The organism is Sphingomonas hankookensis, from assembly GCF_022664465.1.
Lineage (GTDB): Bacteria > Pseudomonadota > Alphaproteobacteria > Sphingomonadales > Sphingomonadaceae > Sphingomonas > Sphingomonas hankookensis.
Genome location: NZ_JAKREV010000001.1, coordinates 791951 through 845198, shown reverse-complemented (window position 1 = coordinate 845198; position 53248 = coordinate 791951). Strand labels below are relative to the sequence as shown.

68 protein-coding genes and 2 tRNA genes (2 of these 70 cut by a window edge) are annotated in these 53248 nt (G+C 65.6%); 54 read left to right on the top strand and 16 right to left on the bottom strand.

Going from position 1 to position 53248, the window contains the following annotated elements:
- From MF610_RS04030 to MF610_RS04010, 5 genes are all read left to right on the top strand, one after another.
- On the top strand, nt 1–32 hold the final stretch of the coding sequence (locus MF610_RS04030; protein WP_242192941.1) for an NAD(P)H-quinone oxidoreductase. Its footprint begins 949 nt before the window's first position; the window shows 32 of its 981 coding nt (coding positions 950–981); the start codon falls outside the window, past its left edge; it ends in the stop codon at nt 30–32.
- A gap of 77 nt (nt 33–109) precedes the next feature.
- Nucleotides 110–376, top strand: a complete 267-nt coding sequence (locus MF610_RS04025; protein ID WP_242192940.1) for a hypothetical protein — start codon at nt 110–112, stop codon at nt 374–376.
- Nucleotides 377–468: 92 nt separating this feature from the next.
- A complete protein-coding gene (locus tag MF610_RS04020; RefSeq protein WP_242192939.1) occupies nt 469–1143 on the top strand; it encodes a DUF1013 domain-containing protein in 675 nt (224 codons plus the stop codon).
- 107 nt (nt 1144–1250) lie between these two features.
- Complete coding sequence (locus MF610_RS04015; RefSeq protein ID WP_242192937.1) at nt 1251–2120, top strand: dienelactone hydrolase family protein; 870 nt, start codon at nt 1251–1253, stop codon at nt 2118–2120.
- A gap of 45 nt (nt 2121–2165) precedes the next feature.
- On the top strand, nt 2166–2792 hold the full coding sequence (locus tag MF610_RS04010) for a glutathione S-transferase family protein (RefSeq protein ID WP_242192936.1): 627 nt from the start codon (nt 2166–2168) through the stop codon (nt 2790–2792).
- A 358-nt stretch (nt 2793–3150) separates the two neighbouring features.
- Here the strand turns inward: MF610_RS04010 and MF610_RS04005 are convergent, their stop codons facing one another.
- Together MF610_RS04005 and MF610_RS04000 are read right to left on the bottom strand one after the other, a co-directional pair.
- The gene (locus MF610_RS04005) at nt 3151–3798 is read right to left on the bottom strand and encodes a peptidylprolyl isomerase (RefSeq protein ID WP_242192934.1); all 648 of its coding nucleotides are present in this window, start codon (nt 3796–3798) and stop codon (nt 3151–3153) included.
- A gap of 44 nt (nt 3799–3842) precedes the next feature.
- Nucleotides 3843–4298 carry a GFA family protein gene (locus MF610_RS04000; protein WP_242192925.1) on the bottom strand — a complete coding sequence of 152 codons (456 nt, stop codon included), beginning with the start codon at nt 4296–4298 and terminating at the stop codon, nt 3843–3845.
- A gap of 86 nt (nt 4299–4384) precedes the next feature.
- On the opposite strand from MF610_RS04000, the gene MF610_RS03995 reads away from it, so the two are divergent.
- The 35 genes from MF610_RS03995 to guaA all read left to right on the top strand — a co-directional run bounded on the left by MF610_RS03995 (nt 4385) and on the right by guaA (nt 29556).
- Nucleotides 4385–4816 carry an MAPEG family protein gene (locus tag MF610_RS03995; RefSeq protein ID WP_242192924.1) on the top strand — a complete coding sequence of 144 codons (432 nt, stop codon included), beginning with the start codon at nt 4385–4387 and terminating at the stop codon, nt 4814–4816.
- Between the two features lie 59 nt (nt 4817–4875).
- Nucleotides 4876–5148 carry a hypothetical protein gene (locus MF610_RS03990; protein WP_242192914.1) on the top strand — a complete coding sequence of 91 codons (273 nt, stop codon included), beginning with the start codon at nt 4876–4878 and terminating at the stop codon, nt 5146–5148.
- 286 nt (nt 5149–5434) lie between these two features.
- Nucleotides 5435–5806, top strand: a complete 372-nt coding sequence (gene rpsL / locus MF610_RS03985; protein ID WP_055757399.1) for a 30S ribosomal protein S12 — start codon at nt 5435–5437, stop codon at nt 5804–5806.
- Between the two features lie 100 nt (nt 5807–5906).
- Nucleotides 5907–6377 (top strand): 30S ribosomal protein S7, encoded by a 471-nt coding sequence (gene rpsG / locus MF610_RS03980; RefSeq protein WP_055763657.1) that lies wholly within the window; start codon nt 5907–5909, stop codon nt 6375–6377.
- A 95-nt stretch (nt 6378–6472) separates the two neighbouring features.
- A complete protein-coding gene (gene fusA, locus MF610_RS03975) occupies nt 6473–8566 on the top strand; it encodes an elongation factor G (protein ID WP_242192911.1) in 2094 nt (697 codons plus the stop codon).
- A 201-nt stretch (nt 8567–8767) separates the two neighbouring features.
- Nucleotides 8768–9961 carry an elongation factor Tu gene (gene tuf / locus MF610_RS03970; RefSeq protein ID WP_242192910.1) on the top strand — a complete coding sequence of 398 codons (1194 nt, stop codon included), beginning with the start codon at nt 8768–8770 and terminating at the stop codon, nt 9959–9961.
- Between the two features lie 153 nt (nt 9962–10114).
- The gene (gene rpsJ, locus MF610_RS03965; protein WP_033921125.1) at nt 10115–10423 is read left to right on the top strand and encodes a 30S ribosomal protein S10; all 309 of its coding nucleotides are present in this window, start codon (nt 10115–10117) and stop codon (nt 10421–10423) included.
- Between the two features lie 323 nt (nt 10424–10746).
- Complete coding sequence (gene rplC, locus MF610_RS03960) at nt 10747–11472, top strand: 50S ribosomal protein L3 (RefSeq protein WP_242192909.1); 726 nt, start codon at nt 10747–10749, stop codon at nt 11470–11472.
- A gap of 2 nt (nt 11473–11474) precedes the next feature.
- Entirely contained in the window at nt 11475–12101 is a 627-nt protein-coding gene (gene rplD / locus MF610_RS03955; protein ID WP_242192908.1) for a 50S ribosomal protein L4, read from the top strand.
- Complete coding sequence (locus MF610_RS03950) at nt 12094–12411, top strand: 50S ribosomal protein L23 (RefSeq protein ID WP_055763296.1); 318 nt, start codon at nt 12094–12096, stop codon at nt 12409–12411. Before rplD ends, MF610_RS03950 begins: the two co-directional genes overlap by 8 nt.
- Nucleotide 12412: 1 nt before the next feature.
- Nucleotides 12413–13264, top strand: a complete 852-nt coding sequence (gene rplB, locus MF610_RS03945; RefSeq protein ID WP_055763299.1) for a 50S ribosomal protein L2 — start codon at nt 12413–12415, stop codon at nt 13262–13264.
- A 3-nt stretch (nt 13265–13267) separates the two neighbouring features.
- A complete protein-coding gene (gene rpsS, locus MF610_RS03940; RefSeq protein WP_055763302.1) occupies nt 13268–13546 on the top strand; it encodes a 30S ribosomal protein S19 in 279 nt (92 codons plus the stop codon).
- Nucleotides 13546–13923 carry a 50S ribosomal protein L22 gene (gene rplV, locus MF610_RS03935; RefSeq protein ID WP_066689625.1) on the top strand — a complete coding sequence of 126 codons (378 nt, stop codon included), beginning with the start codon at nt 13546–13548 and terminating at the stop codon, nt 13921–13923. The genes rpsS and rplV overlap by 1 nt, the downstream gene beginning before the upstream one ends.
- The gene (gene rpsC / locus MF610_RS03930) at nt 13923–14633 is read left to right on the top strand and encodes a 30S ribosomal protein S3 (protein WP_242192907.1); all 711 of its coding nucleotides are present in this window, start codon (nt 13923–13925) and stop codon (nt 14631–14633) included. The genes rplV and rpsC overlap by 1 nt, the downstream gene beginning before the upstream one ends.
- Nucleotides 14634–14645: 12 nt before the next feature.
- On the top strand, nt 14646–15077 hold the full coding sequence (gene rplP, locus MF610_RS03925; protein ID WP_055790394.1) for a 50S ribosomal protein L16: 432 nt from the start codon (nt 14646–14648) through the stop codon (nt 15075–15077).
- A gap of 2 nt (nt 15078–15079) precedes the next feature.
- Complete coding sequence (gene rpmC / locus MF610_RS03920) at nt 15080–15283, top strand: 50S ribosomal protein L29 (protein ID WP_125659303.1); 204 nt, start codon at nt 15080–15082, stop codon at nt 15281–15283.
- Between the two features lie 11 nt (nt 15284–15294).
- Nucleotides 15295–15567 (top strand): 30S ribosomal protein S17, encoded by a 273-nt coding sequence (gene rpsQ, locus MF610_RS03915; RefSeq protein WP_125659300.1) that lies wholly within the window; start codon nt 15295–15297, stop codon nt 15565–15567.
- Nucleotides 15568–15781: 214 nt separating this feature from the next.
- Nucleotides 15782–16150: a 50S ribosomal protein L14 gene (gene rplN / locus MF610_RS03910; protein ID WP_055790388.1), complete on the top strand. Its 369-nt coding sequence runs from the start codon at nt 15782–15784 to the stop codon at nt 16148–16150.
- The gene (rplX, locus tag MF610_RS03905; RefSeq protein WP_242192906.1) at nt 16150–16464 is read left to right on the top strand and encodes a 50S ribosomal protein L24; all 315 of its coding nucleotides are present in this window, start codon (nt 16150–16152) and stop codon (nt 16462–16464) included. Before rplN ends, rplX begins: the two co-directional genes overlap by 1 nt.
- The gene (gene rplE, locus MF610_RS03900; protein WP_242192904.1) at nt 16457–17041 is read left to right on the top strand and encodes a 50S ribosomal protein L5; all 585 of its coding nucleotides are present in this window, start codon (nt 16457–16459) and stop codon (nt 17039–17041) included. Before rplX ends, rplE begins: the two co-directional genes overlap by 8 nt.
- Before the next feature lie 60 nt (nt 17042–17101).
- Complete coding sequence (gene rpsN, locus MF610_RS03895) at nt 17102–17407, top strand: 30S ribosomal protein S14 (protein ID WP_055756896.1); 306 nt, start codon at nt 17102–17104, stop codon at nt 17405–17407.
- A gap of 11 nt (nt 17408–17418) precedes the next feature.
- Nucleotides 17419–17814, top strand: coding sequence for a 30S ribosomal protein S8 (gene rpsH / locus MF610_RS03890; protein WP_033921102.1), 396 nt, complete (start codon nt 17419–17421; stop codon nt 17812–17814).
- On the top strand, nt 17814–18347 hold the full coding sequence (gene rplF / locus MF610_RS03885) for a 50S ribosomal protein L6 (protein ID WP_242192901.1): 534 nt from the start codon (nt 17814–17816) through the stop codon (nt 18345–18347). Before rpsH ends, rplF begins: the two co-directional genes overlap by 1 nt.
- Nucleotides 18347–18703, top strand: coding sequence for a 50S ribosomal protein L18 (gene rplR, locus MF610_RS03880; protein WP_125659292.1), 357 nt, complete (start codon nt 18347–18349; stop codon nt 18701–18703). Before rplF ends, rplR begins: the two co-directional genes overlap by 1 nt.
- A 3-nt stretch (nt 18704–18706) precedes the next feature.
- Nucleotides 18707–19438: a 30S ribosomal protein S5 gene (gene rpsE, locus MF610_RS03875; protein ID WP_242192900.1), complete on the top strand. Its 732-nt coding sequence runs from the start codon at nt 18707–18709 to the stop codon at nt 19436–19438.
- A 6-nt stretch (nt 19439–19444) separates the two neighbouring features.
- Nucleotides 19445–19621: a 50S ribosomal protein L30 gene (rpmD, locus tag MF610_RS03870; RefSeq protein ID WP_055790366.1), complete on the top strand. Its 177-nt coding sequence runs from the start codon at nt 19445–19447 to the stop codon at nt 19619–19621.
- 97 nt (nt 19622–19718) lie between these two features.
- Nucleotides 19719–20249 carry a 50S ribosomal protein L15 gene (gene rplO, locus MF610_RS03865; protein ID WP_242192891.1) on the top strand — a complete coding sequence of 177 codons (531 nt, stop codon included), beginning with the start codon at nt 19719–19721 and terminating at the stop codon, nt 20247–20249.
- A 237-nt stretch (nt 20250–20486) separates the two neighbouring features.
- On the top strand, nt 20487–21851 hold the full coding sequence (secY, locus tag MF610_RS03860) for a preprotein translocase subunit SecY (protein WP_242192889.1): 1365 nt from the start codon (nt 20487–20489) through the stop codon (nt 21849–21851).
- Between the two features lie 27 nt (nt 21852–21878).
- Nucleotides 21879–22523, top strand: a complete 645-nt coding sequence (locus MF610_RS03855) for an adenylate kinase (RefSeq protein ID WP_242192888.1) — start codon at nt 21879–21881, stop codon at nt 22521–22523.
- A 414-nt stretch (nt 22524–22937) separates the two neighbouring features.
- Entirely contained in the window at nt 22938–23306 is a 369-nt protein-coding gene (rpsM, locus tag MF610_RS03850) for a 30S ribosomal protein S13 (protein ID WP_055756875.1), read from the top strand.
- A gap of 111 nt (nt 23307–23417) precedes the next feature.
- Nucleotides 23418–23807, top strand: coding sequence for a 30S ribosomal protein S11 (gene rpsK, locus MF610_RS03845; protein WP_055763349.1), 390 nt, complete (start codon nt 23418–23420; stop codon nt 23805–23807).
- A gap of 93 nt (nt 23808–23900) precedes the next feature.
- Nucleotides 23901–24965: a DNA-directed RNA polymerase subunit alpha gene (locus tag MF610_RS03840; RefSeq protein ID WP_055763352.1), complete on the top strand. Its 1065-nt coding sequence runs from the start codon at nt 23901–23903 to the stop codon at nt 24963–24965.
- Nucleotides 24966–25194: 229 nt separating this feature from the next.
- The gene (gene rplQ, locus MF610_RS03835) at nt 25195–25617 is read left to right on the top strand and encodes a 50S ribosomal protein L17 (RefSeq protein ID WP_242192887.1); all 423 of its coding nucleotides are present in this window, start codon (nt 25195–25197) and stop codon (nt 25615–25617) included.
- Between the two features lie 164 nt (nt 25618–25781).
- Complete coding sequence (locus MF610_RS03830; RefSeq protein ID WP_242192886.1) at nt 25782–27905, top strand: prolyl oligopeptidase family serine peptidase; 2124 nt, start codon at nt 25782–25784, stop codon at nt 27903–27905.
- 94 nt (nt 27906–27999) lie between these two features.
- On the top strand, nt 28000–29556 hold the full coding sequence (gene guaA, locus MF610_RS03825; RefSeq protein WP_242192884.1) for a glutamine-hydrolyzing GMP synthase: 1557 nt from the start codon (nt 28000–28002) through the stop codon (nt 29554–29556).
- Between the two features lie 321 nt (nt 29557–29877).
- Here the strand turns inward: guaA and epsC are convergent, their stop codons facing one another.
- From epsC to MF610_RS03810, 3 genes are all read right to left on the bottom strand, one after another.
- Entirely contained in the window at nt 29878–30795 is a 918-nt protein-coding gene (gene epsC, locus MF610_RS03820; protein ID WP_242192880.1) for a serine O-acetyltransferase EpsC, read from the bottom strand.
- A 106-nt stretch (nt 30796–30901) separates the two neighbouring features.
- Nucleotides 30902–31156, bottom strand: coding sequence for a hypothetical protein (locus MF610_RS03815; RefSeq protein ID WP_242192878.1), 255 nt, complete (start codon nt 31154–31156; stop codon nt 30902–30904).
- 171 nt (nt 31157–31327) lie between these two features.
- A tRNA-Ala gene (locus MF610_RS03810) sits at nt 31328–31403 on the bottom strand.
- Between the two features lie 157 nt (nt 31404–31560).
- On the opposite strand from MF610_RS03810, the gene MF610_RS03805 reads away from it, so the two are divergent.
- A complete protein-coding gene (locus tag MF610_RS03805; RefSeq protein WP_242192876.1) occupies nt 31561–32871 on the top strand; it encodes a DUF2171 domain-containing protein in 1311 nt (436 codons plus the stop codon).
- Nucleotides 32872–32977: 106 nt separating this feature from the next.
- Nucleotides 32978–33967, top strand: coding sequence for an NADP-dependent oxidoreductase (locus MF610_RS03800; RefSeq protein WP_242193588.1), 990 nt, complete (start codon nt 32978–32980; stop codon nt 33965–33967).
- Between the two features lie 32 nt (nt 33968–33999).
- On the opposite strand, the gene MF610_RS03795 is transcribed toward MF610_RS03800, so the two are convergent.
- From MF610_RS03795 to ypfJ, 4 genes are read right to left on the bottom strand one after another with little or no spacing between them, the layout of a single operon-like run.
- Nucleotides 34000–34179, bottom strand: coding sequence for a hypothetical protein (locus MF610_RS03795; protein ID WP_055763497.1), 180 nt, complete (start codon nt 34177–34179; stop codon nt 34000–34002).
- Between the two features lie 10 nt (nt 34180–34189).
- Entirely contained in the window at nt 34190–34642 is a 453-nt protein-coding gene (locus tag MF610_RS03790) for a YaiI/YqxD family protein (RefSeq protein WP_242192874.1), read from the bottom strand.
- Nucleotides 34639–35103: a GreA/GreB family elongation factor gene (locus MF610_RS03785; protein ID WP_242192873.1), complete on the bottom strand. Its 465-nt coding sequence runs from the start codon at nt 35101–35103 to the stop codon at nt 34639–34641. Before MF610_RS03785 ends, MF610_RS03790 begins: the two co-directional genes overlap by 4 nt.
- Complete coding sequence (ypfJ, locus tag MF610_RS03780; RefSeq protein WP_242192872.1) at nt 35103–35981, bottom strand: KPN_02809 family neutral zinc metallopeptidase; 879 nt, start codon at nt 35979–35981, stop codon at nt 35103–35105. Before ypfJ ends, MF610_RS03785 begins: the two co-directional genes overlap by 1 nt.
- Nucleotides 35982–36109: 128 nt before the next feature.
- Between ypfJ and MF610_RS03775 the strand changes: the two genes are divergently transcribed.
- The 3 genes from MF610_RS03775 to MF610_RS03765 are packed head-to-tail and all read left to right on the top strand — an operon-like array spanning nt 36110 to nt 38708.
- On the top strand, nt 36110–37270 hold the full coding sequence (locus MF610_RS03775; protein ID WP_242192871.1) for a patatin-like phospholipase family protein: 1161 nt from the start codon (nt 36110–36112) through the stop codon (nt 37268–37270).
- A gap of 3 nt (nt 37271–37273) precedes the next feature.
- A complete protein-coding gene (locus MF610_RS03770; RefSeq protein ID WP_242192869.1) occupies nt 37274–38059 on the top strand; it encodes a 3-hydroxybutyrate dehydrogenase in 786 nt (261 codons plus the stop codon).
- A gap of 7 nt (nt 38060–38066) precedes the next feature.
- A complete protein-coding gene (locus tag MF610_RS03765; RefSeq protein WP_242192867.1) occupies nt 38067–38708 on the top strand; it encodes a DUF4893 domain-containing protein in 642 nt (213 codons plus the stop codon).
- 153 nt (nt 38709–38861) lie between these two features.
- Here MF610_RS03765 and MF610_RS03760 read toward each other — a convergent pair whose 3' ends face one another.
- The gene (locus MF610_RS03760) at nt 38862–39323 is read right to left on the bottom strand and encodes a hypothetical protein (RefSeq protein ID WP_242192864.1); all 462 of its coding nucleotides are present in this window, start codon (nt 39321–39323) and stop codon (nt 38862–38864) included.
- Nucleotides 39324–39424: 101 nt separating this feature from the next.
- On the opposite strand from MF610_RS03760, the gene MF610_RS03755 reads away from it, so the two are divergent.
- Nucleotides 39425–41560 (top strand): M3 family metallopeptidase, encoded by a 2136-nt coding sequence (locus MF610_RS03755; RefSeq protein WP_242192861.1) that lies wholly within the window; start codon nt 39425–39427, stop codon nt 41558–41560.
- Nucleotides 41561–41671: 111 nt separating this feature from the next.
- Here the strand turns inward: MF610_RS03755 and MF610_RS03750 are convergent, their stop codons facing one another.
- The gene (locus MF610_RS03750) at nt 41672–42244 is read right to left on the bottom strand and encodes a PRC-barrel domain-containing protein (protein WP_242192858.1); all 573 of its coding nucleotides are present in this window, start codon (nt 42242–42244) and stop codon (nt 41672–41674) included.
- Nucleotides 42245–42399: 155 nt separating this feature from the next.
- Between MF610_RS03750 and MF610_RS03745 the strand changes: the two genes are divergently transcribed.
- The 4 genes from MF610_RS03745 to MF610_RS03730 are packed head-to-tail and all read left to right on the top strand — an operon-like array spanning nt 42400 to nt 46787.
- A complete protein-coding gene (locus MF610_RS03745) occupies nt 42400–43692 on the top strand; it encodes a 3-methyl-2-oxobutanoate dehydrogenase (2-methylpropanoyl-transferring) subunit alpha (RefSeq protein ID WP_242192856.1) in 1293 nt (430 codons plus the stop codon).
- A 10-nt stretch (nt 43693–43702) separates the two neighbouring features.
- On the top strand, nt 43703–44707 hold the full coding sequence (locus tag MF610_RS03740) for an alpha-ketoacid dehydrogenase subunit beta (protein ID WP_277923907.1): 1005 nt from the start codon (nt 43703–43705) through the stop codon (nt 44705–44707).
- A gap of 5 nt (nt 44708–44712) precedes the next feature.
- Complete coding sequence (locus MF610_RS03735) at nt 44713–46050, top strand: dihydrolipoamide acetyltransferase family protein (RefSeq protein WP_242192854.1); 1338 nt, start codon at nt 44713–44715, stop codon at nt 46048–46050.
- Between the two features lie 17 nt (nt 46051–46067).
- The gene (locus tag MF610_RS03730; protein ID WP_242192852.1) at nt 46068–46787 is read left to right on the top strand and encodes a DUF4163 domain-containing protein; all 720 of its coding nucleotides are present in this window, start codon (nt 46068–46070) and stop codon (nt 46785–46787) included.
- Nucleotides 46788–47039: 252 nt separating this feature from the next.
- Here the strand turns inward: MF610_RS03730 and MF610_RS03725 are convergent, their stop codons facing one another.
- Both MF610_RS03725 and MF610_RS03720 read right to left on the bottom strand, forming a co-directional pair.
- The gene (locus tag MF610_RS03725) at nt 47040–48809 is read right to left on the bottom strand and encodes a DUF885 domain-containing protein (RefSeq protein ID WP_242192850.1); all 1770 of its coding nucleotides are present in this window, start codon (nt 48807–48809) and stop codon (nt 47040–47042) included.
- A gap of 61 nt (nt 48810–48870) precedes the next feature.
- On the bottom strand, nt 48871–49533 hold the full coding sequence (locus MF610_RS03720) for a uracil-DNA glycosylase (RefSeq protein ID WP_242192849.1): 663 nt from the start codon (nt 49531–49533) through the stop codon (nt 48871–48873).
- 22 nt (nt 49534–49555) lie between these two features.
- Between MF610_RS03720 and folK the strand changes: the two genes are divergently transcribed.
- Together folK and MF610_RS03710 are read left to right on the top strand one after the other, a co-directional pair.
- Nucleotides 49556–50032 (top strand): 2-amino-4-hydroxy-6-hydroxymethyldihydropteridine diphosphokinase, encoded by a 477-nt coding sequence (folK, locus tag MF610_RS03715; RefSeq protein WP_242192847.1) that lies wholly within the window; start codon nt 49556–49558, stop codon nt 50030–50032.
- 15 nt (nt 50033–50047) lie between these two features.
- A tRNA-Lys gene (locus tag MF610_RS03710) sits at nt 50048–50123 on the top strand.
- A 34-nt stretch (nt 50124–50157) separates the two neighbouring features.
- Here the strand turns inward: MF610_RS03710 and MF610_RS03705 are convergent.
- Nucleotides 50158–50691 (bottom strand): DUF3617 family protein, encoded by a 534-nt coding sequence (locus MF610_RS03705; RefSeq protein ID WP_242192845.1) that lies wholly within the window; start codon nt 50689–50691, stop codon nt 50158–50160.
- A 110-nt stretch (nt 50692–50801) separates the two neighbouring features.
- On the opposite strand from MF610_RS03705, the gene MF610_RS03700 reads away from it, so the two are divergent.
- Together MF610_RS03700 and MF610_RS03695 are read left to right on the top strand one after the other, a co-directional pair.
- Entirely contained in the window at nt 50802–51515 is a 714-nt protein-coding gene (locus tag MF610_RS03700) for a phosphatase PAP2 family protein (protein WP_242192844.1), read from the top strand.
- A 48-nt stretch (nt 51516–51563) separates the two neighbouring features.
- Complete coding sequence (locus MF610_RS03695) at nt 51564–52025, top strand: hypothetical protein (protein WP_242192842.1); 462 nt, start codon at nt 51564–51566, stop codon at nt 52023–52025.
- Between the two features lie 250 nt (nt 52026–52275).
- Here the strand turns inward: MF610_RS03695 and rnc are convergent, their stop codons facing one another.
- Both rnc and lepB read right to left on the bottom strand, forming a co-directional pair.
- Nucleotides 52276–52986 carry a ribonuclease III gene (rnc, locus tag MF610_RS03690; RefSeq protein ID WP_242193585.1) on the bottom strand — a complete coding sequence of 237 codons (711 nt, stop codon included), beginning with the start codon at nt 52984–52986 and terminating at the stop codon, nt 52276–52278.
- Nucleotides 52941–53248 carry the final stretch of a signal peptidase I gene (lepB, locus tag MF610_RS03685; RefSeq protein ID WP_380870631.1) on the bottom strand. Its footprint extends 532 nt past the window's final position, so the window shows 308 of its 840 coding nt (coding positions 533–840); the start codon falls outside the window, past its right edge — the gene reads right to left on this strand; its stop codon occupies nt 52941–52943. Before lepB ends, rnc begins: the two co-directional genes overlap by 46 nt.

Sequence of the window (53248 nt, the reverse complement as noted above, 5' to 3'; positions counted from 1 at the left end):
ATGTCGGCAAGATCGTGCTGACGCTGCAGTAGGTCGGTTCGTCGCCGCCAGGCTGCAAGCGGGGCTGGCGGACGATAGGTTCGTCGGTGATCTGCATAGGAGATGACCGATGCGCACAACCCTTTTCCTGCTGGCGCTGGCGGTTGCGATACCGGCACACGCGCAGGTGGACCCGGTAACGACCGCACAGGGGCAGATATTGTCGGCGACCGCCCGCGGCTATGCCGAACGCGATGCCGCCCGGCTGCGCCGCGGTGTGCCGCCCAAGACCGCGGCGGAGCGCAAGCAGGAGGCCGATTGCGCCCAATTATGGAAGCTGCGCGAGCGGATGACGCGAAGCGAACGGGTGCGGCTCTACGACCTTTGCCCGCGCTGAACGCCGGTCTTGCCTAGTTCGGCTGCCCGGACTACATCGGGGGCAACGTGGCCGCCCGGTTTGGGCGGCCCTTTCTATTTCGGAGACCCGTCGTGGCCCAGCCGCTGATGCCGCACGCGACCGCTTCCTGGCTGGTCGACAATACCGCACTGTCCTTTCCGCAGATCGCCGACTTCTGTGGCCTGCACGTCCTCGAAGTGCAGGCGATCGCCGACGATACCGCCGCGACCAAGCTGACCGGCCGCGATCCGGTACGCGCGCACGAACTGACGATGGACGAGATCGAGAAAGGGCAAAAGAACCCCGATTATCGTCTCGTCATGATGAAGGGCCCCGAGCAGGTCCGCCGTACCAAGGGTCCGCGCTACACGCCGGTCAGCAAGCGGCAGGACAAGCCCGACGGCATCGCGTGGATCATCCGCAACCATCCGGAAATCACCGACGGCGCGATCGGCAAGCTGATCGGCACCACCCGCACCACGATCGCCGCGATCCGCGACCGGACGCACTGGAACATCGGCAACATCACGCCGAAAGACCCGGTGACGCTCGGCCTGTGTTCGCAGCGCGAGCTCGACGCGTTGGTCGGCAAGGCGGCGAAGGCCGCCGGCCTCGAAGCACCGACCGACACCCGGTTGGAAGGCGACCGTGAGGCGCTGATCGAACAGCTCCGCAACGAGCGGACCCAGGCGGCGCGCGACGCCGAACTGGCCGAGCGCGGCGAAACGGCGGAACCCTCGGCGTTCTTCGACCCGTTCAAGCGCTGACACGTTTCCCCAGGGAATCTGGACGGCCCGGTCACCAACGGTGATCGGGCCGTTTGCGTATCGGCGGCAAAGGCTTAGGCTGCGGTTTCTTCACGGGAGTGCCAGCCATGTCCGACCTTCGTGCCCGCGCGATCGCGCTTTACGACGCCTTTACCCACGAACATCGGGACCGGCGGGCGTTCATGGCGGAGATGGTCGCGCTCGCCGGATCGGTGGCGGCGGCCGAGGCGCTGATTGCCGGCATCGCCGCATCGCCCGCCGCCGCGCAGCAGGTCGCGCCCGGTGATACGCGGCTCGATACGGCCAAGACCAGCGGGGCCGAGGCTGGGCATCCCGCCACCGCCTATTTCGCGGCGCCCAAGGGCGGCCGCGCGCTGCCGCTGGTGCTGGTCATCCACGAAAATCGCGGGCTGACCCCGCATATCGAGGATATCGCCCGCCGCGTCGCGCTCGCCGGTTTCCGCGCCATCGCGCCCGACCTGCTCGCGCCACAGGGCGGCACGCCGACCGACGAGGACAAGGCGCGGGCGATGATCGGCACGATCGATTATGATCTGGCGCTGGCACAGGCGAAGGCGTTCCTCGCCAAGGCGCGTGGCGAACGCAAGGGACTGCGTACCGGCGTAGTCGGCTTCTGCTGGGGCGGGGCGTTCGTCAACCGGCTGGCGGTGGCCGACCCGCTGTTGACCGCCGGGGTCAGCTATTATGGTCCGGCGCCCGATCCGGCGGAAGCGCCCAGGGTCCGCACCGCGTTGATGTTGCAACTGGCGGAAAAGGATGCGCGGGTGAACGCGACCGCGCTGCCCTGGGGGGAGGCGTTGCGCAAGGCGGGCAAGACCGCGACGACCCATGTCTATCCCGGCGTCGACCATGCGTTCAACAACGACACCTCGGCGATGCGCTACAATGCCGCCGCGGCGAAGCTGTCATGGGATCGGACCATCGCATTCCTGCGTAACGAGCTTGACGCGAAATAGGCGGATGTTCCACTTTCGTTCCAACGAATCGCAGGGGAGATGCATATGACCGGCCTGACACTCTACACGAACCCGATGTCGCGCGGACGGATCGCCCGCTGGATGCTGGAGGAGGTCGGTGTGCCGTACGATGTCGAGATGCTCGGCTACGGCGGCACGATGCAGGACGGTGCGTATTTGGCGATCAACCCGATGGGAAAGGTGCCGGCGATCGTCCATCACGGGCGCGTCGTCACCGAATGCGCCGCGATCTGCGCATATCTGGCGGAGGCGTTTCCCGACGCCGGCCTCGCCCCGACCGACAGCGAACGCGCCGATTATTATCGCTGGATGTTCTTCGCCGCCGGCCCGGTCGAAGCGGCGGTGACCAACCGTTCGCTGGGAGTGAACCCGAGCGACGACCAGCAGCGGATGGTCGGTTATGGCGATTACGACCGGGTGGTGTCGGTGCTCGAAACCGCGGTATCGGCACCCCCCTACATCGCCGGCGACCGCTTTACCGCCGCAGACGTCTATGTCGGATCGCACCTGATGTGGGGCACGCAGTTCGGTACGCTGCCGAAGCGCGATGCGTTCATGGCGTATATCGGGCGGCTGGCCGAGCGCCCGGCGCATGTGCGGGCGAGCGAGCTGGACGATGTGGCGATGGCGGAGATGCAGGCGGCGGGTTGAGGGGAAGGGCCGGCCAGCAACCTTGCCGTGACCCGGGCTTGACCCGGGGTTCCGCTTCTCACCACCGTCGGCAAGAAGCGGGACCCCGGATCAAGTTCGGGGTGACGAAAGAGGTGGGTCGTATCGATCGACGGCGATGGTCCGCTTCGGACTTACGGTCCGGACAGGCATCGGAAAGTCCAACCTTGGAAACGAACGTCATCCCAGCGAAGGCTGGGATCTCTCCATAACGGAGCGCGCGCCTCGCCGCGCGAGGCCCCAGCCTCCGCTGGGGCGACGTCCTAAAAGAATGACGCTTTAAAACGAGTGGCTCACGCCGCGGTCATTCGGCCGACGCCGACCGACCGGCAGGCTCCCCCTACCGCCGTACCCCGATCAACCACACCTTCGGTCCACCGGTCGGGTGCGGCTTCCCGTCCAGCCTGCGCGCGCGGAGGATGCGGATGGGGTCGAGGATCATCTGCCCCTTCATCGCATCCGACCCGCCGCCGGTCGGCACCGCGAGGATGCGCTTGACCGTCGCCATGCCGCCCACCACCCGTCCGAACGCGGCATAGCCGGCGAAGTCGCCCTTGGCGTCCATGCTCGGCATTGCGCCGACCAGCAGCACGAAATTGCCACCCGCCGAATTGGGTTCGGGGCGCCGCGCCATCGAAATCGCGCCGTCGACATGGCGGACGCCGGTCCTGTCGGTGCGCTCGTGCGGGAAGGGGGGCAGGATGCGGCGCGCATCGGTGCGGATGCCACCCTGCACGAAGCCGAGCTTGGGATCGGCCTTGCGCCGCGCCGACCGGTAGAAATCGGTGCCGTCGAACCGGCCGTCATCGACATAGGCGAGGAAGTTCTTCGACGTCGCCGGCGCGCGCTTCATGTCGAGCGCGACGACGATCGGCCCGGCCGAGGTGTCGAACCGTACCCGGACATAGCCCGGCGTCGGGCGGGTGGCGGACTGGGCATAGGCGGGCGGACCCGCGAACAACAGCAACAGGGCGAACACGATACGCATGGGCGGCTTCCTATCGACCGAAGCCTGCCTAAGGAAGCGTCGCGTCAGTCGGCGTGCAAGGCGGCATATTCCGCCAGCAGCGGGCCGAACGCCTCGGCCGGAGGAAATTTCGGGTAGCGATGCCGCGCCGGCGTCGTCGCCCATGGCAGCGCCTCGTCGGTCCAGGTTTCGATGAACGGCGGAAACGCGTCCGGCGTGTCGAGCGCGCCCAGCCGGACGTTGGCGAACCCCGGATCGGGTTCGATGCGGGTGAACAGCCAGCTCTTGCAATGGGCGCAATGGTGGTGACGAATCTGTTGGCCATGCAGGCCGCCGCTCACCGTCTCGCCGGTGACGTGCAGCGCCCCGCTCGGCACCGCGAGGTTCGCGGAAAAGGCGCTGCCGGTCATCTGTTGGCACCCGCGGCAATGGCACGCCATGGTGAACATCGGCGCGGCATCGATGCGGAAGCGGACGCGGCCGCAGCGACAGCCACCTTCGATCGGCAGGGCAGGGGACATGGTTTCGCTCCGTTGGCGGATGGACGGGCACGGTATAGGCTGGCTACGGGCCGGCGAACAGCGGGCGTGCGTAAAGGGGGCGGGCGATGATGATGACGCGGGCGATCCTGTGGCCGACCTTCGCCTTGGTGGCATTGGTGTTCCTCGTCAGCCTGACGCTGATGCGGGCGCGGATCGGGCATATGCGACGCCATCGACCGCAGGCGGCGGACCTCGCCGATGGCGATGCGATGCGCGCCTATTTCCGCCCGGTCGAACGACCGGCGGCGAACCTTGCCAATCTCTTCGAGATGCCGGTGCTGTACTTCGTGCTCGTGCCACTGCTGCTCGCCACGGGTCTCGCGACGCTGACGCAGGTGGTGCTGGCGTGGGCGTATGTCGCATTTCGCGCCGGGCACAGCATCGCGCATATCACCGGGCGCGTGCGGCCGCGGTTCGCGCTGTTCCTCGTGTCGCATGCGGTGCTGGCGGCGATGTGGATCGGCTTTGCGGTCGATATCGGCTTTTCGGCGCGCTGACGGACCGGAACGGGCATCGCCCTTGCGACGTTGAGCGGCCAAGTTGCTGGAGAGATTGTATGACCCGTTTCGCCGCCGCCGCCGCTCTGCCCGTCCTCGCCCTGCTCGGCGCGTGCGGAGGGCAGGAGATCACCACGACGAACGACAGCAACGTCGTCTCGAACGACATCTATGCCAACGCCGCCTTCCGCAACGACGGCGAGGTCGGCAACGAAATGATCCCGATCAACCCGATGGAGACCGAAGCCAATTCGGTGACTACCGCGGGCGATGCGATGATGGGCAACACCCCCGACGCGATGAACGCCGCGATGGGCAACAGCGCGAACTGATCCATCGACGATCGGGTGCGTCCGAATGGGCGGCGGGGCAGGGCTCCGCCGCCCGTTGTGCATGGGCCCCCGTCCGAAGCGCACCATTGACCGGACGGGGTGCCGTCGGTATAGGCCGCGCGTCCCACTGGGTCGGCGTCCTAGCCGTCATCGGCCTGCATGTGGGTGCAAAGAGCTGAACATTGCTGGAGACATCGGCCTCGTGGCGATTCGCACACGTGGCCTTTGCGCATTTCTGACAGGAACGGCTCCGGCAAAGTAACCGCAAGATAAGGTGAAGGGCTTCATGCCGACGATCAACCAGCTGGTCCGCAAGGGCCGCGAACCGCAGAAGGCCAAGTCGAAGGTCCCTGCGATGGACCAGAACCCGCAGAAGCGCGGTGTCTGCACCCGCGTCTACACGACGACCCCGAAGAAGCCGAACTCGGCTCTGCGCAAGGTGGCCAAGGTTCGCCTGACCAACCAGCGCGAAGTCATCAGCTACATCCCGGGTGAAGGCCACAACCTGCAGGAGCACTCGGTCGTGCTCATCCGCGGCGGTCGTGTGCGCGATCTTCCCGGCGTTCGCTACCACGTCCTGCGCGGCGTGCTCGATACGCAGGGCGTCAAGGATCGCCGCCAGTCGCGTTCGAAGTACGGCGCCAAGCGTCCGAAGTGATCCTGTGCCGCGCTGATCGCCAGCGCGGACATGAGGTCCACCTACCCCCAGTAAGCCCCGGACGGGTTCCGGAACCGGCTGAAGATTGAAGGAATATCTGATGGCTCGTCGTCGTCGTCCCGAAAAGCGGGAAATCCTGCCTGATCCCGTATACGGGGATGAGGTTCTGACCAAGTTCATGAACTCGGTGATGCTGGACGGCAAGAAGTCCGTCGCCGAAGGCATCGTCTATTCGGCATTCGAAACCGTCGAGAGCCGCGCGAAGCGGGATCCGCTGGGCGTGTTCCACGATGCGTTGAACAACGTGAAGCCGAACATCGAAGTGCGTTCGCGCCGCGTCGGTGGTGCGACCTACCAGGTGCCGGTCGAAGTCCGCTTCGAACGCGCCCAGGCACTCGCCATCCGCTGGCTGATCGCATCGGCCCGCAACCGCAGCGAGAACACCATGTCGGCGCGCCTGTCGGGCGAACTGATGGACGCCGCCAACAACCGCGGCAACGCGGTGAAGAAGCGCGAAGACACGCACCGCATGGCGGAAGCGAACCGCGCCTTCTCGCACTACCGCTGGTAAGCGTCGGCGGTGGCTTTTCACCGCTGATCTAACCGCCTATATCGTGGGGAGCGGGCGTCATGCCTCGCTCCCCACATTGCTAAGGAAGCACGACCATGGCCCGCAGCCATCCGCTCGAACGGTATCGTAACATCGGCATCATGGCGCACATCGACGCCGGCAAGACGACCACGACCGAGCGTATTCTTTACTACACCGGCAAGTCCTACAAGATCGGCGAAGTGCACGAAGGCACCGCCACCATGGACTGGATGGAGCAGGAGCAGGAACGCGGCATCACCATCACCTCGGCGGCAACCACCTGCAAGTGGCGCGCGGAAGAGGGCAAGGGTGAAGAGCACCTGATCAACATCATCGACACCCCCGGCCACGTCGACTTCACGATCGAGGTCGAGCGTTCGCTGCGCGTGCTCGACGGCGCGGTCGCCTGCTTCGACGGCGTTGCCGGCGTGGAACCGCAGTCGGAAACCGTGTGGCGTCAGGCCGACAAGTACGGCGTGCCGCGCATGTGCTTCGTCAACAAGCTCGACCGCACCGGCGCCGACTTCTATTTCTGCGTCGACTCGATCATCGAGCGTCTGGGCGCGCGTCCGGCGGTCCTGTATCTTCCGATCGGTATCGAAGGCGGCTTCAAGGGCCTCGTCGACCTGGTCGAGAACCGCGCGATCATCTGGCTCGAAGAGTCGCTGGGCGCCAAGTTCGAATATCAGGACATTCCGGAAGACATGAAGGAAAAGGCTGCGAAGTATCGCAGCGACCTGATCGAAATGGCCGTCGAGCAGGACGACGACCTGATGGAAGCCTATCTCGAAGGCAACGAGCCGTCGGTCGCCGACCTGAAGAAGCTGATCCGCAAGGGTACGCTCGGCATGCAGTTCGTGCCGATCGTCTGCGGTTCGGCGTTCAAGAACAAGGGCGTGCAGCCGCTGCTCGACGCCGTGGTCGACTATCTGCCGTCGCCGCTGGACATTCCGGACGTGCAGGGCGTGAAGCTCGACGGCGAGACTCCGGATTCGCGTCCGGCCGCCGACGATGCGCCGATGTCGCTGCTGGCGTTCAAGATCATGAACGATCCGTTCGTCGGCTCGCTCACCTTCGCCCGCATCTATTCGGGTACCCTCACCAAGGGCGGGTATCTGAACTCGGTGAAGGATAAGAAGGAAAAGATCGGCCGTATGCTCCTTATGCACGCGAACTCGCGTGAGGACATCGACGAGGCACGCGCAGGCGACATCGTTGCGATCGCGGGCCTGAAGGAAACGACGACCGGCGACACGCTGTGCGACGCGTCCAACCCGATCATCCTCGAGCGGATGGAGTTCCCGGAACCCGTTATCGAGCTGTCGGTGGAACCGAAGACCAAGGCCGACCAGGAAAAGATGGGCATCGCGCTCAACCGCCTAGCCGCCGAGGACCCCTCGTTCCGCGTGTCGACCGACCATGAATCGGGCCAGACGATCATCAAGGGCATGGGTGAACTTCACCTCGAAATCCTCGTCGATCGCATGAAGCGCGAGTTCAAGGTCGAGGCGAACGTCGGTGCGCCGCAGGTGGCGTATCGCGAATATCTCGCCAAGCCGGTCGAACTGACCTACACCCACAAGAAGCAGTCGGGTGGTTCGGGCCAGTTCGGCGAAGTGAAGGTCAAGGTCGTCCCCGGCGAGCGTGGCTCGGGCTACCAGTTCTTCGACGAGATCAAGGGCGGCAACATCCCGCGCGAATATATCCCGTCGGTGGAGAAGGGCATGCGCGAGACGGCACAGACCGGTTCGCTGATCGGCTTCCCGATCATCGACTTCGAAGTGCACCTGATCGACGGCAAGTACCACGACGTCGACTCGTCGGCGCTGGCGTTCGAAATCTGCGCACGTGGCGCGATGCGCGAAGCGGCCCAGAAGGCCGGCATCAAGCTGCTCGAGCCGATCATGAAGGTCGAGGTCGTGACCCCGGAAGACTATCTGGGCGACGTCATCGGCGACATGAACAGCCGTCGTGGCCAGATCCAGGGCACCGACAGCCGCGGCAACGCGCAGACCGTCGAAGCGATGGTCCCGCTCGCCAACATGTTCGGCTATGTGAACCAGCTCCGCTCGTTCACCCAGGGTCGCGCGCAGTACTCGATGCAGTTCTCGCACTATGACGAAGTGCCGCAGAACGTCGCGGACGAAGTGAAGGCGAAGATGGCCTGAGGCGCACGGAGCTAAGCCAGCTTAGCTCCGAGACGCCGAAAGGCCGGCCGGCGGGGCGGTCCCACGACCGTCCCGTCCGACGACGAATTTACTTCGTCGTCCTGTCCCCGGTTCGGGGGCTGGCATTACGAAACAACACCCGCTAAAGGGCCGCGTTCGCGTGGCCCCGGCGGCACCGAATTCGAATCAGAAGGTAGGAAAATGGCTAAGGCAAAATTCGAGCGGAACAAGCCGCACCTCAACATCGGTACCATCGGTCACGTCGACCACGGCAAGACCTCGCTGACCGCCGCGATCACGAAGGTGCTGGCGGACACGATGGGCGGCGTCGCCGTCGACTTCGCCAACATCGACAAGGCCCCGGAAGAGCGCGAGCGCGGCATCACCATCTCGACCGCGCACGTCGAGTATGAAACCGCCGCCCGCCACTATGCGCACGTCGACTGCCCCGGCCACGCCGATTATGTGAAGAACATGATCACCGGCGCCGCGCAGATGGACGGCGCGATCCTGGTCGTGTCGGCCACCGACGGCCCGATGCCGCAGACCAAGGAGCACATCCTGCTCGCCAAGCAGGTCGGCGTTCCGACCATGGTCGTCTTCCTGAACAAGGTCGATCTGGTCGACGACGAGGAAATCCTCGAACTCGTCGAAATGGAAATCCGCGAAGAACTGTCGAAGCGTGAATTCGACGGCGACAACATTCCGATCATCCGTGGTTCGGCCACCTGCGCCCTGTCGGGTTCGGACGCCAAGCTCGGCCAGGAAGCTATCCTGGAACTGATGAAGGCGGTCGACGAGTCGATCCCGCAGCCGGAACGTCCGCTGGACAAGCCGTTCATGATGCCGATCGAAGACGTGTTCTCGATCTCGGGTCGCGGCACCGTGGTTACCGGCCGCGTCGAAACCGGCATCGTGAAGGTTGGTGAAGAAGTCGAAATCGTCGGCATCCACGAATCGGTCCGCAAGACCGTCGTGACGGGCGTCGAAATGTTCCGCAAGCTGCTCGACCAGGGCCAGGCCGGCGACAACATCGGCGCGCTGATCCGCGGCGTCGCCCGTGACGAAGTGGAGCGTGGTCAGGTTCTGGCGAAGCCGGGTTCGATCACCCCGCACACCGACTTCCAGTCGTCGGTGTACGTGCTGTCGAAGGACGAAGGCGGCCGTCACACGCCGTTCTTCGCCAACTATCGCCCGCAGTTCTACTTCCGCACCACGGACGTCACCGGCACGATCGAACTGCCGGAAGGCACCGAAATGGTCATGCCGGGCGACGAAGTCGCGCTGGGCGTGAAGCTGATCGCACCGATCGCCATGGACGTCGGCCAGCGCTTCACCATCCGTGAAGGCGGTCGTACCGTCGGCGCAGGGGTTGTCAGCGGCATCGACAAGTAATATAGCGACTCGAACAGGCGGCGGCCCCCGGAGACGGGGGTCGCCGTTTGCTATTTAATGAGGGCACCTCGCTTGTAGCTGGGGTTTCCACTAAGCCATTCGTTGTTAATCAAGAGCCGTCCCAACGGCCCGCTCTTTCGCATCGGTAGGACCATGGACAACAATATCCGTATTCGCCTGAAGGCGTTCGACCATCGCGTGCTCGACCAGGCGGCCGGCGACATCGCCGACACCGCGCGTCGCACCGGCGCCCTGATCCGTGGACCCATTCCGCTGCCCACGCACATTGACAAGTTCACGGTCAACCGCGGCCCGCACATCGACAAGAAGTCGCGCGAGCAGTTCGAGACCCGCACCTACAAGCGTCTGCTCGACATCGTGCAGCCGACCCCGCAGACGGTCGACGCACTGATGAAGCTCGACCTCGCAGCAGGGGTGGACGTAGAGATCAAGCTGGCGTAAAGCCCGCTTGCCGCGACGTAGGGTGATTCCGCCCTGCGTCGCGCTTTCGCTTCCCGCCGGTTCGTTCTGAACGACAGGCGGTAGAGGCCGGGAAAGCAACCACAGGGATACCGAACGGCACGACGCTTCCGGGCAAATGCCGTTGTCCGCGTCCCCGCTATCGTCGATGCGACCCTTCGGTGGGGGATATCGGCGATGTCTGGCCCTGGCGGGGGCGTGCAGATCGCAAGGGCTGGGGCTTCGGAGGCGGGTGACCGCGCACCGGGGCCTTTTTCGTTAGGCAAGCTCGTCGTCAAGACGAGCCTCTGTTGGAGGAGTGGGTCATGCGCACTGGCGTGATCGCGAAGAAAATGGGAATGACCCGGTTGTTCCAGGACGATGGGCGCCACGTGCCCGTCACCGTCCTGCAGCTGGAAGACGTGCAGGTCGTCGCCCGTCGTGAGAAGGATCGTGACGGGTACGTCGCGGTGCAGCTCGGCGCCGGCGTCGCCAAGGCGAAGAACGTCGCCAAGCCGCAGCGCGGCCATTTCGGCAAGGCCGAAGTGAGCCCGAAGGCACGCGTCGTCGAGTTCCGCGTCGACGAAGACGCGCTGCTCGATGTCGGCGCGACGATCTCGGCCGACCACTATGTCGCCGGCCAGATGGTCGACGTCTCGGGCCGTACGCAGGGCAAGGGCTTTGCCGGCGCCATGAAGCGTTGGGGCTTCGGCGGTCTGCGCGCGACGCACGGCGTGTCGGTGTCACACCGTTCGCACGGTTCGACCGGTCAGCGTCAGGATCCGGGCAAGGTCTTCAAGAACAAGAAGATGGCCGGCCACATGGGCGACCGTAACCGCACGCAGCAGAATCTGCAGGTCGTGTCGACCGACGTCGAGCGCGGGCTGATCTTCATCAAGGGTTCGGTTCCCGGTCACAAGGGCACCTGGCTGACGGTCAAGGACGCGGTGAAGGTCGCGCGCCATGCCGACGCGCCGTACCCCGCTGGTCTGAAGAGCGCCAACAGCAACGACGCGGCCGCACCGGCAGCGACCGACGGCCAGGAGGGCTGATCATGAAGGTCAAGGTACAGACCCTCGATGCCGTCGAAAGCGGCGATATCGAGCTGAACGACGAGGTGTTCGGCCTCGATCCGCGTGCGGACATCCTGCACCGGGTCGTGACGTGGCAGCTCGAAAAGCGTCGCGGCACCGCCCGCGGCACCCGCGAGCGCGCCGACGTCGCGCGTTCGGGCAAGAAGCTGGGTCGCCAGAAGGGCGGCGGCGTCGCCCGTCACGGCGATCGCCGCGCACCGGTGTTCATCGGCGGTGGTAAGGCGCACGGCGCCCGCGTCCGCGACTTCAACCCGGGCCTGAACAAGAAGGTTCGCGCACTGGGCCTGAAGATGGCGCTGTCGAGCCATGCCAAGGCGGGTTCGCTGGTCGTTCTCGACGAGCTGACCGTTGCCGATGGCAAGACGCAGGTCCTGCTCGGCAACCTGTCGAAGCTCGGCTTCGGCAAGACGTCGCTGGTGATCGATGGCGACGCCGTCGAGAACAGCTTCGCGCTGGCCGCCCGCAACCTGCGTCAGGTCAATGTCCTGCCCGCCGGTGGCGCGAACGTCTATGACATCCTGAAGCACGACACGCTGGTGCTGACCCGCGCCGCCGTCGAAAAGCTGGAGGCCCGCTTCAATGGCTAAGCAGCAGCAGTCGGCTATCGACATCCGTCATTACGACGTGGTGCTGAGCCCGCACATCACCGAAAAGGCGACGATGCTCTCCGAGCATAACGCCGTCGTCTTCAAGGTCGCGAACAAGGCGTCGAAGCCGGAGATCAAGGCAGCGGTCGAAGCGCTGTTCAACGTCACCGTCACCGGCGTCAACACGATCGTGACCAAGGGCAAGACCAAGAAGTGGAAGGGCGCGCCCTACACCCGGTCGGACTTCAAGAAGGCGATCGTGACCCTGGCCGAAGGCCAGTCGATCGACATTACCGAGGGGGCCAAGTAACATGGCACTCAAGCAATATAATCCGACCACGCCGTCGCAGCGTGGCCTGGTCCTGATCGACCGTTCGGCGCTGTACAAGGGCCGTCCGGTCAAGGCGCTGACCGAAGGCAAGACCAAGACCGGCGGTCGCAACAACAAGGGCCATGTGACCTCGCGCGGCATCGCCGGCGGTCACAAGCAGCGCTACCGCATCATCGACTTCAAGCGTCGCCTGTGGGACGTTGAAGGCACCGTGGATCGGATCGAATATGATCCCAACCGCACCGCCTTCATCGCGCTCATCAACTATGGTGCGGACGAAGCGGGCAAGGACCGCGTCGCCTACATCATCGCGCCGCAGCGTCTGAACGTCGGCGACAAGGTGATCGCGGGCAAGAAGACCGACGTGAAGCCGGGCAACGCGATGGAACTGGGCCAGGTGCCGGTCGGCACGATCGTCCACAACATCGAGATGAAGCCGGGCAAGGGCGGTCAGATCGCCCGTTCGGCCGGCACGTACGTGCAGGTCGTCGGCCGCGACAAGGGCATGGTCATCGTTCGCCTGAACTCGGGTGAGCAGCGCTACATCCACGCCGCCTGCATGGCGACGATCGGTGCGGTGTCGAACCCCGACAACCAGAACCAGAATCTGGGCAAGGCCGGCCGCAACCGCTGGAAGGGCATTCGCCCGCTGACCCGCGGTGTCGCCAAGAACCCGGTCGACCACCCGCACGGTGGTGGTGAAGGCCGGACCTCGGGCGGCCGTCATCCGGTCACCCCGTGGGGCAAGCCGACCAAGGGCGCGCGCACGCGGCATAACAAGGCGACGGACAAGATGATCATCCGTAGCCGTCACGCGAAGAAGAAGGGCTAAGCGATGGCTCGTTCCGTATGGAAGGGTCCGTTCGTGGACCTCAATCTGCTGAAGAAGGCGGAAGTGGCGCAGGACGCCGGCACCCGTGCCGGCCCGATCAAGACCTGGTCGCGCCGCTCGACGATTCTCCCGCAGTTCGTCGGCCTGACGTTCAACGTCTATAATGGCCGCAAGTTCGTGCCGGTTTCGGTCAACGAGGACATGGTGGGCATGAAGCTCGGTGAGTTCGCGCCGACGCGCTTCTTCCCCGGCCACGCCGCTGACAAGAAGGGCAAGCGCTGATGAGCAAGCAGGCAGCACCCCGCCGCGTCGGTGACAAGGAAGCTCTGGCCGTCGCGACGCAGGTTCGCGGCTCGGCGCAGAAGCTGAACCTCGTCGCCGCGCTGATCCGCAACCGCAAGGCCGGTGACGCGATGAACATCCTCGCCTTCTCGAAGAAGGCGATGGCGGTCGATGTCCGCAAGTGCCTCGCTTCGGCGATCGCGAATGCGGAAAACAACCACAACCTCGACGTCGACGCACTCGTCGTCAAGGAAGCCTCGGTCGGCAAGTCGATCACGATGAAGCGTTTCGCGACCCGCGGTCGCGGCAAGTCGACGCGCATCCTGAAGCCGTTCAGCCGCGTGCGCATTGTCGTGTCCGAGGTGGAGGAAGCGTAATGGGTCACAAGTCCAATCCCATCGGTCTGCGTCTGCAGATCAACCGCACCTGGGACAGCCGTTGGTATGCCGAAGGCGCCGACTATGGCCGTCTGCTGCTGGAGGATCTCAAGATCCGCCAGTACATCATGAAGACGCTGCCGCAGGCCGCGATCTCCAAGGTGGTCATCGAGCGTCCGGCCAAGCTGTGCCGCATCTCGATCTTCGCTGCCCGTCCGGGTGTGATCATCGGCAAGAAGGGCACCGACATCGAGAAGCTTCGCAAGAAGCTGGGTTCGATGACGTCGTCCGACGTGTCGCTGAACATCGTCGAAATCCGCAAGCCGGAAATCGACGCGAAGCTCGTGGCGCAGGGCATTGCCGATCAGCTCGAGCGTCGTATCGCCTTCCGCCGCGCCATGAAGCGTGCGGTGCAGTCGGCGATGCGCCTGGGTGCCGACGGCATCCGCGTCGCTTGCGGCGGTCGTCTGGGCGGTGCGGAAATCGCCCGTTCGGAAGGCTATCGCGAAGGTCGCGTGCCGCTGCACACGCTGCGTGCGAACCTCGACTATGCCGAGGCCGAAGCGCACACCGCGTATGGCGTCTGCGGCGTCAAGGTCTGGATCTTCAAGGGTGAGATCCTCGGCCATGACCCGATGGCGCAGGACCGGCTGATGATGGAGGCTCAGACCTCCGGCGTGCGCCCCGCGCGCGACGATCACCGCCGCTAAGGATGATGTGAGATGCTGCAACCAAAGCGCACCAAATTCCGCAAGGCCTTCAAGGGCCGCATCCATGGCGATGCCAAGGGCGGTACGTCGCTGAACTTCGGGTCCTATGGCCTGAAGGCGATGGAGCCCGAGCGGATCACCGCCCGTCAGATCGAAGCGGCTCGCCGCGCGATCACCCGCCACATCAAGCGCCAGGGTCGCCTCTGGATCCGGATCTTCCCGGATCTGCCGGTGTCGTCGAAGCCTGCCGAAGTCCGCATGGGCTCGGGCAAGGGTTCGCCCGAATTCTGGGTCGCTCGCGTCAAGCCGGGTCGCATCCTGTTCGAACTGGACGGCGTGCCCGGCCCGCTCGCCGCGGAAGCGTTCTCGCGCGCCGCGATGAAGCTGCCGATCGCGGTCAAGGTCGTTGCCCGTCTGGGCGACACCTCGCACCTGGAGGGTTGAAAATGACGAAGGCAACCGATCTTCGCGCCAAGAGCGACGACCAGCTGGTCGATGAGTTGACCAGCCTGAAGCGTGAGGCGTTCAACCTCCGTTTCCAGGCGGCGACCAGCCAGCTGGAAAAGCCGACCCGCGTGAAGGAAGTCCGTCGCGACATCGCGCGGATCAAGACGCTGCAGGGCGAGCGTTCGCGCTCGTCCGACAAGTAAGGACGAGAGACATGCCGAAGCGCGTGCTGACCGGGATGATCGTCTCGGACAAGACCGACAAGACGGTGGTGGTGAGCGTGGAGCGGAAGGTCAAGCACCCGCTCTATGGCAAGATCATCCGCCGTTCGAAGAAGTACCATGCCCATGACGAGGGCAATGAGTATCGCGAAGGCGAGACCGTGCGCATCGAAGAGACCGCGCCGATCTCGAAGCTGAAGACCTGGAAGGTGATCGAGCGGGTCAACACCCACGCGACGCCGGCGGAAGTCGCAGCCGAGGCGTAAGCCTTTGCGGGGCGGGGGTTTCCAACCCCCGCCCCGTACGCAATTCCGGGGTCAGGCCCGGAGGTAACGAACATTCGCGGAGAGGCGCTTGCCTTTTCGCCATGGGGCGGTTAATGGGCCGCTCCCCCCGGCGCGGTATGCCCGCAGCCGGGGGTTCATTTTTAGCAGGCGGGGTCCGGTCGGAATCGGCCCCATAGGGTAAGGAATCGCATCCATGATTCAGATGCAATCCAATCTCGACGTCGCAGACAACAGCGGCGCGAAGCGGGTGCAGTGCATCAAGGTGCTTGGCGGGTCCAAGCGCCGCGTGGCGGGTGTCGGTGACGTCATCGTCGTCAGCATCAAGGAAGCCGCTCCGCGCGGCCGCGTGAAGAAGGGTGACGTGCATCGCGCCGTCATCGTTCGCACCGCCAAGGACATCCGTCGCACCGACGGTTCGGTGATCCGTTTCGACGGCAATGCCGCGGTGCTGGTCAACAAGAACGAGGAGCCGATCGGCACCCGTATCTTTGGCCCGGTGGTCCGCGAGCTGCGCTCGAAGGGCTTCATGAAGATCATCTCGCTCGCCCCTGAGGTGCTGTAATGGCTGCTGCGAAGATCAAGAAGGGCGACACCGTGATCGTCCTGTCGGGCAAGGACAAGGGCAAGACCGGCCAGGTCACCCAGTCGATGCCGAAGGACGGCAAGGTTGTCGTGTCCGGCGTGAACATCGCCGTGCGCCACAAGAAGCCTAACCAGGCCGACCCGCAGGGTGGTCTGGTGCGTGTCGAAGCGCCGATGCACGTCAGCAAGGTCGCGCATGTCGTCGACGGCAAGCCGACGCGCGTTCGCTTCGAAGAGCGTGACGGCAAGAAGGTTCGGGTCGCCGTGAAGGGCGGGGAGGTCATCAATGGCTGATGCATACAAGCCGCGCATGAAGGCGATCTATGACGATCGCATCGTGAAGGCGATGACCGACAAGTTCGGTTACAAGAACGTGATGGAAATCCCGCGTCTCGACAAGATCGTCCTGAACATGGGCGTCGGCGAAGCGACGCAGGACAAGAAGAAGGTCGAGCAGGCCAGCTCCGAAATGGAACTGATCGCCGGCCAGAAGCCTGTCGTCACGAAGGCGAAGAAGTCGATCGCGCAGTTCAAGCTGCGCGAAGGCATGGCGATCGGCTGCAAGGTCACGCTGCGCCGCGAGCGGATGTACGAATTCCTCGATCGCTTCATCACCATCGCGCTTCCCCGCGTTCGCGACTTTCGTGGCCTGAACCCGAAGTCGTTCGACGGCCGTGGCAACTATGCCTGCGGCATCAAGGAACAGATCGTGTTCCCCGAAATCAACTATGACCGCATCGACAAGGTGCGCGGCATGGATGTGATCGTGACCACTACCGCCAAGACCGACGAGGAGGCTCGCGAGCTTCTGCGTCTCTTCGGTTTCCCCTTCCCGCAGGAAGAGGGTGCCGAGGAAAAGAAGGCGGCATAACCAATACCGCTCCCCTTCGCCGGGGAGCGGTCTGCGCTTTAACGAAGAGAGCTTAAGTCCATGGCGAAACTGAGTTCCGTGAACAAGAACGAGCGCCGTCGCGCCCTCGTCAAGAAGTTCGCACCCAAATATGCGAAGCTGAAGGCGATCGCAGCCGACCAGTCGCTCGACGAAACCGAGCGCCTGATCGCGCGGCTGAAGATGGCCGAGATTCCCCGCAACGGGAATCCGACCCGCATCCGCAACCGTTGCGAGCTGACGGGGCGTCCCCGCGGCTATTATCGCAAGTTCCGTCTCGCCCGCGTCATGCTGCGTGAGCTGGCCAACAAGGGCCTGATCCCCGGCGTCACGAAGTCGAGCTGGTAAGGAACACAGCAATGGCATTGACCGATCCCCTGGGTGACATGCTCACCCGCATCCGCAACGGCCAGCGCGCGCGCAAGGACTCCGTCCTGACGCCTGCCAGCAAGTTGCGGGCCCGTGTCCTCGACGTGTTGCAGCGCGAGGGCTATATCCGTGGCTACAGCGAAGAGCAGATGGGCCCCGCGGCCGGCATCCGCATCGAGCTGAAGTATTTCGAAGGCCAGCCGGCGATCAAGCACGTCGCGCGCGTCTCGAAGCCCGGCCGCCGCGTCTATTCGGGTTCGCAGGAACTGCCGAAGGTCCGCAACGGCCTTGGCATCACCATCGTCTCGACGCCGCGTGGCGTTCTGTCCGACGCCGAAGCGCGCGAACAGAATGTCGGTGGCGAAGTGCTCGCGGAGGTCTTCTGATGAGCCGCATCGGTAAGAAGGCAGTCCCGGTTCCGGCCGGCGTGACCGCCAACATTGCAGGGCGCGAGCTGAGCGTTAAGGGCCCCAAGGGCACGCTGACGTTGCCGCTGGCGGACGACATCGCCTATGCCGTCGAAGGCGACAGCATCTCGGTGCAGCCGGCCAACGAAACCAAGCGCGCGCGCGCGTTCTGGGGCATGCAGCGCACGCTCGTGCAGAACCTGATCACCGGCGTGACGACCGGCTTCACCAAGAAGCTGCTGATCACCGGCGTCGGCTATCGCGCCGCGGCCCAGGGCAAGAACCTGAAGCTGCAGCTCGGCTACAGCCACGACGTCAACATCGACGTGCCGGAAGGCATCGAGATCAAGACGCCCGATCAGACCACGATCGAAATCAGCGGGATCGACAAGCAGAAGGTCGGTCAGATCGCTGCCGAGATCCGTCGTTGGCGTAAGCCCGAGCCGTACAAGGGCAAGGGCATCAAGTACGACGGCGAGTTCATCTTCCGCAAGGAAGGGAAGAAGAAGTAATGACCAAGGGTCTCTCCCTCTTCGAGAAGCGCCGTCGGCGCAATCGCACCGCGCTGAAGGCGCGTTCGGGTGGCCGTGCGCGGCTCTCGATCCATCGTTCGGGCAAGCACATCTATGCCCAGGTCATCGACGACGCAGCCGGCCGTACGGTCGCTGCCGCATCGACCCTAGAAAAGGACGTGCGTGGCACCTCGGGCGCGAATGTCGATGCCGCCAAGGGCGTCGGTACCCGCGTTGCGGAAGCGGCGAAGGCCGCCGGCGTGACGCAGGTCGTGTTCGACCGTGGCGGCTTCCTGTTCCACGGCCGCGTCAAGGCGCTGGCCGAGGCCGCCCGCGAAGCCGGATTGGAGTTCTAAGACATGGCTGACGAAAACAATCAGGCCGAAACCCCCGCCGCCGACGTGTCGGCCGCGCCGGGTGGCGAGCAGCCGCAGGGCCGTGGTCCCCGTGGCGGTCGCGGTCGCGGCGGTCCGGGTGGTCCCGGCGGCGGCGGTCGCGGTGGTCGTGACGGCAACCGTGGCGGGCGTCGCGACGACCGTCGTGGCGGCCAGGACGATGGTGGCGAAGAGCTGATCGAAAAGCTCGTACACATCAACCGCGTGTCGAAGACCGTGAAGGGCGGCAAGCGCTTCGGTTTCGCAGCGCTCGTCGTCGTCGGCGACGGCAAGGGCCGCGTCGGTTTCGGGCATGGCAAGGCGCGCGAAGTGCCGGAAGCCATCTCGAAGGCGACCGCCGCTGCCAAGAAGGCGATGGTCCGCGTTCCGCTCAAGGACGGTCGCACGCTGCACCATGACGGCAACGGCCACTTCGGTGCCGGTCGCGTGACGCTGCGTTCGGCGCCTGCCGGTACCGGCATCATCGCGGGTGGCCCGATGCGCGCCATCTTCGAATCGCTGGGCGTGGCCGACGTCGTGACCAAGTCGGTCGGCACGTCGAACCCGTACAACATGATCCGCGCGACCTTCGAGGCGCTGAACGACCAGTCGTCGCCGAAGGCGGTGGCCCAGCGTCGCGGCAAGAAGATCGCCGACCTGCTGGGTCGTGGCGGATCGCAGACCGCCGAGGCTGATGCCGCGGCGATCGTGGAGTAACGAGCGATGGCAACCGTCAAGATCACCCAGACCGGGTCGCCGATCCGCCGGACCAAGGACCAGCGCGCGACGCTGATCGGTCTCGGCCTCAACAAGATGCACAAGACCGTGGAACTGACCGACACCCCCGAGGTGCGCGGCATGATCCGCAAGGTGCAGCACATGGTGTCGGTCGAAGGCTGAGCCTTCTACCTTTACCGGTGACAAATACGGGGAAGGGGGCTAAGCGGCCCCCTTCCTCATTTATTCAGCGCGAACATAGCGAAAGCGAGTGCAACACATGAAACTCAACGAAATCCGCGACAATGCAGGCGCCCGCAAGAGCAAGATGCGCGTCGGACGCGGCATCGGCTCGGGCAAGGGCAAGACCGCCGGTCGCGGCCAGAAGGGTCAGAAGAGCCGCGAAGGCGTCTCGATCGCCGGCTTCGAAGGCGGCCAGATGCCGCTCCACATGCGCATCCCGAAGCGCGGCTTCAACAACATCTTCGCCAAGGATTATGCCGAAGTGAACCTCGGTGCGATCCAGAAGGCGGTCGACGCCGGCAAGATCGAAGCCGGTGCCGCATTGGACCACGCCGCGCTGAAGGCCGCGAACCTCGCCCGTGGTGGCAAGGACGGCGTCCGTCTGCTCGGCAAGGGCGAACTGAACGTGAAGCTGGCCTTCACCGTCGCCGGCGCGTCGAAGTCGGCGATCGAAGCGGTCGAAAAGGCCGGTGGCTCGGTGTCGGTGATCGAAGTCGTGCCCGCGCACGAAAAGGCCGCTGCGAAGAAGGGCAAGACGCTCGCCGCCAAGAAGGCTGCGCACGCGTAACACCCGCTCCCGTTCGGTTCGAATAGCGATCGAGCCTGTCGAGAGCGCGTATCGAGAACGGGGTTCCGCTGGGCGGCCCGTTCTCGACAGACGCTTCTCGACTGCGCTCGAAGCTGCTCGAACCTGACGGTTTCCTAAGAGGGTTAGCGCTCCCCCCTTAGACATCCCGGCAGCAACCCCTATATGGTCGCCCGGGGGGTGGGTTGATGGCCCGCCAGCATCATTCGGGACATATCCATGGCAGCCGCCTCAGACGGTCTTGCGACCAATCTCAATCTGTCGAAATTCGGTCAGGCGACCGAACTGAAGAAGCGCCTGTGGTTTACGCTTGGGGCACTGATCGTGTTCCGTATGCTGAGCTATGTGCCGCTGCCGGGCATCGACCCGACGCAGCTCGGCCTGCTCGCGAACCAGACGCAGGGCGGCGTTCTCGACTTCTTCAACACCTTTTCGGGCGGTGCGCTGACGCGCATGTCGGTCGTCGCGCTGGGCGTCATGCCCTATATCACCGCGTCGATCGTCGTGCAGCTTGCGACCTCGCTCAGCCCGCAGCTTGCCGCCATCAAGAAGGAAGGCGAATCAGGGCGCAAGAAGCTCAACCAATATACCCGCTACGGCACGGTGCTGCTGACCGCGATCCAGGGCTATACCATCGCCGTCGGGCTGGAGGCGTTCGGCGCCTCGGCCGGCGCGCAGGCGGTGATTGAGCCGGGCATGACCTTCCGCGTCGCGGCGGTCATCTCGCTGATCGGCGGTACGATGTTCCTGATGTGGCTGGGTGAGCAGATCACCAGCCGCGGCATCGGCAACGGCATTTCGCTGATCATCATGGCCGGCATCGTCGCCCATCTGCCGACGACGCTGCTGCAGCTGTTCGAGGGCAGCCGGTCGGGCACGATGAACCCGATCACGCTGATCGGTATCGTCGTCGCGGTCGCCGGGCTCGTCCTGTTCATCTGCTTCATGGAGCGGGCGCAGCGCCGCATCCTGATCCAGTATCCCAAGCGCCAGACGGCGCGCGGGGTGCAGGCCGATCGCAGCCACCTGCCGCTCAAGATCAACACCGCGGGCGTGATCCCGCCGATCTTCGCTTCCTCGCTGCTGCTGATGCCGGTGACGATCACCCAGTTCGCGGGGCAAGCGACCGCGGGCGAGAGCCGCTGGGGCGATTTCATCATCACGCTCAATCAGTATCTGGCGCACGGCCAGCCGCTGTACATGCTGCTGTACGGCGCGGGCATCGTGTTCTTCTCGTTCTTCTACACCGCGATCGTCTTCAATCCCGAAGAGACCGCCGACAACCTGAAGCGCTATGGCGGGTTCGTCCCCGGCATTCGCCCGGGCAAGAATACCGAGAATTACTTCGATTACGTCCTGACCCGGATCACGGTGATCGGCGCGGCCTATCTGGTCATTATCTGCCTGTTGCCGGAATATCTGGTATCGGCGCTGTCGATCCCCTTCTATCTGGGCGGCACCAGCCTGCTCATCGTGGTCAACGTCACGATGGACACGGTGACGCAGATCCAGTCGCACTTGCTGGCGCACCAGTATGGCGACCTCATCAAGAAGGCGAAGCTCAAGGGCGGACGCTTGCGCTAAGGCGCACTACGGGACAAGGGGGCAGCTATGGACATCATCCTTCTCGGACCGCCGGGAGCGGGCAAGGGAACCCAGGCCGCGCGGCTCGAAAGCGCCCGCGGCATGGTGCAGCTCTCCACCGGCGACATGCTGCGCGCGGCGGTCAAGGCGGGCAGCCCGGTGGGGTTGCAGGCCAAGGCGGTGATGGACGCGGGCGAACTGGTGTCGGACGCGATCGTCTCGGCGCTGATCGGCGAGCGGCTCGACCAGCTGGGCGATCGCGGCGCGATCTTCGATGGCTATCCGCGCACGGCCGCGCAGGCCGACGCGCTCGACCTGCTGCTCGAACATCGCGGGCGTCAGCTGACCCATGTCATCGAACTGGTCGTCGACGAGGATGCGCTGGTCGAGCGGATCGTAGGTCGCTTCACCTGCGCCAATTGCGGCGCAGGCTATCACGACACGTTCAAGCAGCCGGCGGTAAGCGGCGTGTGCGATGCGTGCGGCGCCACCGAGTTCAAGCGGCGTCCCGACGACAACGAAGCCACCGTGCGCACCCGCATGGTCGAATATCGCGCCAAGACCGCACCAATTCTGCCGCTGTACGAAGCGCGCGGGCTGGTCCACCGCGTCGACGGCATGGCCGACATGGACGATGTGACCGCGCAGATTGCGGGTATCCTCGACAAGTAGGGGGAGGGCGGGCCATCGGCCTGCCGCTCCACTATTACAATTTACGACGTCACCCCGGCCTTGAGCCGGGGTCCCGCTTCTTCTTCTTCCTCTTTTTCTGCTGCTGCTACGCTCGCAGGGAGCGCGACCCTGGATCAAGTCCGGGGTGACGATGAGATCGAGGGCGGCGGCTGCTCCTGTGGTCTAGCGATATCCGGCACATCGCCGAGTGATAACGCCTCACGCCCCATCCCGATTTTGGTTCCGTCTACCGGTTGACACCCCGGGAATCGGTCCGTATCAGCGATCCACCCCGACATACCGGTTACGGCGGCGCTTTCGCGCGTTCGCCGCGATCGCGCGTGACGGGTCGCAACGCTACGAGATGAAGCCCGCTGCCATGCGGCGCTTCGTGGAGCTGGGAGAATTTAGTTCATGGCACGTATCGCGGGTGTTAATATCCCGACCAACAAGCGCGTGATCATCGCGCTGCAGTATATCCACGGCATCGGTCCGGCAAAGGCCAAGCAGCTCACCGACCAGCTCGGCATCGCAGCGGAGCGTCGCGTGCAGGACCTGAGCGACCAGGAAGTGCTGCAGATCCGCGAGGCGATCGACGCCAGCCACACCGTGGAAGGCGATCTGCGTCGCCAGACCGCGATGAACATCAAGCGTCTGATGGATCTCGCCTGCTATCGTGGCCTGCGTCACCGCAAGGGCCTGCCGGTCCGCGGCCAGCGCACGCACACCAACGCGCGCACCCGCAAGGGCAAGGCGAAGCCGATCGCGGGTAAGAAGAAGTAAGAAACAGTCCGGGGGACTGTTTTTGACTTCTTCTCCGTCGGAGACAGGTAAGAGGCTGACCGCCTCCCGATCTCCGTACCACGCACGATACTCAGGTCAGGATTTCCAATAATGGCACGTGAACCGCAGCGCCTTCGCCGTCGCGAGCGCAAGAACATCACCGCCGGCGTCGCCCATGTGAACGCCAGCTTCAACAACACCATGATCACCATCACCGATGCGCAGGGTAATGCGATCAGCTGGTCGTCGGCCGGCATGATGGGCTTCAAGGGCTCGCGCAAGTCGACCCCGTACGCCGCGCAGGTCGCTGCCGAGGACGCCGGCCGCAAGGCTGCCGACCACGGCGTGCGCACGCTCGAAGTCGAGGTGAAGGGCCCGGGTTCGGGTCGCGAATCGGCACTGCGTGCGCTGCAGGCTGTCGGCTTCCAGATCACGTCGATCCGTGACGTGACCTCGATCCCGCACAACGGCGTGCGCCCGTCGAAGCGCCGCCGCGTCTGATCCGTGCCTGCCGCCCCGCCGGGTTCGTCCGGCGGGGCTGTTCTTTCATGGCGCGGACCCGTCCTTTCCGCGCCGCCAAGCTAGGGGAAGCCCGTGTCCGTCAACGCTAAGAACTGGCAGGAACTCAAGAAGCCGAGCGGCCTCGAGAAGAAGCCGGGCGGCGATCCCAAGCGCCGTTCGACCTTCGTCGCCGAGCCGCTGGAACGTGGGTTCGGCCTGACGCTCGGCAACGCGCTGCGTCGCGTGCTGCTGTCGTCGCTGCAGGGCGCCGCCGTCACCTCGATCAAGATCGAAAACGTCCTTCACGAATTTTCCAGCCTTGCCGGCGTCCGTGAGGACGTGACCGACATGGTGCTGAACGTGAAGCAGATTGCGCTCAAGATGCAGGGCGAAGGCCCGAAGCGTCTGCAGCTGTCGGTGACCGGTCCTGCCGAAGTGAAGGCCGGCGACATCGCCGTCACCGGCGACATCGAAGTCATGAACCCGGAACTGGTGCTGTGCCATCTCGACGATGGTGCGACGCTCAACATGGAACTGACCGCCGACGTCGGTAAGGGCTATGTGCCCGCCGCCGGCAACCGTCCGGCCGATGCGCCGATCGGCCTGATCCCGGTCGATGCGCTGTATTCGCCGGTTCGCCAGGTCAGCTACAAGGTCGAGAACACCCGCGTTGGGCAGGAACTCGATTACGACAAGCTGACGCTGACCATCGAAACCGACGGCACCGTCACCCCTGAGGACGCACTGGCCTATGCCGGTCGCATCCTGCAGGACCAGCTGGCGCTGTTCGTCCACTTCGACGATTCGACGCTGCCCCGCGCTGCCGCCACCGGCACGCAGGTTGCGGCACCGCAGAGCGAAGGCCAGGGCGATACCGCGCAGATCAACCGCTACCTGCTCAAGAAGGTCGACGAGCTCGAACTGTCGGTCCGCTCGGCCAACTGCCTCAAGAACGACAACATCATCTATATCGGCGATCTGGTCCAGAAGACCGAGGCCGAGATGCTGCGCACCCCGAATTTCGGCCGCAAGTCGCTGAACGAAATTAAGGAAGTGCTGTCGTCGATGGGCCTTCGCCTCGGCATGGACATCCCCGGATGGCCGCCCGAGAACATCGAAGAGATGGCGAAGAAGCTGGAACAGGAGATAATGGGCTGATTTTGCACCGGGGCAGGCGAGCCTGCCCCGGAGACAAAACCAGCCCGGCCGGCGGGCTTCCAGCCCGACCGACGCCAGCGGCTTTGCCGCTGGCCGCCCGGCAAACAACTACGCGGCAAGTGTGAACTTAGTGAACTTTGCCGCGAACAGGCGACCCGGTGGCGGCCTCCAACAGCCACCAGCTCTGGGGTACCGTGACACGGCCCCTTAACGAACGAAGGAAATACTCATGCGTCATCGCGTCGGCGGCCGTAAGCTGCAGCGTACCTCGGCACACCGCATTGCGCTGTTCCGCAACATGTCGGCCGCACTGATCAAGCACGAGCAGATCACCACCACCGTCGCCAAGGCGAAGGAACTGCGTCCCTATGTCGAAAAGCTGATCACGCTGGCGAAGAAGGGCGGCCTGTCGAACCGTCGTCTGGCCCATGCGCGTCTGCTCGACGATGCGCAGCTGACAAAGCTGTTCGACGTGCTAGCGACCCGCTATGCCGACCGCAACGGCGGCTATACCCGCATCATCAAGGCCGGCATCCGCGCGTCGGACGCCTCGCCGATGGCGATCATCGAATTCGTCGACCGCGACGTGTCGGCCAAGGGTCAGGATTCGGGGCCGGTCCTGGCCGACGAGGATTTCGACGAAGCCGCCTGATCGGCGCGTTTCGCGAAAGCCGGAACAGGGGGCGGTCGTACTTCGGTACGGCCGCCCTTTTTCGTTGGCGCGGGTTACGGTGTCTCGCGGGGTTGCGCGGACGCGGCGCTCGCGTATCCTGCTGGTAACGCCGGATACTGTCCGGCCTGCCCGATGGAGCAACGATGTACCGCCATGCCTTTGCCGCGATCGCGTGCCTGATGACCAGCACGACTGCCCTTGCCCAGACCATCGCCTATCCCCAGACCCGCACCGTCGATCAGGTCGACGAACAGTTCGGGGTGAAGGTCGCCGACCCGTATCGCTGGCTGGAAAACGACGTCCGCAACGATCCGCAAGTGGCGGCATGGGTCGCGGCGGAGAACAAGGTCACCGACGCCTATCTGGCGACGCTGCCCGGCCGCGATATCTTCAAGAGCCGCCTGACCAAGCTGTTCGACTATGAACGCGTCGGCGTGCCGCAGCGCGAGGGCGGCCGCTATTTCTACAGCCGTAACTCGGGCCTGCAGAACCAGTCGGTGCTCTATGTCCGCGACAGCGTGAACGGGCAGGGACGGGTGCTGATCGATCCCAATGGCTGGTCGAAGGACGGCGCGACGGCGCTGGCCGAATGGTCGCCGTCGAAAGACGGCAAGCGGCTGCTCTATTCGATTCAGGACGGCGGCAGCGACTGGCGCAAGCTGCGCGTGCTCGACGTCGACAGCGGCAAGGTGCTGGACGATCAGATCGACTGGGTGAAGTACGGCCTGTCGGCGTCGTGGGTGAAGGACGGCTCGGGCTTCTACTATGCCCGATTCCCGACCCCGGAAAAGGGGCAGGAGTTCCAGAGCCAGAACCTGAACGCCAAGGTCTATTTCCACAAGCTCGGCACGCCGCAGACCGCTGACCAGCTGATCTATGAGCGGCCCGACCAGCCGCGCTACACCTTCTATCCCGGCATCACCGACGACGGTCGCTGGCTGGTCATTTCGACCAGCGGTCCGGGCGACCATACCGAGATCGCGGTCCTCGACTTGACCAGGCCGAACGACAAGCCACGGACGATCGTCAACACCGACAACGTCGATTGGTCGACGATCGGGTCGAAGGACAGCACGCTGTTCCTGACCACGACGCAGGACGCGCCCCGCCTGCGCGTCGTCACGCTCGACATGGCCGCCGTCAATCCGGTGCCTAAAGAAATCGTGCCGCAGGAAAAGGCGGTGCTGAACGGCGCGTCGCTGGTCGGCGGGCGGATCATGGCGGCGTATCTGGTCGACGCGAAGACCGAGGTGAAGCGCTTCACCCTCGACGGCAAGCCTGACGGCGCGATCGAGCTGCCCGGCATCGGTACGGTCGGCGGTGTCGGCGGTGAGCTGGACAATAACGAGGGCTTCTTTGCCTTCTCCAGCTTCGCGACGCCGACCACCATCTATCGCTACGACGCCGCGACCCGCGCAGTGACGCCGTGGGCGACGCCGAAGGTCGCGTTCGACCCCACGCAGTATGACGTGCGCCAGCGCTTCTACACGTCGAAGGACGGGACCAAGGTCCCGATGTTCATCGTTAAGCGCAAGGACGTGACCAAGCCCGCCCCGACGCTGCTCTACGCCTATGGCGGGTTCAACGTGCCGATCCTTCCGGGCTTCTCGGCGGGGCGCGTTGCGTGGCTGGAGCAGGGCGGCGTGCTGGCGGTCGCCAATATCCGCGGCGGCAGCGAATATGGCAAGGAATGGCATGACGGCGGCAAGCTGCTGAACAAGCAGAACGTGTTCGACGACTTCATTGCCGCGGGCGAGGACCTGATCGCGCAGGGTGTCACCGGCAAGGGCCAGCTGGCGATCCAGGGCGGGTCGAACGGCGGCCTGCTGGTCGGCGCGGTCGTCAACCAGCGGCCCGACCTGTTCGCCGCCGCGCTGCCGGCGGTGGGCGTGATGGACATGCTGCGCTTCGACCGCTTCACCGCCGGCCGCTACTGGGTCGACGATTACGGCGTACCGGCCAAGGAAGCCGATTTTCGCAACCTGCTGACCTATTCGCCGTATCACAATGTGAAGGCGGGGGTGACCTATCCGGCGATCCTCGCGACCACCGCCGACACCGACGACCGCGTGGTGCCGGGCCATACGTTCAAATACACCGCGATGCTCCAGTCGAAGGACATCGGGCCCAAGCCGCACCTCGTCCGTATCGAAACCCGCGCCGGCCATGGCTCGGGCAAGCCGACCGACAAGGTGATCGAGGAGACGGCCGATCTGTGGGCGTTCATCGCCAAATGGACGGGCATGACGGTGAAGCCGATCGGATAGGGCCCGTGCGTGCGCGCGAAGGCGATCGTCCTTCGCGTGCACGAATATCGCGCGTCGGCTTTCCTACCGCCAAGCTCCCCGCTATCGGGTGCCCATGAACGAGACCCCCGACTCCATCCTGATCGTCGACTTCGGCAGCCAGGTGACGCAGCTGATTGCGCGTCGCGTGCGCGAGGCCGGTGTCTATTCCGAAATCGCCCCGTTCCAGAAGGCCGAAGAGGCGTTCGAACGGATGCGGCCAAAGGGGGTGATCCTGTCGGGGGGGCCCGCATCGGTCTGCGACGACGGCAGCCCCCGCGCCCCGCAGGCGATCTTCGATTCCGGCGTACCGGTATTCGGCATCTGCTACGGCCAGCAGGTCATGACCCAGCAGCTGGGCGGCAATGTCGAGAAGGGCCATTCGGGCGAGTTCGGCGAAGCCTATATCGAGGTCGGCGACGACTGCGCGATGTTCGACGGCCTCTGGGCCAGGACTGATCGGCATCAGGTCTGGATGAGCCATGGCGACAAGGTCACCGCGCTCGCCCCCGGTTTCCGCACCGTCGCGACCAGCCCCGGCGCACCTTACGCCGTCGTCGCCGATGACGACCGCCGCTATTACGGCGTGCAGTTCCATCCGGAGGTCGTCCACACCCCCGATGGCGGCAAGCTGATCGCCAATTTCGCGCGCCATGTCTGCGGCCTGACCGGCGACTGGACGATGGCCGAGTTCCGCCAGGCGAAGATCGCCGAGATCCGCGAGCAGGTCGGTTCGGCCAAGGTCATTTGCGGCCTGTCGGGCGGGGTCGATTCGTCAGTCGCCGCGCTGCTGATCCACGAAGCGATCGGCGAGCAGCTGACCTGCGTATTCGTCGATGGCGGCATCCTGCGCGCGGGCGAGGCCGAACAGGTCGTCAGCCTGTTCCGCGGTCACTACAATATCCCGCTGGTCCATGTGGATGCGCAGGACCTGTTCATGGACGGTTTGGCCGGTGTCACCGACCCGGAGGCCAAGCGCAAGTTCATCGGCAAGACCTTCATCGACGTGTTCGAGGCCGAGGCGAACAAGCTGGGCGGCGCGCAGTTCCTTGCCCAGGGCACGCTCTACCCCGATGTGATCGAAAGTGTCAGCTTCACCGGCGGCCCCTCTGTCACCATCAAGAGCCACCACAATGTCGGCGGCCTGCCCGAACGCATGAACATGGCGCTGGTCGAACCCTTGCGCGAACTGTTCAAGGACGAGGTCCGCGCGCTGGGTCGCGAACTGGGCCTGCCGGATGTGTTCGTCGGTCGCCACCCGTTCCCCGGACCCGGCCTCGCGATCCGTATCCCCGGCGAGGTGACGCGCGAACGTTGCGATATTCTGCGCAAGGCCGACGCGATCTATCTCGAGGAGATTCGCAACGCCGGGCTGTACGACACGATTTGGCAGGCGTTCGCGGTACTGCTGCCGGTGCGCAGCGTCGGCGTGATGGGCGATGGCCGCACCTATGACAACGTCCTTGCCCTGCGCGCCGTCACCTCGACCGACGGCATGACCGCGCAGGCGTTCCAGTTCCCCGGCGACTTTCTGCCGCGTGTGGCGACCCGGATCATCAACGAGGTGAAGGGCATCAACCGCGTGACGTACGATTACACGAGCAAGCCGCCGGGTACCATTGAATGGGAATGATCCGGTAGCGCGATAACGACCAGCTCCGGACCCAAGCGTCACCCCAGCGCAGGCTGGGGTCTCTCCCGGCTCTTGTTCCGCTCCATCACTAGGGCGGATCGACATTCAGTTCGCTGGATGCACGACGTTCGTTCCATCCTCCGTCGTCACTCCCGCGCAGGCGGGAGCGCAAATGCGCCAGCGTCGCGGATCCAGCCGAACCGTCGGCGTGTATGGATTCCCGCCTGCGCGGGAATGACGAACATCATCGTCATCGCTGAATGTCGCGTCGGCCCTGGGAGACTCCAGCCTGCGCTGGGGTGACGCTTGGGGCGAGGCCGCTCACCCCACCACCACCGCCTCCGGCTGCATGATGACGCTGCCCGCCGCGACGTCCTGCAACAGCCAGACATTGCCGCCGATCACCGCCCGGTCGCCGATCATCACCCGGCCGAGGATCGTCGCCCCGGCATAGATCACCACATCGTCGCCGACGATCGGATGCCGGGCGACGCGCTCGGCCGATGGGCCGCTCTCGGTCCGCGGCTGCGAGCGGTGCGGAGTCCGGGCGCCCAGCGTGACATGCTGGTACAGCCGCACCCGCGCGCCGATGACCGCGGTTTCGCCGATCACCACGCCGGTGCCATGGTCGATGAAAAAGCCCGGCCCGATCGTTGCACCGGGATGGATGTCGATGCCGGTCCGCTCGTTCGCGATCTCCGACACGATCCGCGCGACGATCGGCGCGCCGAGCGCATCGAGCTCATGCGCCAGCCGGTGGTGCAGGATCGCGGTAGCGCCGGGATAGCAGATCAGGATTTCATCGACGCTGCGCGCCGCCGGATCGCCGCGAAAGATGGCGGCAACATCGGTATCAAGCAGCGCCCGCACTCGCGACAGCGTGCCCGCGAACAGCTGTACGATCTCCGCCGGCCGGTCGGTCGCGGCATCGATCCCGGCCGCGTCGCGCCAATAGGCGAACTCGGCGGTGATCGCCGCGTCGAGCAGCGCCAGCGCATCGGTCAGCAGCGCAGCGACGAACGCGTCTTCACCACCGGTAGTGCCGGTAAAGCCCCCGATCCGCGCCGGGAACAGCGCATCCGCCAGCAGTTCGACGGCGCGCGCGATCGGCGCGCGGCGGGGAAAGTCGGCGGGATGCCGCCGGCTCGGCTGCGCCTGTCGCCACGCCATGCGCGCAGTGGCAAGGGAACGGGTGGCGTGATCGATCGCGCGGCGGCGATCCTCGTCGGGATCGGACATGGCTGGGCTCGAAATAAAAAGGGCCGGGCGGTTGCTGCCGCCCGGCCGAGGTTACGCTTAGGGAGCTACCTAGCGTCGCGGAAGCCGCGCCGGGGCGCGGCGAAACTCAAAGGGCGTTCGTGACCGGATCGACCCCGTTCGCTGCCGGGGCGTCGAGCAGCGCATCGTTGCCGAGCGGAGCGACATCGTTACCGAATGCGCCGTCGGTACCGAACGTCGCATCGTTCGCCAGCGGCTCGTCGAGCGTGGTCAGGTTCGTCTCGATCACGGCATTGTCGACGGCGGCGTTGTCGGTCGCGCTATTGCCCGAGCAGGCGGTCAGGCCGAACAGCGCGATGGCGGCCAGCGGTGCAAAGGACATCTTCAAACCCGTGTCTCCCCGTTCATGGTCGCCACCGGGCGACGTCGATGCCCCGTTGTACGGCGGATCGGGAACGGGGGAATAATCCCATTACTTTAGTAGGGTATTATTTTGCTTTCAGCGGACGCCATGGGGAAGCGTGAAAGAATTCGATGCTGAAAGGAAAGGGGGTGGTGGAGCTGAGGGGAATCGAACCCCTGACCTCTGCAGTGCGATTGCAGCGCTCTCCCATCTGAGCTACAGCCCCGCCCCGTTCCCGGCATAGCCGGGGCCGTCCCCTTAGCGGCCCCGAAAAGCGGATGCAACGGGTCTCCACGCAAATCCGTCAAAATCCTTCGACCGCTGTAGCACGGCCCTTCGTCGTGCGGGTCGGGTTCGGTGGGAACCAACATACGGGTCGGCGCTTGTGTGAATACGACACGGCAGCACCGCTGCTGCGCCGCGAAAACAAGAACCACATGAACCATCTGCAGGAGATTTTCATGGGCAACGATCGCTATTCGCGCGACGACGACTGGTCGCGGAACAACCGGGGCGACGACGGACGCTGGCGGGATGCGGAGGATCGCGGACGCGGCGGCTATGGCGCGCAGGGCTATGGCAGTGCGTCGTCGCAGGGCGGCGGTCGGGATAACGGGAACCGCGACTATTATGGCGGTCGTTCGTCCTATGGATCGAGCTATGGCGGCGACCGCGGACAGGGCTATGGCAGCCGGGACTTCGACTATGGCGATCGCGGCGGGCGGTCGTATGGCGCCCAGAGCGACCGGTATCGTGGCAGCTATGCCCATGACGGCCATCGCTTCACCGAGCAGGGCGACCGCAGCTACGGCAACGATCGCAGCTACGGGGCCGACCGCAGCTATGGTGCCGACCGTGGCTATGGCAGCGACCGGAATTATGCCGGCAATCGGGCTTTCGGCAGCGACCGCGGCAGCGACCGCTTCCGTGGCGATCGCCAGCGCCAGGACCTCGACTATGACGCCGGGGATCGCGGTTTCCTTGCTCGCGCCGGCGACGAGGTCCGCTCATGGTTCGGCGACGAGGATGCCGAGCGTCGGCGCGAACGCGACCAGCGCTATGACGAGCAGATGTCGCGCTACGACGACCGCCATAGTGACCATGCCTATCGCTCGTGGCGCGATACGCAGGTCAGCGCGTTCGACCGTGACTATGACGAATATCGTCAGGAAAATGCGACGAAATTCCAGAACGAATTTTCGGCCTTCCGCACCGAGCGACAGACGCAGCGTGACAGCCTGACGCGCGTGACCGAGCATATGGAAGTCGTCGGATCGGACGATGCGCATGTCGGCACCGTCGACAAGGTGCGCGGCGACCGCATCATCCTGACCAAGAGCGATCCGGATGCCGGCGGCCACCATCACTCGATCCCGTCGCGTTGGGTATCGTCGGTCGACGGCAAGGTGAAGCTGCGCAAGACCGCGTCGGAAGCCAAGGACGCATGGCGCGACGAGGAACAGCAGCAGGCGATGTTCGGCAACCAGTCGCAGCAGCGGTACGGCAACGACCGCTTCGGCAGCGCCACGTCGAATAACGACCGTACGCAGGAAGCCAATCGCTATGGCACGTCGAGCACGACGGGTCAGGCAGTGGGTGCGGGTACGTCGACCACGGCGGGTACCGGTGTGACCGGGTCGGCCACGGACAAGGACGACACCAACCTCAATCGCAGCTTCCCCGGCACCTATTAAACGGTTCGCGGTGGCGACAGGCGGAGGGGCTCGGGCAACCGGGCCCCTTTGCTTTTGATTGGCGACGCACTAGGTTGCGGTCTGAAACTGATATGGAGTATCGATGATGGCGAAGGCATGGCATCTGGTTCGGCGTCCCAACGGCATGCCGGTCGCGGAGGATTTCGCGTTGCGCGACCTGCCGGTGCGCGACCTAGCCGATGGGGAAGTGCGGATCGCCAATCGCTGGCTGTCGGTCGATCCCTATATGCGCGGACGGATGAACGACGTGAAAAGCTACGTCCCGCCCTTCGCGCTCGACGCGCCGATGGATGGCGGCGCGGCGGGCGAGGTGATCGAAAGCCGCGCCGCCGACCTGCCGGTGGGCACGCGCGTCCAGCATATGGCGGGCTGGCGTGACGAGGCGATCGTGCCGGCCAAGGGCGTGCAGAAGCTCCCCGATCTGGGCCTGCCCGACCAGGCATTTCTCGGCGCGCTCGGCCTCACCGGCATGACCGCGTGGTTCGGACTGCTAGCGGTGGCCGATGCGAAGCCGGGCGAGACGGTGTTCGTGTCGGCAGCGGCGGGTGCCGTCGGATCGGTCGTGGTGCAGATCGCCAAGGCGAAGGGCATGACCGTGATCGGATCGGCGGGTGGCGCGGAGAAGGTCGCATGGGTCCGCTCGCTCGGCGCCGATCAGGTGATCGACTACAAGGGCGACGTGCCGCTGGTGAAGGCACTGGGGGCTGCGGCGCCGGACGGGATCGATGTGTATTTCGACAATGTCGGCGGCGATCACCTCGACGCGGCGCTGGCGCATGCGAAGCAGGGCGCGCGCTTCGCGATCTGCGGCATGATCGACGGCTATAACGCGTCGCAGCCGACCAGCCTGCGTTACCTGATGCGGGTGATCGCTGCCCGTATTCGCGTGCAGGGCTTCATCGTCAGCGACTTCATGGGCCGCATCGGCGAGTTTCAGCAGGGCATGGGTGAGATCGTCGCCAGCGGCAATTTCCAGCGCGAGGAAACGGTGATCGACGGGCTGGAGAACACCACCGACGCGTTCCTCGGCCTGTTCAGCGGTCAGAACAAGGGCAAGATGCTGGTGCGGCTCTAAAAATCCTCCCCGCCTTGTGGGGAAGAAATAGCCTACCGCAACTTCGCGATCTTCAACCCGTCTTCCTTCGCCCGATCCTTGATCGATTCCTCGCTACGGGTCAGCGCCTTGGCGAGCGCCTTCAACGCCATGCCTTTTCCCGCCAGCTGGTGCAGCTTCTGGATTTCATCGGGCCGCCACGGCTGGCGGTGACGTTCGAATTTTTCGGCCATGGCGCTTCTCCTATCGTTGGCGGGCCAGCCGCACCAGCGCGGCGTCGAGCGATTGCAGGAAGCGCGAGCGGTCGGCCTTTCCGAACGGCGGCGGTCCGCCCAACTGCTCGCCACCCGCGCGCAGGTCGGCCATGATCGCTCGCGTCGCGATCGCGCCGCCGATCGACGCAGTCGTGAACGGCTTGCCATTGGGCGCGACGACCACCGCACCGACCTTCAGGCAACGATCGGCAAGCAGGATATCGGCGGTGACCACCACGCAGTCCTGGTCCGCCCGTTCCGCGATCCAGTCGTCGGCGGCATCGAAGCCGTCCGACACCACCACCCGCTCGACCCAGGGCAGCAGCGGCACGCGGAAATGGCTGTTGCTGACCACCGAGACCTGGGCACCATGCCGTTCGGCGACCCGGTACACCTCGTCCTTGACCGGACAGGCATCGGCATCGACCAGGATGCGGATCATGGCTCGATCAGACCGGTCTCGATCACCTCGATCGCGTCGCTGCGTCCGCCGAAATCGGCGGTCTCGCCCGCCATCAGCCCGGTCATCGCCAGCGCCAGCGGCGCGGTGAAGGGGATGCGCCCCGCCGCCGGATCGGCCTCGTCGCTGCCGACCAGCTCGATCGTCTTGCGCTGTCCGTTCAGCGCATAGGTCACGCGCGAGCCGAAGCCGACCTCGTCGGTCGGGGCAGGAGCGATCTCCGCGGTCGAATGGCGCGTCCGCCAGTAGCGCAGGTCGCGCCGGATCGCGGTGATCCGTTCGGCATCGCCCTCCGCCGCCAGTTCGCCCTCCAGCCGCTCGACCTGTTCGGCCATTGCCGCCAGCCCGCGCCGGGTGACGAGGTTGGGGCCGGGCGGCAGCGGCAGTTCGAAGCGCGGTTCCTTATGCTCGTCGTCATCCTCCCGCCGGAACGCGACGCTCATCAGATCGCCCCCGAAAAGGTGTCGCACTGCGCCGGATCGCCGCTGTCATAGCCGCGCTTGAGCCAGCTCGCGCGCTGCGCCGCCGTGCCGTGGGTGAAGCTCTCGGGCGAGGCGGCATTGCCCTGCAGCGTGTCGTCGCCGATCGCTTCGGCCGCGCGCAACCCCTCCTCGATATCGCCCGGCTCCATCCGGCCGCTGCGCTTGGCCCACACGCCGGCATAACAATCCGCCTGCAGTTCCAGCCGGACCGACTGGGCATTGCCCTGCGCCTTGGGTAGCGTCTGCTGCGCACGGCTGACGGCTTCGGCCTGCCCGGTCAGGTTCTGGATATGATGGCCGACCTCGTGCGCCACGACATAGGCCTGCGCGAAATCACCGCTCGCCCCGAAACGCTGCGACAGCTCGCGGAAGAAATTGGTGTCGAGATAGACGCCGCGATCGGGCGGGCAATAGAACGGCCCCATCGCCGATTGCGCCGCGCCGCAGCCCGACTGGCCATTATCCTGATAGAAGCGCAGCCGGGGCGGGGTGTAGCGGGCACCCTGTTCGGTGTAGATCTGTCCCCAGACCTGCTCGGTCGATTTCAGCACGCGACAGGCGAACAGCTCCTCCGCGGTATCGCACGGCACGTTCGCCTGCGACGAACCCTGCTGCGTGGTCGGCGCCTGCGATCCGCCGCCGAGCAGGCCGCCCCCGCCCGAAAACATCAGGAACGCGACGCCGACGATCGCGATGATGCCGATCGTGCCACAGCCCAGGCCGCGCCCGAGCAGCAGCGGCAACAGACCCAGCAGGTTGAACCCGCCGCCGCCCATGCCGCCACTACCGCGGCCGAGATCGTCGACATTGCTGGAGGGATCAAGATCGTCGAGGCGCATGGGCAGCGGTCCGTTCGTTGAAGGTGCGTACTGAAATGCGCGAAGCCGCCCCGATGTTGCAACCGTGCGCCGTGAAATCGGTTGTAGTGCCGTTGAACCCAGACCCCATTACGCGCAAAGTGTATCCGATGGCCGAAGCCGACCCCCGTTTGCGCCGACGATCCCCGACCGGCCTGCCGCTTCCCGACTGCGTTGCGCTGGTGTTGCAGGGCGGCGGCGCGCTCGGCAGCTATCAGGCCGGGGTGATCGAACGCCTGGGCGAATCGCAGATCGAGGTCGATTGGGTCGCCGGCATCTCGATCGGCGCGATCAATGCCGCGATCTTTGCCGGCAACCCGCCCGAGCGCCGGGTGGAACGGCTGCGGCAATTCTGGGAAACGGCGGCGGGCGTGCTGCCATGGTTTCCGATCCTGCCCGACGACCGGGTGCGCGAATGGGTGCACGAATGGTCGGCGGGCGTCGTGCTGGCGACCGGTGTTCCCGGCTTCTTTCGCCCGCGCGGGGTTCCGCCGCAATTCGCCGCGCCGGGCACGCCGGCGGCGCTCAGCTATTACGACGTCGCGCCCTTGCGCGAAACGCTCGACACGCTGGTCGACTGGGACCTCGTCAATGACGGGCCGGTGCGGCTGTCGGTCGGCGCGGTGGAGATCGAGAGCGGCAATTTCGTCTACTTCGACAGCGCGCGCGAACGGCTGGACGCGCGGCATGTCATGGCTTCCGGCGCGCTGCCGCCGGGACTGCCCCCGGTCGAGATTGACGGGCGCTGGTATTGGGACGGCGGGTTGGTCAGCAACACGCCATTGACCCACATCCTCGATCATCAGCGCGATCCGATGCTGGTGTTCCAGGTCGACCTGTTCTCCGCCGAAGCGGCGATGCCGCGGACGATCGGCGACGTGGTGGCGCGCGAAAAGGAAATCCGCTTCTCCAGCCGTACGCGACAGGTGACTGCGGACCGCCTGCGGTTGCGGCAGGAGCGCGAGCTGATTCGGCGCATGGTCGCCAAGCTGCCGGTGGAACTGCGCGATGACGCCGATGTCCGCGCGCTGGAGGCGATGGCCGACGAACACCCGCTAAGCCTCGTCCACCTGATCTACCGCGCCAACCGCTGGGAAGGCGGCGCGCGCGATTTCGAATTTTCCGCGCGCGCGATGCAGGAACATTGGGCCGCCGGCCGCGCCGCCATCGCCGACACCATGGCCAATGCGCAGGTCGTGGCCGAAAATATCATCGACGGACGCACCGCCGCGTTCGACCTGACCCCCCATCTTTCCAAACGCCAAGGATAAGCGATGTTCCTGAAAGGCAAGACCGCGATCGTCACCGGTTCCACGTCGGGCATCGGCCTCGCCTATGCGAAGGCCTTTGCCGCCGAAGGCGCGACCGTCGTCATCAACGGCTTCGGCGACGCAGGCGCGATCGAGCAGGAGCGCGCCGCGCTGGCGGAGGCGAGCGGTGCGGAGGCGCGCTACGACGGCGCCGACATGACCAAGCCCGATCAGATCGCGGCGATGGTGGACAAGGCGGCGGCCGAGTTCGGATCGGTCGACATCATCGTCAACAATGCCGGTATCCAGCACGTCGCCAAGATCGAGGATTTCCCGATCGACAAATGGGACGCGATCCTCGCGATCAACCTGTCGTCCGCGTTCCACATGATCCGCGCCGCCGTGCCGCACATGAAGAAATCGGGCTGGGGCCGGATTATCAACACCGCATCGGCGCACAGCCTAGTCGCAAGCCCGAACAAATCGGCCTATGTCACCGCCAAGCACGGGCTGGCCGGCCTGACCAAGACGGTCGCGCTGGAAGTCGCGACCTGCGGCATCACCGCCAACTGCATTTCACCAGGCTATGTCTGGACCCCGCTGGTCGAACAGCAGATCCCCGACACCATGGCGTCGCGGGGCCTGACCCGCGAGCAGGTGATGAACGACGTGCTGCTGGCGGCACAGCCGACCAAGGAATTCGTCACCGCCGAACAGGTCGCCAGCCTCGCACTCTACCTCTGCCGCGACGAGGCGAAGGGGATCACGGGCGCGAACCTGTCGATCGACGGCGGCTGGACCGCGGCGTGATCGCGGCATGAACCGGGGTACGTGCATCATCGGTGTTCTGCTAGGGCTGCTGACCGGCGGTTGCGGTGGTGGGGCGGCGGTCGCGTCGTCCGGCACCGCAGCACCTGCGCGGCCGAGTGGCGACGATTGGCGGCGGGTGGCGACACCGGCCGATCGCGACCGGTTGCGGCGCTGGCGCGATGCGTGGCTGGCGGCGCTTCCGCGCGCACGGGCGGCGGACCCGTCGGCGATCACTGCGCAGGGCGCGCTGTTCGTGCCCGACGCGGCGCTGGCGGGCAGTACACCGCCCGCCGGGCGCTATCGCTGCCGCGTGTTCAAGCTGGGCGGTGCGGGCAGCGCGATGCGCGACTTCACCGCCTATCCCGCGTTCGACTGCATGATCCGCGATGAAGGCAGCGTCCGCAGCTTCTACAAGGAGACCGGGTCGCAGCGCCCGGTCGGGCTGCTGTTCCCCGACGGCGACCGCACGGTGTTTCTCGGCACGCTGCTGCTCGGTGACGAACGCGCGGCATTGCAATATGGCCAGGATCGCGACCGCGACATGGCCGGGGTGCTGGAGCGGATCGGCGAGAAGCGCTGGCGGCTGGTGCTGCCCTATCCCCGGTTCGAGTCGTTGCTGGACGTGGTGGAGCTGGTGCCGGCGGAGTAGGGCGCTGCCCCGAAGCTATGGGTAACCGCTCGACATTTATCCACGAACGTCACCCCAGCGCAGGCTGGGGTCTCCCGTTGATAGCACGGCACTTCAACCGCGAGAGACCCCAGCCTGCGCTGGGGTGACGTCTGGGGCAAAGCGGGTCAGCGTCTACGCCAGCGTCCGCCGCACCGTCTCATAACAATCGTCGATATGCGAATTGCCGACCAGCTTCATCGCGCCGAAGCTGATCCCCGCCGCCGCGATCTGTCCGGCGAACGGCACGAAGCGCAGCAGCGACTTGCTGGCATAGCGCGCACCGACGCGGCGGATCAGCATCGTCACCACCCGTCGCGTGATCGACCGTCCGATGACCCCGTTGCCGAGGTTCGCGGCAATCAGCAGCACCTGCTTGGCGCGATCGGGCTCCAGCGCGTTGACCTGCTTTTCGCTGAGGCCGAAGCGGCTGCTGATATCGGGCAGCAATTTGGTCAGGATATTCGCATCGACGATCAGGTCGGCGCCCGGCACCGGCACCGCCGACGCCCCCGCCGATACCAGCGCGCGCTTGGTCACCAGCTTGCGCGCTTCGTCGCGCACGCGGTCGAGTTCGGTCAGCGAAGTGATCTGCATGATGGCCCCGTATCGTTTCGTTGCCGCATCAACGCCGATCTTGCCAAGCGGCTCCCGATCTTTAGGCTTGCCGATATTCGATATTCAGAACGGACCTGTTGATGATCGTACGTCTCGGCGCGTTGCTTGCCTCCACCGCCCTTGCTTTGCCGGCTTATGGTGCCGCCATGCCACAGGCCCCCGCCGCGACCGCGGTCGATGCTACCCCGCTGACCGCGAAATGGCCCGGGCCGTATCAGGGGGTGCCGCCATGGGACAAGGTGACGCCGGCGATGTTCCCCGCCGCCTTCCCGGTGGCGATGGCCGAAATGCGCCGCGAAATCCACGCGATCCGCGACGACAAGCGCCCGGCCACCTTCCAGACGGTCATCGAGCCGATGCAACTGGCCGGCGACATGATGAACCGCGTCGGGTCGATGTGGGGCGTCTATACCAGCAACCTCGCGACGAAGGAGGTGCAGGCGATCGACCGCTTATGGTCGCCCAAACTCTCGGCGTTCAACGACGAGCTGTTCCTAGATCCCAAATTGTTCGCGCGGGTGAAGGCGGCGTACGATAGCCGCGCCACGCAAAACCTGAACCCGCAGCAGTTGCGCCTGCTCGAGCGGACCTATCGCAGCTTCGTTCGCCGCGGCAGCTTGCTCACCGATGCGCAGCGTACGCAGGTCACCGGCCTCAACCAGCAATTGTCGGTCGCCTATAACGACTTCAGTACCAAGGTGCTGGCCGACGAGGAGACGTGGATCGTCGTCGACGATGCGAAGCAGCTTGCCGGCCTGCCCGACAGCTTCGTCGCCTCGCTGAAGGCGGCGGCGGACGAACGCGGGCTGCCCGGCAAATGGGCGATCGTGAACACGCGCTCGTCGGTCGCGCCGGTGCTGACCTATGCCACCGACCGGGCGTTGCGTGAAAAGGTGTGGCGCGCGTTCGTGATGCGCGGCGACAACGGCAACGCCAACGATACCAAGGCGACGATCGCGACGATCCTGAAGCTGCGGCAGGAGCGGGCGAAGCTACTCGGCTTCCGCAACCACGCCTATTTGCGCATGGACGACACGATGGCGGAGACGCCGGCCAATGCAGAGGCGCTGATGATGCGCGTCTGGCCCGCCGCCGTGGCGCGCGTGCGCGAGGAAGTGGCCGATATGCAGGCGCTGGCCAAGGGCGAGGGCACCAACCTGACGATCGAGCCATGGGACTACCGCTTCTACGCCGAAAAGGTGCGCAAGGCGAAATATGACCTCGACGAGAGCGAGGTGAAGCCGTACCTGCAACTCGACAACATCGTGCAGGCAGCGTTCTATGCCGCCGGGCGCCTCTATGACCTGAAGTTCACCGAGAATACCGGGCAGATCCCGGTGTTCGAAAAGAACGTGCGCACCTTCGTCGTCACCGATGTGAAGACGGGTCGCAATGTCGGCGTGTTCTACCTCGACAATTTCGCGCGTTCGGGCAAGCGATCGGGCGCCTGGGCGACGCGTTATCGCGGGCAGCAGAAGTTCGGCGGCGCGACGAACGTACTGGCATCGAACAACAACAACTTCGTCAAAGGCGCAGACGGCCAACCGACGCTCATCAGCCTCGACGATGCGACGACGCTGTTCCACGAATTCGGCCATGCGATCCATTCGCTGGTGCAGGACGTGACCTATCCGGGCCTTGCCGGCACGCCGCGCGACTTCGTGGAATATCCCAGCCAGGTGAACGAGAACTGGCTGCTGACCCGCGACGTACTCGACCGCTTTGCCAAGCATTATCAGACCGGTAAGCCAATGCCGCAGGCGCTGGTCGACAAGATCGAAAAGTCCTCGACCTTCAACCAGGGCTTCGACACGGTTGAATATCTGTCGTCCGCAATCGTCGACATGGAACTCCACGATCGCGAGACGCCGGTGACCGACGTCGCTGCGTTCGAGCGGGAAACGCTGGGCACGCTGGGGATGCCGAAGGAGATCGTGATGCGGCACCGGTTGCCGCAGTTCAATCACCTGTTCTCGTCCGACGCCCATTCCGCCGGCTATTATTCGTACCTGTGGTCGGAGACGATGGACGCCGACACCTGGGCCGCGTTCGTCGCGACCGGCAATGTGTGGGACAAGGCGACGGCGGACCGTTTCCGCAAGACGCTGTTGGCGACGGGCAACGAGACCGACCGCAAAGAGGCGTATCGCGCATTCCGCGGACGCGACCCGGACGTAACCGCTCTGTTCAAGCGGCGGGGGTTCCCAACGAACTAAATCGTCCCCATCGCATGGGGACGGGGGACCAGCCGCAGGCTGATGGAGGGGTGTCCGCGAACGCAGTCGAGCCATTTGCGGTGGTACCCCTCCCCACGGGCCGGGGAGGATTTATAGTGCCTCCGGCCAGTGCTCCGCCTGCACTGCCGGTTTCGCCTTGATCGCGTCGGCGGTAAGCTTCGTCCGGACCCCGTCCTTGCCGAACATCAACTCCCCCGGCGCCAGCGCGTGCAGCGTCTCGCCCACGCCGCCGACCCCGCCGGTGCTGACCACGACATAGGCGACCGCATTGTCGCGGCAGTTGAGCATCGCGTCGACGACCGTCCCGATCGCTTCGTCATCCGGCCCGGTCAGCCGCGTGCCCACGACCCCGCCCGCTGCGTAGAGCGACGGCACCGCATGGCGCGCGCTCGCATCCTCCGCGGCGCTGCTGCCCTTGTCATAGCTCGCCTGCCGTCCCAGCCAGCGCCACACACCGACGATGTTGACGACCGTCAGGAACGCGTTGGACAGCACCAGATTGGTCTGTCCGCTGGTCAGCCCGACCGTCGTCCAAGCGACTGACCCGATACAGAATACGACGAATCCCCAGCCGGTGATCCGTGCGCCGAGATTGGCCGCAGTCATCATCGCGGCGATCATCGTCGCGATCGGTGCGATCCATCCGGCCAGTTCCGCCATCATTTTCTCCGTTCCGCCTCAATGCGATACGGATAGTCACGGCGCCAGTTCCTCCGCCGGGCAACGATCCTCTCGCCAAGCGTGTTGAAATTATATAACAAGCGTTGATAACGAGTCTGCGCGCCCGGGAACGGGCCGAGCAGCGACATGGAGAGTGCATGACCGGCGACAGCCGCACGAATATGCCGCGCCTCGCGCTGCATGTGCCCGAACCCAAATTCCGTCCCGGCGACGCGGTGGACTTCGCCGATGTCGCCGTGCCGCCCGCCGGTGCGCAGCCCCGGCCCGACACCGCCGCCGCACCCGACAGCTTCCACGACCTGTCCTACACGCTGGTGCGCGTGCTCGACGAAGAGGGGCAGGCGGTCGGTCCGTGGAACCCGCGGCTCGACCCCGACACGCTGCGTCAGATGCTGCGGCATATGGCGATGGTCCGCGCGTTCGACGAACGCATGTTCCGCGCGCAGCGGCAGGGCAAGACCAGCTTCTATATGAAGTGTACCGGCGAAGAGGCGATCGCGGTCGCGGGCACCATGGCGCTCCACCGTGACGACATGACCTTTCCCAGCTATCGTCAGCAGGGCATCCTGATCGCACGCGACTATCCGCTGATCGAGATGATGAACCAGATCTATTCGAACCGAGGCGACAAGCTGCAGGGCAAACAGTTGCCGATCATGTATTCGTCGAAGGATTTCGGCTTCTTCTCGATCTCCGGAAATTTGACCACGCAATATCCGCAGGCGGTAGGCTGGGCGATGGCGTCGGCCTCGAAGGGTGATACGCGGATCGCGGCGACATGGTGCGGGGAGGGGAGCACGGCCGAGGGCGACTTCCATTCGGCGCTGACCTTCGCCACGGTCTATCGCGCGCCGGTGATCTTCAACGTCGTCAACAACCAGTGGGCGATCAGCAGCTTTTCCGGCTTTGCCGGGGCGGAGGCGACGACCTTTGCCGCACGCGCCATCGGTTATGGCATCGCCGGGCTGCGGGTCGACGGCAATGATGCGCTGGCGGTCTATGCCGCCACCGCCTGGGCTGCCGAGCGCGCGCGGACCAATGCCGGGCCGACGCTGATCGAGCATTTCACCTATCGCGCCGAGGGCCATTCGACCTCCGACGATCCTTCGCAATATCGCTCGGCCGGCGAACCGACCGCATGGCCGCTGGGCGATCCGGTCGCACGGTTGAAAGGGCACCTGATCGCGATCGGCGAGTGGGATGACGACCGCCATGCCGACATGGACCGCGAGGTCGCCGAACAGGTCCGCACTGCGCAGAAGGCGGCGGAGGCCAACGGCATCCTTGGTCACGGCCTGCACCAGCCGCTCGACACGCTGTTCGACGGGGTTTTCGAGGACATGCCGTGGCACCTGCGCGAGCAACAGGCGCAGATGATGGCCGAGGAGGAAGCCTCCGGCCGCCCCTGGGCGCGCAAGGAGGGCCACTGACATGGCGCGGATGAACATGATCCAGGCGATCAATTCCGCCATGGACGTGATGATGGATCGCGACCCGAACGTCATCGTGATGGGTGAGGATGTCGGCTATTTCGGCGGCGTGTTCCGCGCGACGGCCGGGCTTCAGTCGAAATTCGGCAAGACCCGCGTGTTCGACACGCCGATTACCGAATGCGGCATCATCGGCGTCGCCGTCGGCATGGGCGCGTACGGCCTGCGTCCGGTGCCCGAAATCCAGTTCGCCGATTATATCTATCCGGCGCTCGACCAGTTGGTCAGCGAAGCGGCACGGCTGCGCTATCGTTCGGCCGGCGATTTCACCGCGCCGATCACGGTGCGCTCGCCGTTCGGTGGCGGCATCTTCGGCGGGCAGACGCATAGCCAATCGCCCGAAGGCATCTTCACCCACGTGTCGGGCATCAAGACGGTGATCCCGTCCACGCCCTATGATGCCAAGGGGCTGCTGATCGCCGCGATCGAGGACAACGACCCGGTCCTCTTCTTCGAACCCAAGCGCATCTATAACGGCCCGTTCGACGGCAACTGGGACAAGCCGGCGCAGAACTGGTCGAAGCATGCGGGCGGCGAGGTACCCGAGGACTATTACCGCATCGAACTGGGCAAGGCGAAGGTCGTGCGCGAAGGCGGCGACCTGACCATCCTCGCGTACGGGACAATGGTCCATGTTGCGCAGGCGACGGTCGAAGCTGCCGGGATCGACGCCGAAATTCTCGACCTGCGCACGCTGGTGCCGCTCGACATTGATGCGATCGAGGCGTCGGTAAAGAAGACCGGGCGCTGTATGATCGTGCACGAAGCGACGCGGACCGGTGGCTTCGGTGCCGAACTGTCGGCGCTGGTGCAGGAACGCTGCTTCCACCATCTCGAAGCGCCGATCGAGCGCGTGACCGGCTTCGACACGCCGTATCCGCACAGCCTCGAATGGGCGTATTTCCCGGGGCCGGTCCGCATCGGACAGGCGCTCAAGAAAATCATGCAGGACTGATCGCCATGGCACGTTTCTCCTTCCGCCTGCCCGATATCGGTGAAGGCATTTCCGAGGCCGAGATCGTCGCATGGCACGTCGCCGTCGGCGACCGCGTCGAGGAAGACGGCCGGCTGGCCGACATGATGACCGACAAGGCAACGGTCGAGATGGAAAGCCCGGTCGCGGGCACCGTTGTTGAACTGGCCGGCGAGCCGGGCGATCAGGTGGCGATCGGCGCGACACTGGTGGTGATCGAGACCGAAGGCGAGGTCGTGCAGCCGGCTGAGCCCGAACGGGTCGAGGCGGAAAATCCGGGGGTCGAGGAGACCCAAAATCCTCCCCGGGACGGGGAGGGGGACCATGCGCAGCATGGTGGAGGGGGCGTGCCGCAAACGCCAGCGCCCGCCGTATCCCCGCAACCCGCACTGCAGGAGGCCACCCCCCTCCACCGTCCTGCGGACGGTCCCCCTCCCCGTACCGGGGAGGATAAGGTGCTGGCTTCTCCCGCCGTTCGCGCTCGTGCGGCCGACCTCGGCATCGACCTTTCGGCCGTGCACCATGACGGCCCGCATATCCGCCACGCCGACCTCGACGCGTACCTCCGCTACGGCAGCGCGCAGGGCTATCGCGCCCCGCACACCTCGCACGCGCGTCCGGACGAAACCGTCAAGGTCATCGGCATGCGTCGCCGCATTGCCGAGAACATGGCGGCGGCGAAGCGGCATATCCCGCACTTCACCTATGTCGAAGAGATCGACGTTACCGCGCTGGAGGCGATGCGTGCCGACCTGAATGCGGCGCGGGGCAATCGTCCGAAGTTGACGATGTTGCCGCTGATGATCGTTGCCATCTGTCGTACGTTGTCCAACTTTCCGATGCTCAACGCGCGCTACGACGACGAAGCCGGGGTCGTCACCCGCTTCGGCAGCGTGCATCTGGGCATGGCGGCGCAGACCGATGCCGGGTTGATGGTGCCGGTGATCCGCAACGCGCAGGACATGAACCCGTGGCAATTGGCGAGCGAAATCAGCCGGTTGGCAGAGGCGGCGCGGACCGGCAAGGCGAAGTCGGAGGAACTGTCCGGCGGGACGATCACCGTCACCTCGCTGGGGCCGCTCGGCGGCATCGCGACCACGCCGGTGATCAACCGGCCCGAAGTTGCCATCATCGGTCCCAATCGCATCGTCGAGCGTCCCGTTTTCCGCGCGAAACCGGGTGGCGGTGAGGAGATCGTGAAGGCGAAGTTGATGAACCTGTCGATCAGCTGCGATCACCGCGTCGTCGACGGCCATGACGCCGCCAGCTATGTTCAGGCGTTGAAGCAGCTGATCGAAACGCCGGTGCTGCTGTTCGCGGACTAATCGCGGGGAATGCTGGAATGCGCGCAGGTTTGACGATCGGGGTGGTGACGCTGGCGGCGGCGATAACGGCGCCGACGGTCGCGCAAACATCGGTTGCGACCAGCGATTACGTGTTCGAATACAGCTACCCGCCACAGGCCGCCCGCATCACGCCGTTGAAGGCGTGGCTGGAGGCGGACAAGGCGAAGCGCCGCGCATGGCTCGTCCGGACGTCAGCCCAGGCGCGCCGGGAGGCGAAGGCGGCGGGCGCGCCGTTTCGCGCCTACGACATGCAATATGGCTGGGACGTCGTTGCGGATACGCCGCGGTTTCTTAGCCTGTCGTCGGCCAGCTATAGCGATACTGGTGGTGCCCATGGCAACGGGTCGTCGGGCGGACTGGTCTGGGACAAGCAGGCCGGGCGGCGGATGGAGGCGATCGCGCTGTTCGTTTCGGCCGCCGCGTTTCAGTCGGCGGTGATGACGCCGTGGTGCCGCTGGATGCGTGCGGAGCGGACGCGCCGGGTCGGGGCCGACGTGGCCAGTGATACGACGTTCGGACAATGTCCGCCGGTCAAGGACGTCACGGTACTGCTCGGATCGTCGAACGGCCGCAGCTTCGACCGGATCGGGGTGATCGCCGACCAATATGTCGTCGGGTCCTATGCCGAGGGACCGTATGAGCATACGTTGCCGATGACGGCGGCGGTGCTGCGCGCGGTGAAGCCGCAGTATCGTAGCGCGTTTGTGGCGAACTAAGGTCTGATTGATCAAATTCGAGGCAAACGTCATCCCAGCGAAGGCTGGGATCTCTTCGTGATAGCACGCAGCAGGAGCCGCTTGAGACCCCCGCCTTCGCTGGTGTGACGTTTCTGCGAAGGTGGACAAACTCTGGATACTCGCACACGAGGCGGTGGTGGAGGGGGCGCTGCAAGCGTGGCGTTCTTGGCTTTGCCCCTCCACCAGCCTGCGGCTGGTCCCCCTCCCCATCGGAGGTGGGGAGGATTTGCGTCAGGCGATCGCTTCGTTGAACATTAGTGCCCGCACGAACCTTACCGGCGGCGATCCGTGCGAGATCGCGGCGTCGTTGTAGCGCATCAGGTCGAACTTGCCGCCCGCGCGGCGTTCCGCCTCGCGGCGCATGTCCATATGCTCGCTATAGCCGACAAAATAGCTGAGCAGCTGGGTCGACCCCAGCCGGGCGCGCGTCCATTTGCCCGCCGCCTCGCGCTCCTGCTGGAATGCGCCTTCCATCATCAGCTTCATCGCCTGGGCTTCGGTCAGCCCTTCGGTATGGATGCCGATGTCGAGCAGCGTGTTGGTGATCGAGCGCATCCGCATCTTGAGCACGGTCAGTTTGAACAGCGGATCGCCATCGAGGTAATCGGCATCCGCCATCAGCCGTTCGGCATAGACCGCCCACCCTTCGACGAACGGTCCCGACGACAATACCGCGCGCAGCACCGACTTGTTTTCGTTGCTGTGCGCAATCTGCAGGTAATGGCCCGGCATCGCTTCGTGGATGGAGAGGTCGTGGATCATGTAGTTGTTGTATTCGCGCAGGAAGGACGTCGTCTGCGCATCGGTCCAGTCGGCGGGGATCGGCGACACCGCGTAGAAGGTGCCGAGATGCTTTTCGAGCGGGCCGGGGCTGTCGCAATAGGCGACGGCGACGCCCTGCTGGAACTTCGGCATCTCGATGATCTGGACCGGGGTGGTCGGCACCCGCACCAGCTTCTTCTCGCGGACGAAGGCGGTCGCGGTTTCCAGCGTGGCGCGCGCCTTGTCCATCACCTGCGACCGGGTCGGACGGCGAGCGTAGCTCATCTCCAGCGCCGCCTCGATCGCCTTTTGCTGCTGCGCCGGGGTCGGCTTGGCGGGCGTCGGCGGGGCCTTGGGCTGACCCCGCAGGACGAACCGCGCAAGCTGGTACATCTCGCTCCGGGTCTCCGCCGCAGCGCGGACCGCGCGCGCCTTGATCTCTGTGCGCGACAGCGGCGAGAGCAGCGCGAACTTGACCTTCTGATCGTACAGTTCGGGGCTTAGGCGAAATTCGCCCCTCGCGGCGGGGACCAGCACGCTGTCCAGCCAGCGCTGCTGCCCGGCGGTCGCGGTGCGCAGCGTCGCCACCGCTCGATCGAACCGCGCCCGGTCGCCGCGCGACAGCGTGCCCTTGTGGGGGCTGAGCATCGTGTCGACGATCTGGAGAATGCCCGCATTCTGCTTGGCGACGGTGGTGGCATAGATCGCGGGGACGCGTGCGGGCACGATGCTTTCGCGCATCTGCGCGAACATCGCCGGCACCGCCTCCATTCGCTTCGTCGCCGAACGCAGCCGCTGCGGCCACGGCGCGAAGTCGCGCGCGGCCAGCGCATAGAGCCCGCCCGAGATCGTGCCGGCTGCCCCTTGCGGGTCCCAAGCGAAGGGTTGCAGCACTTCCAGCGTCCACAACTGATAGCGCAATTCATTGTCGAGCAGCGCGGCATCGACCTGATCGTCGCGCGACAGCGACGTGCGCGGGATCGCGGACAGCTCGGTCAGCGTCGTGCGCAGGAATTCGGCATCGCGGGCGCGCCCGGCGGCCGACATATCCTCGACCTGATCGTCATACGCATGGTTGCCGAGCGCGGTCGCATAGCCCGGATGCAGCTTTGCCATGCCGTCGAGATAGCGTTTCGACAGCCGCGCGAAGTCGCCTGCCGGGCCGCTCTGCGCCAGTGCCGGAAAACTGCCGGCGAGCGGCGCGAGCGCCATCAACGCGACGAAGTGGCGACGGTACATCGATATCCCCCTGAAGTCCGGCGCGCACGCTATCGTGCGTCCCGCGCGGCACAAAGGGGAATCAGCGGGCGTCCCGCAGTTCGATCGCGCGGGTGAAGACGGCGGCGAACATCTCCGGCGTCAGCCGCCCGGTATTCTGGTTGTAGCGGGAGCAGTGATAGCTATCGAGCAGCACCTGCCCGCCCGGCATGACGTGTTCGGCAAGGTGCGCGAACCGCGCCTTGGGCAGGCGACCGCCGAGCACCTTCACCGCCGATTGGTGCGCGATCGCCCCCAGCGCGACGACGACGCGCAGCGACGGCATCGCCGTCAGATCGGCGTCGAGGAACGGGCGGCAGGTGCGAATTTCCTCGGGCGTCGGCTTGTTTTCGGGCGGCAGGCAGCGCACCGCGTTGACGATCGCGATCCCCTTTGGAACGGGCGCGTCGTCCGGCTTGCCGGTATAGCTGCCCTCGGCAAGGCCCGCGGCGATCAGCGTGTCCCAGAATAGCGGCCCCGACCGGTCGCCGGTGAACGGGCGACCGGTGCGGTTGGCGCCCTGCAATCCCGGCGCAAGGCCGATAATCGCCAGCCACGGATCGACATCTGCGAGCGGCGCGACGGGCGCGTTCCACCACGTCGGATGTTCGACGCGGAGCTGTTCGCGCAGGGTCACGAGGCGAGGGCAGCGCGGGCAATCGCGCGAGGGTTCGGCAGCGACGGGTTCGAGGGTGGCGGTTTCCATCGCCAGCCGATAGGCGCAGGCGATGGCGACCTCAACCTATGCGATTGCGATCGGTTCGAACCGGCCGGGCCGGCACGGCGGTCCGGTCGCGGAAGTCCGCGCCGCCATCGCCGCGCTGGACGGGGTGCGCGCGGTCGCGCCGATCATGGGCAGCGCACCGTTGGGGCCGTCGCTGCGCCGCTATGCCAATAGCGTGCTGTTGTTGGATACGTCGCTGTCGCCGCCCGATATGCTCGCGCAGTTGAAGGCCGTCGAGCGCAGCTTCGGCCGGCGGCGCGGGAGGCGCTGGGGATCGCGGGTGATCGACCTCGATATCATCCTGTGGTCGGGGGGCAGCTGGCATGGCCCCGGGCTGTGCGTGCCGCATATCGCGTTTCGCGAGCGGCTGTTCGTTCTGCGGCCGCTGCGGCATGTCGCACCCGACTGGCGCGACCCGGTCAGCGGGCGTACCGTCCGCCAGCTGCACCACATGGTTGACCGCGCCCGTCCGCGTGACTAGGGGCGGGGGCTTCGTGGGCCCGTAGCTCAGTTGGTAGAGCAACGGACTTTTAATCTGTAGGTCTCGGGTTCGAATCCCGACGGGCTCACCACCTCCGCGCCGCCGGGATTCAATAGCGTTTGCCGTTACTTGGCGTCGCATTCGCCGGTGCGGCGTCCTTCGACATGCACCTTTTGCGACATGGTCATCGCGCCGGTCATTTCCATCTGCTGGTCGGTGGTGAAGCTGGTGGGGGTGAAAGTGCCGGTGGTCTTGCCGGTCATCTGCGTGTTGCCCGGCATCTTGCAGGCGACGTCGCTCTCGATCTTGCCACCCGCAAAGCTGTTGCTGGTCGCGGTGCAATCGGCCCCGGCCTGTTTCAGCATGTCCGCCGGCCCCTTCGACGCCTGTTCGGGCGTGATGCAGACGCTGGTGGTCTGCGCGGGCGGGTTGGCGGGCATCCCCTTGGGCATGTTCGCCATCTTCAGGTCGCTGACCTGCGTGCGTACTTCCCATTTGCCGGGTTGCAGCTGCGGCGTTTCCGCACCCGCGCCGGTTTCGGACGTGGTGACCTCGCCGGTCGCCGAGTTGCTGGTCAGCGTGGTCGACCCGGTCTTCCGATCACCGCAGGCGCCCAGCGCCAGCGCGCCGACCAGGGTAAGGGGGATGAGCTTGTTCACGACATTCTCCTGTCCAGTGCGTCCCGGTTGCCGGGTACGACACCCAAACCGCCAGGATACCGTTCCGGTTGCGAAAGGGTATTTTGGCGATATGCTGCGTTCGGTTGGCCATGGTGCAAACGCTTCGCCCCGAACCCCGCCCCTCCCGCCACGTACCGTGGAGCATCGTCGGCATCGCCGCGGCGCTGGGCGTGCTGTCGCTGCTGTTCGTGCTCGCGGAGCGGGTGGTACAGGGCGACACCTTCGCGTTCGACCGGCGGTTGCTGCTCGCGCTGCGCGGGATTGACGGCGCACCGATCGGGTCGGAGCGGTTCACGTCGATGGTGCGCGACGTGACGGCGCTGGGCAGTACCACCGTGCTGACCCTCGTCGTGGCGTTCGTCGCGCTGCTGCTCGCCAGTGCCGGGCGGTGGCGGACGGGCGCGCTGGTCGCGCTTGCCTGCGCCAGCGGGAGTTGGGGCAACGTCCTGTTCAAGCAGGCGGTCGCGCGGACCCGTCCCGACCTGGTCCCGCACCTGATGGCGGAGACGTCGAACAGTTTCCCGAGTGGTCATGCCGCCAATTCGGCGATCGTGTACCTGACGCTGGCGACGCTCGCCTGGCCGCTGCTGCGCCAGCCGGCGGCGCGCGCCTTCGCGATCGCTGCCGCTGCGATGCTGGTCGTCGCGATCGGGATGAGCCGGGTCTATCTGGGCGTGCACTGGCCCAGCGACGTGCTGGCCGGATGGCTGTTCGGTTCGCTGTGGGCGATCGGGTGGTGGCGGATCGAGCTGCGCATGTTGGGCGGGCGCTGGGGTCTTGGCGCACGGCAAGCCGCGGGGTAGTGTTAGCGCGAACACGCCGCGGCAGACCGGCGGGTCGGGAGAGAGCAGATGGCTATCAGTTGGGTGATGGGCAGATTGGTGTTGTGCGCCGCATCTCTGGCGCTGTGCGGAGCGGCCGCGTCGGCGCAGACGGCGAACAGTCCGGGCACTCCCAACGAAACCGCGACCGGCAACGACACGTCGCGCAGCGTCAACGCCGATCGCGACCAGCAATTCGCGCTCGATCAAATCCGCGACGAGGCCGGGACGACCACCGGTCGCCGGCCGTCGCGGCGCAATGCGAACCAGGTGATCGCGGCGACCGCGGCCGATTTGAAGGTCGGGGCGCAGGTCTATGACATTGCCGGGGTCACGATCGGATCGATCGAGGCAGTGAAGCCTGAAGGGGTACAGCTGCTGTCGGGCAGTGCGCGGGCAATGGTGCCGGCCGACGTGTTCGGCAAGACGGCGGGCAAGCTGGTGCTGAACGTGACCAAGGCCGAGTTCGAGAAGCAGACTGGGGCGAAGTAGAGGGTCTGTCTAGGCTGGCGTCCGGGCGGAGTGCCTGTTGTTGGCAGGTGACGAGCGTCGGGACGTCGTTCCCCCCGGTTTCGTCACTCCTGCCGGGGCAGAAGGGCGCCGCCGTTGCCGATCATGTCGCAGCGTTGGCGTGTATGGATTCCCGCCTTCGCGGGAATGACGGGTGGAACTAGGGCTCCACCGCGTACGTCGCCCCAGTCTGCGCCGGGATGACGGGTTTATTTGGCGACCATCCCTGCCACTACCCGCCCAACTGCGTCAGCAGCGCGGTCGCCGCGGCCGTTTCGGCATCCTGTTTCGACGTGCCGGTCGCTTCCGCCGTGGCGAGCTTGCCGACGCTCACCCGGACGGTGAAGCGCGGGGCGTGGCCGGGGCCGCTTTTGTCGACGATCGCATATTCGGGCGGGCGGCGGTTGTGGGCGGCGGCCCATTCCTGCAGCGCCGATTTGGGGTGGCGCGGCACGCGCAGCTGCGCGTCGATCCGCGAACCCCACAGGCGGCGGACGAGGTCGCGCGCGGCGTCGTGGCCGTGGTCGAGATAGAAGGCACCGATCAGCGCCTCCATCACGTCGCCCAGCACATTGTCGCTGTCGCCCGCGCCGTCGTCGCGCGCCTGCTTGCCGAGTTTCAGATGCGGCACGACGCCGATGCCGCGCGCGATTTCGGCACAGACCGCGCCGGTCACCAGCGCGTTGAAGCGTTTCGACAGCGCGCCTTCGGTTTCGGAGGGAAACCGGTCGTAGAGCCATTCGGCGACGGACAGGCCGAGGACGCGGTCGCCGAGGAATTCGAGCCGCTCATAGGTCGCCTTCGCGGTGCTGCCATGGGTCAGCGCCCGCGCATAATCGTCGATCCGGGTTGGGGCACGGCCGAGCGCCGTTTCGACCCAGCGGGACAGGGCGTCGCTCAGAAGCCTTCCCCGATCCGGTGCCACCGCGCCGCCGATACCCATGTCCATGGCAGCAGCCACTGCGCCGACCCGTCGGTCGAGAAGAAGTTCACCACGGCCTTGCCCTCGATATTCTCCAGCGGAACGATGCCGATGCCGCCGCCTTCGCGCGCCGGGAAACGGCTGTCGGCGCTGTCGTCGCGATTGTCGCCCATCAGGAACGCATGGCCGGCGGGCACGGTGAACACGCCGGTATCGTCGGCCTCGGTCGTGCCGAGGTCGAGCACGTTGTAGCTCTTGCCGCCGGGCAGCGTCTCGCGGAACT

Excerpts from the sequence above, each read along its gene's own strand:
- MF610_RS04025 (WP_242192940.1), top strand. The coding sequence starts at position 110 with ATGCGCACAACCCTTTTCCTGCTGGCGCTGGCGGTTGCGATACCGGCA.
- MF610_RS04015 (WP_242192937.1), top strand. The coding sequence starts at position 1,251 with ATGTCCGACCTTCGTGCCCGCGCGATCGCGCTTTACGACGCCTTTACC.
- MF610_RS04010 (WP_242192936.1), top strand. The coding sequence starts at position 2,166 with ATGACCGGCCTGACACTCTACACGAACCCGATGTCGCGCGGACGGATC.
- MF610_RS04005 (WP_242192934.1), bottom strand. The coding sequence starts at position 3,798 with ATGCGTATCGTGTTCGCCCTGTTGCTGTTGTTCGCGGGTCCGCCCGCC.
- MF610_RS04000 (WP_242192925.1), bottom strand. The coding sequence starts at position 4,298 with ATGTCCCCTGCCCTGCCGATCGAAGGTGGCTGTCGCTGCGGCCGCGTC.
- MF610_RS03995 (WP_242192924.1), top strand. The coding sequence starts at position 4,385 with ATGATGATGACGCGGGCGATCCTGTGGCCGACCTTCGCCTTGGTGGCA.
- MF610_RS03990 (WP_242192914.1), top strand. The coding sequence starts at position 4,876 with ATGACCCGTTTCGCCGCCGCCGCCGCTCTGCCCGTCCTCGCCCTGCTC.
- rpsL (WP_055757399.1), top strand. The coding sequence starts at position 5,435 with ATGCCGACGATCAACCAGCTGGTCCGCAAGGGCCGCGAACCGCAGAAG.
- rpsG (WP_055763657.1), top strand. The coding sequence starts at position 5,907 with ATGGCTCGTCGTCGTCGTCCCGAAAAGCGGGAAATCCTGCCTGATCCC.
- fusA (WP_242192911.1), top strand. The coding sequence starts at position 6,473 with ATGGCCCGCAGCCATCCGCTCGAACGGTATCGTAACATCGGCATCATG.
- tuf (WP_242192910.1), top strand. The coding sequence starts at position 8,768 with ATGGCTAAGGCAAAATTCGAGCGGAACAAGCCGCACCTCAACATCGGT.
- rpsJ (WP_033921125.1), top strand. The coding sequence starts at position 10,115 with ATGGACAACAATATCCGTATTCGCCTGAAGGCGTTCGACCATCGCGTG.
- rplC (WP_242192909.1), top strand. The coding sequence starts at position 10,747 with ATGCGCACTGGCGTGATCGCGAAGAAAATGGGAATGACCCGGTTGTTC.
- rplD (WP_242192908.1), top strand. The coding sequence starts at position 11,475 with ATGAAGGTCAAGGTACAGACCCTCGATGCCGTCGAAAGCGGCGATATC.
- MF610_RS03950 (WP_055763296.1), top strand. The coding sequence starts at position 12,094 with ATGGCTAAGCAGCAGCAGTCGGCTATCGACATCCGTCATTACGACGTG.
- rplB (WP_055763299.1), top strand. The coding sequence starts at position 12,413 with ATGGCACTCAAGCAATATAATCCGACCACGCCGTCGCAGCGTGGCCTG.
- rpsS (WP_055763302.1), top strand. The coding sequence starts at position 13,268 with ATGGCTCGTTCCGTATGGAAGGGTCCGTTCGTGGACCTCAATCTGCTG.
- rplV (WP_066689625.1), top strand. The coding sequence starts at position 13,546 with ATGAGCAAGCAGGCAGCACCCCGCCGCGTCGGTGACAAGGAAGCTCTG.
- rpsC (WP_242192907.1), top strand. The coding sequence starts at position 13,923 with ATGGGTCACAAGTCCAATCCCATCGGTCTGCGTCTGCAGATCAACCGC.
- rplP (WP_055790394.1), top strand. The coding sequence starts at position 14,646 with ATGCTGCAACCAAAGCGCACCAAATTCCGCAAGGCCTTCAAGGGCCGC.
- rpmC (WP_125659303.1), top strand. The coding sequence starts at position 15,080 with ATGACGAAGGCAACCGATCTTCGCGCCAAGAGCGACGACCAGCTGGTC.
- rpsQ (WP_125659300.1), top strand. The coding sequence starts at position 15,295 with ATGCCGAAGCGCGTGCTGACCGGGATGATCGTCTCGGACAAGACCGAC.
- rplN (WP_055790388.1), top strand. The coding sequence starts at position 15,782 with ATGATTCAGATGCAATCCAATCTCGACGTCGCAGACAACAGCGGCGCG.
- rplX (WP_242192906.1), top strand. The coding sequence starts at position 16,150 with ATGGCTGCTGCGAAGATCAAGAAGGGCGACACCGTGATCGTCCTGTCG.
- rplE (WP_242192904.1), top strand. The coding sequence starts at position 16,457 with ATGGCTGATGCATACAAGCCGCGCATGAAGGCGATCTATGACGATCGC.
- rpsN (WP_055756896.1), top strand. The coding sequence starts at position 17,102 with ATGGCGAAACTGAGTTCCGTGAACAAGAACGAGCGCCGTCGCGCCCTC.
- rpsH (WP_033921102.1), top strand. The coding sequence starts at position 17,419 with ATGGCATTGACCGATCCCCTGGGTGACATGCTCACCCGCATCCGCAAC.
- rplF (WP_242192901.1), top strand. The coding sequence starts at position 17,814 with ATGAGCCGCATCGGTAAGAAGGCAGTCCCGGTTCCGGCCGGCGTGACC.
- rplR (WP_125659292.1), top strand. The coding sequence starts at position 18,347 with ATGACCAAGGGTCTCTCCCTCTTCGAGAAGCGCCGTCGGCGCAATCGC.
- rpsE (WP_242192900.1), top strand. The coding sequence starts at position 18,707 with ATGGCTGACGAAAACAATCAGGCCGAAACCCCCGCCGCCGACGTGTCG.
- rpmD (WP_055790366.1), top strand. The coding sequence starts at position 19,445 with ATGGCAACCGTCAAGATCACCCAGACCGGGTCGCCGATCCGCCGGACC.
- rplO (WP_242192891.1), top strand. The coding sequence starts at position 19,719 with ATGAAACTCAACGAAATCCGCGACAATGCAGGCGCCCGCAAGAGCAAG.
- secY (WP_242192889.1), top strand. The coding sequence starts at position 20,487 with ATGGCAGCCGCCTCAGACGGTCTTGCGACCAATCTCAATCTGTCGAAA.
- MF610_RS03855 (WP_242192888.1), top strand. The coding sequence starts at position 21,879 with ATGGACATCATCCTTCTCGGACCGCCGGGAGCGGGCAAGGGAACCCAG.
- rpsM (WP_055756875.1), top strand. The coding sequence starts at position 22,938 with ATGGCACGTATCGCGGGTGTTAATATCCCGACCAACAAGCGCGTGATC.
- rpsK (WP_055763349.1), top strand. The coding sequence starts at position 23,418 with ATGGCACGTGAACCGCAGCGCCTTCGCCGTCGCGAGCGCAAGAACATC.
- rplQ (WP_242192887.1), top strand. The coding sequence starts at position 25,195 with ATGCGTCATCGCGTCGGCGGCCGTAAGCTGCAGCGTACCTCGGCACAC.
- MF610_RS03830 (WP_242192886.1), top strand. The coding sequence starts at position 25,782 with ATGTACCGCCATGCCTTTGCCGCGATCGCGTGCCTGATGACCAGCACG.
- guaA (WP_242192884.1), top strand. The coding sequence starts at position 28,000 with ATGAACGAGACCCCCGACTCCATCCTGATCGTCGACTTCGGCAGCCAG.
- epsC (WP_242192880.1), bottom strand. The coding sequence starts at position 30,795 with ATGTCCGATCCCGACGAGGATCGCCGCCGCGCGATCGATCACGCCACC.
- MF610_RS03815 (WP_242192878.1), bottom strand. The coding sequence starts at position 31,156 with ATGTCCTTTGCACCGCTGGCCGCCATCGCGCTGTTCGGCCTGACCGCC.
- MF610_RS03800 (WP_242193588.1), top strand. The coding sequence starts at position 32,978 with ATGGCGAAGGCATGGCATCTGGTTCGGCGTCCCAACGGCATGCCGGTC.
- MF610_RS03795 (WP_055763497.1), bottom strand. The coding sequence starts at position 34,179 with ATGGCCGAAAAATTCGAACGTCACCGCCAGCCGTGGCGGCCCGATGAA.
- MF610_RS03790 (WP_242192874.1), bottom strand. The coding sequence starts at position 34,642 with ATGATCCGCATCCTGGTCGATGCCGATGCCTGTCCGGTCAAGGACGAG.
- MF610_RS03785 (WP_242192873.1), bottom strand. The coding sequence starts at position 35,103 with ATGAGCGTCGCGTTCCGGCGGGAGGATGACGACGAGCATAAGGAACCG.
- ypfJ (WP_242192872.1), bottom strand. The coding sequence starts at position 35,981 with ATGCGCCTCGACGATCTTGATCCCTCCAGCAATGTCGACGATCTCGGC.
- MF610_RS03775 (WP_242192871.1), top strand. The coding sequence starts at position 36,110 with ATGGCCGAAGCCGACCCCCGTTTGCGCCGACGATCCCCGACCGGCCTG.
- MF610_RS03770 (WP_242192869.1), top strand. The coding sequence starts at position 37,274 with ATGTTCCTGAAAGGCAAGACCGCGATCGTCACCGGTTCCACGTCGGGC.
- MF610_RS03765 (WP_242192867.1), top strand. The coding sequence starts at position 38,067 with ATGAACCGGGGTACGTGCATCATCGGTGTTCTGCTAGGGCTGCTGACC.
- MF610_RS03760 (WP_242192864.1), bottom strand. The coding sequence starts at position 39,323 with ATGCAGATCACTTCGCTGACCGAACTCGACCGCGTGCGCGACGAAGCG.
- MF610_RS03755 (WP_242192861.1), top strand. The coding sequence starts at position 39,425 with ATGATCGTACGTCTCGGCGCGTTGCTTGCCTCCACCGCCCTTGCTTTG.
- MF610_RS03750 (WP_242192858.1), bottom strand. The coding sequence starts at position 42,244 with ATGATGGCGGAACTGGCCGGATGGATCGCACCGATCGCGACGATGATC.
- MF610_RS03745 (WP_242192856.1), top strand. The coding sequence starts at position 42,400 with ATGACCGGCGACAGCCGCACGAATATGCCGCGCCTCGCGCTGCATGTG.
- MF610_RS03740 (WP_277923907.1), top strand. The coding sequence starts at position 43,703 with ATGAACATGATCCAGGCGATCAATTCCGCCATGGACGTGATGATGGAT.
- MF610_RS03735 (WP_242192854.1), top strand. The coding sequence starts at position 44,713 with ATGGCACGTTTCTCCTTCCGCCTGCCCGATATCGGTGAAGGCATTTCC.
- MF610_RS03730 (WP_242192852.1), top strand. The coding sequence starts at position 46,068 with ATGCGCGCAGGTTTGACGATCGGGGTGGTGACGCTGGCGGCGGCGATA.
- MF610_RS03725 (WP_242192850.1), bottom strand. The coding sequence starts at position 48,809 with ATGTACCGTCGCCACTTCGTCGCGTTGATGGCGCTCGCGCCGCTCGCC.
- MF610_RS03720 (WP_242192849.1), bottom strand. The coding sequence starts at position 49,533 with ATGGAAACCGCCACCCTCGAACCCGTCGCTGCCGAACCCTCGCGCGAT.
- folK (WP_242192847.1), top strand. The coding sequence starts at position 49,556 with ATGGCGACCTCAACCTATGCGATTGCGATCGGTTCGAACCGGCCGGGC.
- MF610_RS03700 (WP_242192844.1), top strand. The coding sequence starts at position 50,802 with ATGGTGCAAACGCTTCGCCCCGAACCCCGCCCCTCCCGCCACGTACCG.
- MF610_RS03695 (WP_242192842.1), top strand. The coding sequence starts at position 51,564 with ATGGCTATCAGTTGGGTGATGGGCAGATTGGTGTTGTGCGCCGCATCT.
- rnc (WP_242193585.1), bottom strand. The coding sequence starts at position 52,986 with ATGGGTATCGGCGGCGCGGTGGCACCGGATCGGGGAAGGCTTCTGAGC.